Annotated in this window: 49 protein-coding genes (1 of these 49 only partly in view); 22 read left to right on the top strand and 27 right to left on the bottom strand. The window is 46.1% G+C overall.

Annotated elements, in window-relative coordinates:
• The coding region (locus WCK19_RS04985) for a peptide ABC transporter substrate-binding protein (RefSeq protein WP_342396263.1) at positions 1 to 1,581 on the top strand (1,581 nt) is incomplete at its 5' end.
• Positions 1,582 to 1,736: 155 nt separating this feature from the next.
• Here WCK19_RS04985 and WCK19_RS04980 read toward each other — a convergent pair.
• The 9 genes from WCK19_RS04980 to WCK19_RS04940 form a co-directional block, all read right to left on the bottom strand.
• Positions 1,737 to 2,342 carry a DapH/DapD/GlmU-related protein gene (locus WCK19_RS04980; RefSeq protein WP_342396262.1) on the bottom strand — a complete coding sequence of 202 codons (606 nt, stop codon included), beginning with the start codon at positions 2,340 to 2,342 and terminating at the stop codon, positions 1,737 to 1,739.
• Positions 2,317 to 3,594 (bottom strand): glycosyltransferase family 2 protein, encoded by a 1,278-nt coding sequence (locus WCK19_RS04975; RefSeq protein ID WP_342396261.1) that lies wholly within the window; start codon positions 3,592 to 3,594, stop codon positions 2,317 to 2,319. Before WCK19_RS04975 ends, WCK19_RS04980 begins: the two co-directional genes overlap by 26 nt.
• A 109-nt stretch (positions 3,595 to 3,703) precedes the next feature.
• Positions 3,704 to 4,504 (bottom strand): WecB/TagA/CpsF family glycosyltransferase, encoded by an 801-nt coding sequence (locus WCK19_RS04970; protein ID WP_342396260.1) that lies wholly within the window; start codon positions 4,502 to 4,504, stop codon positions 3,704 to 3,706.
• Positions 4,505 to 4,750: 246 nt separating this feature from the next.
• Positions 4,751 to 6,214, bottom strand: a complete 1,464-nt coding sequence (locus WCK19_RS04965; protein WP_342396259.1) for a flippase — start codon at positions 6,212 to 6,214, stop codon at positions 4,751 to 4,753.
• The gene (locus WCK19_RS04960; protein WP_342396258.1) at positions 6,204 to 7,643 is read right to left on the bottom strand and encodes an O-antigen ligase family protein; all 1,440 of its coding nucleotides are present in this window, start codon (positions 7,641 to 7,643) and stop codon (positions 6,204 to 6,206) included. Before WCK19_RS04960 ends, WCK19_RS04965 begins: the two co-directional genes overlap by 11 nt.
• Before the next feature lies 1 nt (position 7,644).
• Positions 7,645 to 7,788 (bottom strand): hypothetical protein, encoded by a 144-nt coding sequence (locus tag WCK19_RS04955; protein ID WP_342396257.1) that lies wholly within the window; start codon positions 7,786 to 7,788, stop codon positions 7,645 to 7,647.
• Positions 7,789 to 7,862: 74 nt separating this feature from the next.
• On the bottom strand, positions 7,863 to 8,681 hold the full coding sequence (locus WCK19_RS04950) for a CpsD/CapB family tyrosine-protein kinase (protein ID WP_342396256.1): 819 nt from the start codon (positions 8,679 to 8,681) through the stop codon (positions 7,863 to 7,865).
• The gene (locus WCK19_RS04945) at positions 8,681 to 9,781 is read right to left on the bottom strand and encodes a hypothetical protein (RefSeq protein ID WP_342396255.1); all 1,101 of its coding nucleotides are present in this window, start codon (positions 9,779 to 9,781) and stop codon (positions 8,681 to 8,683) included. Before WCK19_RS04945 ends, WCK19_RS04950 begins: the two co-directional genes overlap by 1 nt.
• Positions 9,782 to 10,348: 567 nt before the next feature.
• The gene (locus tag WCK19_RS04940) at positions 10,349 to 11,074 is read right to left on the bottom strand and encodes a hypothetical protein (protein WP_342396254.1); all 726 of its coding nucleotides are present in this window, start codon (positions 11,072 to 11,074) and stop codon (positions 10,349 to 10,351) included.
• A gap of 408 nt (positions 11,075 to 11,482) precedes the next feature.
• Here WCK19_RS04940 and WCK19_RS04935 point away from each other — a divergent pair, with 408 nt between their 5' ends.
• The 5 genes from WCK19_RS04935 (at position 11,483) to WCK19_RS04915 (ending at position 17,851) form a co-directional block, all read left to right on the top strand.
• Positions 11,483 to 12,130: a hypothetical protein gene (locus WCK19_RS04935; RefSeq protein WP_342396253.1), complete on the top strand. Its 648-nt coding sequence runs from the start codon at positions 11,483 to 11,485 to the stop codon at positions 12,128 to 12,130.
• A gap of 284 nt (positions 12,131 to 12,414) precedes the next feature.
• Positions 12,415 to 13,008, top strand: coding sequence for an acyltransferase (locus WCK19_RS04930; protein ID WP_342396252.1), 594 nt, complete (start codon positions 12,415 to 12,417; stop codon positions 13,006 to 13,008).
• 29 nt (positions 13,009 to 13,037) lie between these two features.
• Positions 13,038 to 14,087, top strand: coding sequence for a glycosyltransferase (locus WCK19_RS04925; protein WP_342396251.1), 1,050 nt, complete (start codon positions 13,038 to 13,040; stop codon positions 14,085 to 14,087).
• A complete protein-coding gene (locus WCK19_RS04920; protein ID WP_342396250.1) occupies positions 14,084 to 15,880 on the top strand; it encodes a glycoside hydrolase family 44 protein in 1,797 nt (598 codons plus the stop codon). Before WCK19_RS04925 ends, WCK19_RS04920 begins: the two co-directional genes overlap by 4 nt.
• 207 nt (positions 15,881 to 16,087) lie before the next feature.
• Positions 16,088 to 17,851, top strand: a complete 1,764-nt coding sequence (locus WCK19_RS04915) for a tetratricopeptide repeat protein (RefSeq protein ID WP_342396249.1) — start codon at positions 16,088 to 16,090, stop codon at positions 17,849 to 17,851.
• A gap of 65 nt (positions 17,852 to 17,916) precedes the next feature.
• On the opposite strand, the gene WCK19_RS04910 is transcribed toward WCK19_RS04915, so the two are convergent.
• On the bottom strand, positions 17,917 to 18,471 hold the full coding sequence (locus WCK19_RS04910) for an NADPH-dependent FMN reductase (protein WP_342396248.1): 555 nt from the start codon (positions 18,469 to 18,471) through the stop codon (positions 17,917 to 17,919).
• Between the two features lie 291 nt (positions 18,472 to 18,762).
• Between WCK19_RS04910 and WCK19_RS04905 the strand changes: the two genes are divergently transcribed.
• Genes WCK19_RS04905 through WCK19_RS04890 form a run of 4 tightly spaced genes read left to right on the top strand, consistent with a single transcriptional unit; the run spans position 18,763 to position 21,929 of the window.
• The gene (locus tag WCK19_RS04905) at positions 18,763 to 19,263 is read left to right on the top strand and encodes an NUDIX domain-containing protein (protein WP_342396247.1); all 501 of its coding nucleotides are present in this window, start codon (positions 18,763 to 18,765) and stop codon (positions 19,261 to 19,263) included.
• Entirely contained in the window at positions 19,260 to 20,150 is an 891-nt protein-coding gene (locus tag WCK19_RS04900; RefSeq protein ID WP_342396246.1) for a CoA-transferase, read from the top strand. The genes WCK19_RS04905 and WCK19_RS04900 overlap by 4 nt, the downstream gene beginning before the upstream one ends.
• Positions 20,151 to 20,165: 15 nt before the next feature.
• Positions 20,166 to 20,972, top strand: coding sequence for a CoA-transferase (locus WCK19_RS04895; protein WP_342396245.1), 807 nt, complete (start codon positions 20,166 to 20,168; stop codon positions 20,970 to 20,972).
• 9 nt (positions 20,973 to 20,981) lie between these two features.
• Entirely contained in the window at positions 20,982 to 21,929 is a 948-nt protein-coding gene (locus WCK19_RS04890; protein WP_342396244.1) for a DNA methyltransferase, read from the top strand.
• 72 nt (positions 21,930 to 22,001) lie between these two features.
• Here the strand turns inward: WCK19_RS04890 and WCK19_RS04885 are convergent, their stop codons facing one another.
• From WCK19_RS04885 to WCK19_RS04865, 5 genes are all read right to left on the bottom strand, one after another.
• A complete protein-coding gene (locus tag WCK19_RS04885) occupies positions 22,002 to 22,442 on the bottom strand; it encodes an Hsp20/alpha crystallin family protein (protein WP_342396243.1) in 441 nt (146 codons plus the stop codon).
• A gap of 275 nt (positions 22,443 to 22,717) precedes the next feature.
• Positions 22,718 to 23,095 carry a DUF309 domain-containing protein gene (locus WCK19_RS04880; RefSeq protein WP_342396242.1) on the bottom strand — a complete coding sequence of 126 codons (378 nt, stop codon included), beginning with the start codon at positions 23,093 to 23,095 and terminating at the stop codon, positions 22,718 to 22,720.
• Positions 23,096 to 23,115: 20 nt separating this feature from the next.
• On the bottom strand, positions 23,116 to 24,246 hold the full coding sequence (locus WCK19_RS04875; protein ID WP_342396241.1) for a hypothetical protein: 1,131 nt from the start codon (positions 24,244 to 24,246) through the stop codon (positions 23,116 to 23,118).
• Positions 24,247 to 24,303: 57 nt separating this feature from the next.
• Entirely contained in the window at positions 24,304 to 27,195 is a 2,892-nt protein-coding gene (gene uvrA, locus WCK19_RS04870; protein ID WP_342396240.1) for an excinuclease ABC subunit UvrA, read from the bottom strand.
• 89 nt (positions 27,196 to 27,284) lie between these two features.
• A complete protein-coding gene (locus tag WCK19_RS04865; protein WP_342396239.1) occupies positions 27,285 to 27,941 on the bottom strand; it encodes an HAD-IB family phosphatase in 657 nt (218 codons plus the stop codon).
• 122 nt (positions 27,942 to 28,063) lie between these two features.
• On the opposite strand from WCK19_RS04865, the gene WCK19_RS04860 reads away from it, so the two are divergent.
• Both WCK19_RS04860 and WCK19_RS04855 read left to right on the top strand, forming a co-directional pair.
• Positions 28,064 to 28,930 carry an MOSC N-terminal beta barrel domain-containing protein gene (locus WCK19_RS04860; protein WP_342396238.1) on the top strand — a complete coding sequence of 289 codons (867 nt, stop codon included), beginning with the start codon at positions 28,064 to 28,066 and terminating at the stop codon, positions 28,928 to 28,930.
• A 100-nt stretch (positions 28,931 to 29,030) separates the two neighbouring features.
• A complete protein-coding gene (locus WCK19_RS04855; RefSeq protein ID WP_342396237.1) occupies positions 29,031 to 30,338 on the top strand; it encodes an MFS transporter in 1,308 nt (435 codons plus the stop codon).
• A gap of 69 nt (positions 30,339 to 30,407) precedes the next feature.
• Here the strand turns inward: WCK19_RS04855 and WCK19_RS04850 are convergent, their stop codons facing one another.
• The 10 genes from WCK19_RS04850 to WCK19_RS04805 form a co-directional block, all read right to left on the bottom strand.
• A complete protein-coding gene (locus WCK19_RS04850) occupies positions 30,408 to 30,647 on the bottom strand; it encodes a hypothetical protein (RefSeq protein WP_342396236.1) in 240 nt (79 codons plus the stop codon).
• Positions 30,648 to 30,968: 321 nt separating this feature from the next.
• On the bottom strand, positions 30,969 to 31,430 hold the full coding sequence (locus tag WCK19_RS04845; protein WP_342396235.1) for a hypothetical protein: 462 nt from the start codon (positions 31,428 to 31,430) through the stop codon (positions 30,969 to 30,971).
• Positions 31,431 to 31,432: 2 nt separating this feature from the next.
• On the bottom strand, positions 31,433 to 31,681 hold the full coding sequence (locus WCK19_RS04840; RefSeq protein WP_341471261.1) for a hypothetical protein: 249 nt from the start codon (positions 31,679 to 31,681) through the stop codon (positions 31,433 to 31,435).
• A gap of 180 nt (positions 31,682 to 31,861) precedes the next feature.
• Positions 31,862 to 32,689 carry a hypothetical protein gene (locus WCK19_RS04835; RefSeq protein ID WP_342396234.1) on the bottom strand — a complete coding sequence of 276 codons (828 nt, stop codon included), beginning with the start codon at positions 32,687 to 32,689 and terminating at the stop codon, positions 31,862 to 31,864.
• Entirely contained in the window at positions 32,686 to 32,934 is a 249-nt protein-coding gene (locus tag WCK19_RS04830) for a hypothetical protein (protein WP_342396233.1), read from the bottom strand. The genes WCK19_RS04835 and WCK19_RS04830 overlap by 4 nt, the downstream gene beginning before the upstream one ends.
• A gap of 137 nt (positions 32,935 to 33,071) precedes the next feature.
• On the bottom strand, positions 33,072 to 33,545 hold the full coding sequence (locus WCK19_RS04825; protein WP_342396232.1) for a 2TM domain-containing protein: 474 nt from the start codon (positions 33,543 to 33,545) through the stop codon (positions 33,072 to 33,074).
• Between the two features lie 69 nt (positions 33,546 to 33,614).
• The gene (folP, locus tag WCK19_RS04820; RefSeq protein WP_342396231.1) at positions 33,615 to 34,484 is read right to left on the bottom strand and encodes a dihydropteroate synthase; all 870 of its coding nucleotides are present in this window, start codon (positions 34,482 to 34,484) and stop codon (positions 33,615 to 33,617) included.
• Between the two features lie 345 nt (positions 34,485 to 34,829).
• Positions 34,830 to 35,033, bottom strand: a complete 204-nt coding sequence (locus tag WCK19_RS04815) for a hypothetical protein (RefSeq protein ID WP_342396230.1) — start codon at positions 35,031 to 35,033, stop codon at positions 34,830 to 34,832.
• A 34-nt stretch (positions 35,034 to 35,067) separates the two neighbouring features.
• Complete coding sequence (gene rsfS, locus WCK19_RS04810) at positions 35,068 to 35,451, bottom strand: ribosome silencing factor (protein WP_342396229.1); 384 nt, start codon at positions 35,449 to 35,451, stop codon at positions 35,068 to 35,070.
• Positions 35,452 to 35,534: 83 nt separating this feature from the next.
• Positions 35,535 to 36,134: a ferritin-like domain-containing protein gene (locus tag WCK19_RS04805; RefSeq protein ID WP_342396228.1), complete on the bottom strand. Its 600-nt coding sequence runs from the start codon at positions 36,132 to 36,134 to the stop codon at positions 35,535 to 35,537.
• A 262-nt stretch (positions 36,135 to 36,396) separates the two neighbouring features.
• Here WCK19_RS04805 and galK point away from each other — a divergent pair, with 262 nt between their 5' ends.
• From galK to WCK19_RS04785, 4 genes are all read left to right on the top strand, one after another.
• A complete protein-coding gene (gene galK / locus WCK19_RS04800) occupies positions 36,397 to 37,611 on the top strand; it encodes a galactokinase (RefSeq protein ID WP_342396227.1) in 1,215 nt (404 codons plus the stop codon).
• Positions 37,604 to 38,215: a guanylate kinase gene (locus tag WCK19_RS04795; RefSeq protein ID WP_342396226.1), complete on the top strand. Its 612-nt coding sequence runs from the start codon at positions 37,604 to 37,606 to the stop codon at positions 38,213 to 38,215. The genes galK and WCK19_RS04795 overlap by 8 nt, the downstream gene beginning before the upstream one ends.
• Positions 38,216 to 38,296: 81 nt before the next feature.
• The gene (locus WCK19_RS04790; protein ID WP_342396225.1) at positions 38,297 to 38,986 is read left to right on the top strand and encodes a hypothetical protein; all 690 of its coding nucleotides are present in this window, start codon (positions 38,297 to 38,299) and stop codon (positions 38,984 to 38,986) included.
• A gap of 19 nt (positions 38,987 to 39,005) precedes the next feature.
• Positions 39,006 to 39,584, top strand: coding sequence for a Uma2 family endonuclease (locus WCK19_RS04785; RefSeq protein WP_342396224.1), 579 nt, complete (start codon positions 39,006 to 39,008; stop codon positions 39,582 to 39,584).
• A 3-nt stretch (positions 39,585 to 39,587) separates the two neighbouring features.
• On the opposite strand, the gene uvrB is transcribed toward WCK19_RS04785, so the two are convergent.
• Positions 39,588 to 41,627 (bottom strand): excinuclease ABC subunit UvrB, encoded by a 2,040-nt coding sequence (uvrB, locus tag WCK19_RS04780; RefSeq protein WP_342396223.1) that lies wholly within the window; start codon positions 41,625 to 41,627, stop codon positions 39,588 to 39,590.
• Between the two features lie 296 nt (positions 41,628 to 41,923).
• Here uvrB and tssD point away from each other — a divergent pair, with 296 nt between their 5' ends.
• The 5 genes from tssD to WCK19_RS04755 all read left to right on the top strand — a co-directional run bounded on the left by tssD (position 41,924) and on the right by WCK19_RS04755 (position 45,301).
• Positions 41,924 to 42,610 (top strand): type VI secretion system tube protein TssD, encoded by a 687-nt coding sequence (gene tssD, locus WCK19_RS04775; protein ID WP_342396222.1) that lies wholly within the window; start codon positions 41,924 to 41,926, stop codon positions 42,608 to 42,610.
• A 286-nt stretch (positions 42,611 to 42,896) separates the two neighbouring features.
• Positions 42,897 to 43,646, top strand: a complete 750-nt coding sequence (locus WCK19_RS04770; RefSeq protein WP_342396221.1) for a metallophosphoesterase family protein — start codon at positions 42,897 to 42,899, stop codon at positions 43,644 to 43,646.
• A 93-nt stretch (positions 43,647 to 43,739) separates the two neighbouring features.
• Positions 43,740 to 44,192 (top strand): universal stress protein, encoded by a 453-nt coding sequence (locus WCK19_RS04765; protein WP_342396220.1) that lies wholly within the window; start codon positions 43,740 to 43,742, stop codon positions 44,190 to 44,192.
• A 15-nt stretch (positions 44,193 to 44,207) separates the two neighbouring features.
• Positions 44,208 to 44,618, top strand: a complete 411-nt coding sequence (locus WCK19_RS04760) for a TrkA family potassium uptake protein (protein ID WP_342396219.1) — start codon at positions 44,208 to 44,210, stop codon at positions 44,616 to 44,618.
• A 14-nt stretch (positions 44,619 to 44,632) separates the two neighbouring features.
• Positions 44,633 to 45,301, top strand: a complete 669-nt coding sequence (locus WCK19_RS04755; protein WP_342396218.1) for a TrkA family potassium uptake protein — start codon at positions 44,633 to 44,635, stop codon at positions 45,299 to 45,301.
• Between the two features lie 72 nt (positions 45,302 to 45,373).
• Here the strand turns inward: WCK19_RS04755 and WCK19_RS04750 are convergent, their stop codons facing one another.
• Positions 45,374 to 46,330, bottom strand: a complete 957-nt coding sequence (locus WCK19_RS04750) for a hypothetical protein (RefSeq protein ID WP_342396217.1) — start codon at positions 46,328 to 46,330, stop codon at positions 45,374 to 45,376.
• 257 nt (positions 46,331 to 46,587) lie between these two features.
• Between WCK19_RS04750 and carB the strand changes: the two genes are divergently transcribed.
• On the top strand, positions 46,588 to 49,421 hold the 5' portion of the coding sequence (carB, locus tag WCK19_RS04745) for a carbamoyl-phosphate synthase large subunit (protein WP_342396216.1). 427 nt of this gene lie beyond the right edge of the window; 2,834 of the gene's 3,261 nt are visible here — the first part of the coding sequence; the start codon lies at positions 46,588 to 46,590; the stop codon falls past the right edge of the window.

The following is a 49,421-nucleotide window of genomic DNA, read 5'->3' as shown; positions in this document are numbered from 1 at the left end:
ACCACCACCGCCGCTGCCACTACTGCCGCTGCCACTACTGCTGCCGTTGCAAGCAGTGGGCATCCCGGCATTTATCGCGAAGTTTGGTTTGGTCCCGACCCGGCAACCCTTGACCCGCAAGCCAGCCAACCTCAGGGCAACACCACCAAATACTTGTACAGTAACTTGTACATTGGCTTGACCGATTATGACGAAAAAGGCTCCGTCATACCCGGTATCGCCAAAGAATGGAAAGCCAGCGCGGATAGCAAAGTTTGGACATTCACCCTGAATCCTGCTGCTAAATTTTCCAGCGGGAAGCAAGTAACTGCCGCAGATGTAGCTTATACCTACGAACGCGCCGTTGACCCCAAAATCAAGAACCCGATTGCTATCGGAATTGTAGGCGATATTGTAGGCGCAACCGACAAGTTTGCAGGGAAAGCCGACAAAATCAGCGGCATCAAAGTAGTTGATGATGCTACCATCGAACTCACTTTGGCAAACCCTACCCCCTTCTTGACCAGCAAACTGGCATTTACCAATGCCTACATTCTGGACAAAACTATTGTTGACAGTGGTGACAAATGGTGGGAAACCAAGAGCGCTGGCGCTGGTCCCTTCCAACTGGCAGAATGGCAGCACGGGCAGCAAATCGCCCTGACTCCCAACCCGAACTGGTTTGGTAGCAAGGTTAAGCTAACCCGTATCGAATACCCGATGGTTGGCGCTGATAATACCAACCGCCTGAGTGTGTTCGAGAGCGGCAAAACTGATGGTCATTGGTCACTTCTTACCGATGAAGCTAATCGGCTGAAAAAAGACACCGGCGAAATGGGCAAAATGTTCAAGCAGTGGGATATCGGCATGGGCTACACCATGTACTTTGGCATGAGCGCCAACGCCTATGAACCCTTCAAAGATGCCAAAGTTCGCCAAGCCGTCACTATGGCGCTGGATTCCCAAGCCATCAACGATACTCCTTTGAACAGCGCGGGCTTCACCGCTACCGGCATTGTGCCTAGTGGTATTCCCGGTTATGTCCCCGGACAAATGAAACTCAAGTATGACCCAACCGCAGCCAAGAAGTTGTTGGCTGATGCCGGTTTTGCTGAGGGTAGCAAGATGCCTAAACTTGTAATTTCACAAGTCGGCTCCGGTCCTGACGTTGCTGGTACTACCCAGTTCATTCAATCAGCCCTGCAAACCAACTTGGGCATGACCGTCGAAATCTCCGTGACCGATCAGCAAAGCATGATTGCCCAGCAGATGCAAGGCAAGGTAGCTGCTTGGGTCTCCATGCTGATTACCGCTTACCCAGATCAGTATGCTGTGCTATCTCAGTTCTTCAGCAAAAACCCGCAGAATACCTTCGGCTACAATAACCCTGAATACGATGGAATGCTCATGGGTTCCTTAGCGATTCAGGATAACACCGCTCGTAACGCAGTTTACAATAAGCTTGAAGCTAAATTGCTTGACGAAGCAGTAGTTATGCCGCTAATGTGGGGCAAGTTCTACACTTTGCAACGCCCTTACGTTTCCGGTTTCCGCGTCAACGTATTAGGCATCATGCCTTACACCAACCTTGAAGTGAAGTAACTAACCGAACAGGGGCGCAGATATGTGCGTCCCTATTTAGAGTTTTGTTTCAGGCAAGGGGCTTATGTCCCTTGTTTTTATTTGCCACGTTTGGGGCTATAAAATAAAAAGAGGCGAGACTTGCGCCCCGCCCCGTAATTTCAATAATTGCGCTGCTATTTCACAGGTAGCTTGATTTGAGCCGGAACTCCCACGGCGATTGCGCCTGCCGGAACATCTTTAATTACTACCGCATTTGCGCCGATTTGAGCATTATCCCCAATTCGTATTCCACCAAGTATTCGTGCGCCCGCTCCGATAAAAACATTATCGCCGATTAGGGGAAATTCGGGGGTGTTGCGCATGCCAATGGTGATGCTGTTTGCCAGCGTTACATTTGCCCCTATCTGACGCGCCATTATTACAACCCCTACCGGATGTGGCACATATAGACCGGGTCCGATTTCCACAGAGGATGGCACATCGAAGCCATGCAAGGTTATGTTCATCATACTGATTATGCCCGGAATTATACGAACACGCCTTCTTTTAAGAGCATAGCCAACCCGGTGTAAAAGAGTGGCGCGTAAACCCGCATAGTTCCAAATCAATTTGGCTATATCAAGCCGGGTGATTCGGTCTTCAGCAAATTTCCGGCGCAGCCAGATTTTCTCCCACGCCCGGATGTCGCCCCTTGCAAAGTCGCGGAAGGATAATCGGCTATAATCTTTGGACTTTTGCCCCATTTTTAGCATATCAACTTCGGGTAACGTGATTGACATCCTGAACCTCTATTTTGGCTCGCTCGGTTCTTACCCATTCACTAGGCAAACGGCGAGTAACCAGTATAACATATACCCATAATTTCCAAGCAATATAGAAAGGAGCGCGAGCCAACGCAAGGTAGGCGCGAGCGGGTACTTTGGCGACCATTAGACCACCCAGCACGAATATTATTATACCAAACAAGCTCAAGTCAAATAATACAAGCGTCCAACCGAGCCATGCGCCTCCTACAATCAGCCATGCCAGCATGTTCAATACGCTACTTAAAACTAGCAGGGCTACCAGTAATCCCAAGGGGGGGATTATCAAATCCATTGCTCGGTCAAAAGCGGCAACATTGCGTTTTAACAGGGCGGTTTTTAGCAATCCGGGAATATCTTTGCGAGCTTGCGCCCCACGCCCACCTTCCCACCGCAAACGTTGGCTTAATGCTTGTTTGCTGCTGGAGGCAGCTTGACCGTACAATTTTGCTTCCGGCACATATTCAACTTTCATGCCTGCTTGAACCAACCGGCTGGTATATTCTATATCTTCAACCAGTGAGTAGGCATTCCACGGCAACCTTTCCAACGTTTCGCGGGCTATGAGCATGCCATTTCCTTTTAGCCCATCGCTTAATTTCAGAACGGCGCGTCCGAGCGGGCGCACATGGTTGAACAGGGCGAAAGCTACATAGGTCAGGCTGGTGCGCCATGTTTCATGAGGGTCAAGCACATCATAGCGTCCCTGCATCACAGACACACCTCTGTTATAAGCAGCGGCGGCTTCAATCATAAACTCGGCATGCGGCACAGTATCTGCATCAAATATTACCGCTGCTTCATAATCGGGGAAATCTTGCGGCAATTTCTCAAAAGCCCAACGCAATGCATGCCCCTTGCCGCGATTCTCGGTGTCAAACCGCTCATACACCTCGACTCCGGCTTCACTGGCTAAATCGGCGGTATTATCGGTACAATTATCGGCAATAACCACAACACGCGGTTTTACTTTACCGGCGCGGTCAAGGCTAAGCAAATTAAAATGCTGTAAGGTAGCCGGAAGGGTTAATGCTTCATCGTGAGCAGGAATCAGGATAACGAGATTGGGATACTTACCGGAACGCTCCAGTTCAAGAAGGCTGCGCTTCTGGACGTTGGGCTTGCGGTAAAATGCGCCTGCTATTACCAGCATTATCAGATATACCACCATAGGAAGCAACAACCCTAATAGAACGGTCATTATCAACCCAAACACGATTTCGAGCATTCACGGCTCCTTTATACAGGGAATTTATTAGTTCACAAGTGCTGTATTTTTAACAAAATATGAGGCAAACTCGGCTACCCTAACCGAGCTTGCCTCCCGCTAACAAAACCTAATTTGCCAGCCAAGTTAAGGGGGTTTTTAATGCCACCGCTCCGATAAATTTCGGAACAAATATGGCACGTTTCCAGCGGTTTTTCTGGGTGAAAATTCGGTAAGCCCATTCCATACCCAAGCGCTTGATTGCTTCCGGGGGAGTAGCTACGATACCTGCAATGTAATCAAAGGTGCCGCCTATGCCAATACCAACGGCAGCACCGGTTGCGTTCAGGTTACGTTCAATCCAGTAATCCTGCTTGAGCATGCCATAGGCTACTAATACTACATCCGCGCCACTCTGTCGGATTTTTTCAACGCTTTCAGCGTCTCCTTCAGGACCGGAAAACCCGCTAAAAGTACCGACTATTTCTACGCCCGGATACGTTTTTTGCATTTTGCTAGAAGCTTCTTCGGCAATGCCGGGGGCAGCACCCAGCAAAAACAGGCGCATATGACCTTTTCCGCTATTGTGTAATTCCGCGGAATGTTGCGCCAATGCATGAGTCAAGGCTACTCCGGTAACGCGACCCCGCAAAGGGCGGCGCATAATCTTACCGGCGTAAATCAAGCCAACGCCATCCGGTGTGATAAGCCCAGCTTTATTTATCAGATTTAGGAATTGCGCGTTACGTCGCGCCAATGTAACGTATTCAGGATTTAAGGTTACGACTTGCTGTGCTACAAAATTAGAATTTATTTGTTTGTTGCGAACCCATTCTGCAATAATGCTAACAGCTTCGCCCATTACTATATCATCAACACTTGCGCCCAGAATTTCGACTCGCCGAGGTTTATTAATTGTTTCTACAGTCATTGCTAACTGCTCCTATCGAAAGTTAAGTACGCTCATCGCACTAAGGTCTTTTAGATGCTCCACATACTTATATTCTAGGATTATGGTCTGACAAGAGGTTTACTATACGCGGTAAGTTGATTAGAGTTTGTTCATATTAGCTTTAACTGGAGGATTGGTCAATAGCTATTCGAATTGATTTGTGCCAAAAATAAAAATCTCTCTCTTAACCAAAACAGGACAAGAGAGAGTAACAAGTTCGCAAACCTAGCCTTGAGCGTGCAACTTGCGTTTGAATATTTGGCGGGGCATAGACAGAGCCATACGTATATAGGAAAGCGGTATCAAACCTATAATTATCCCTACCAACCCATATACTACAATGCCTACCCCAATCGGTATCAGGAAAAACAGTTCGCGTACAGGCCAAAGTACCAACGCCATTACCCCGGTAGTGATTATAGTTCTGAGCAATACCATCAAGGACGAACGATTCAACGTGCCTTTAGAGAGCAGCGTTAAACCAATAGAGGTAGTTACCATTTCGCTGATGAGCAAGGTAATCCCTGCGCCTATTGCACCATTGTTCCAGATATTCTGGGTAAGGGTAATCAAAACAAGGTTTATAACAAAATTGACACATGCTGCCACAATATTAATCTTAGCCCAAAGTCCCTGTCGATCCTGTGCAATCAGAGATTGTGCTATTCCAATTAACAGATAAGTAGGGATGATACACCAAGCCAGCGTAATTAACACCAGCACAGAAGGTTCAAAGGCTTTGCCGTAAAGCAAGCTGATAATTGGCGCTGCCAGCACAGTAGTACCTGTTGCTATGGGGAAACTTATCGCAATAAATAAATTCAGGGTGTTGCGAGTCATTTGTACCTGATTAGAGGGATCCTCCTTTGCCATACGGCAGAGCGCCGGAAGAATAGCGTTACCAATAATCATCGGTACAAACATGAGGGTGCCGAACAAGCGAGTAGGCACATTGTAGTAACCAAGCACTGTCTCGTTAGTCATTACTGACAGCATTAGAGCATCGAGATACAGATAAATTTGCAAGGTTAGATCCATTACAAAGAACGCCATACCCCCTTTTACAACCTCTTTGATGGTTTCCCGCCTCGGCTTTAAATTTAAGTTGCTAACTTGTGAGAACCACCAATAGTTTAACAGGGCTGACGGAATTGTAATTATCAGAGCTGCCGATGCTACTGCTACTGCTCCAAAACCCATCACCACAAAGAAAATGCACAAACTGGTGTAAACCCCTTTAGAAAATAGCGAGTCGTAAAGGCTGTATTGCATTTTCTCAAAGCCCTGCATCGCAGTTTGCAACGGTCCAATTGAGAGATTAATGACATTGGCAATAGCAATAATCAATAAAATTGTTTTAAGGTCACTATTGGTTACAAATAAATTAACAGCCAGTAATACGCCAGACCAAATGAGTACACCTAGTAACACATTTATAAGAACAGCCGCCCCAACCAATTTATGCGCTTTTTCAGGATTGCGGGCTATTTCCTTTAACAGAAACTTGCCGTTACCAAGCGATGCTACTACCGTAACTAGCGATGAAATAGACCACCCAACCGCAAGCAGACCCAAACCCTCCGGACCCAAAAAGCGTGGCACAAAGATAGTGTAGGCGATGGTCATTGACCAAGTTATACCTTGACTGGAGCCGAGTAGAAGTATATTTTTGAAAATTTTATTTTTCATTTAGTAGCACACCCTTTTTTTGTTTGGTGCGGTTAAATAGGAATAACTTACGCCCACCAAACTTATGCACCTCCGGCAAAACTTTCTGATAATGTAGGTTAATAACTGCTAAAAAGATGCCCATCAGAGAAGTCAGCCGATAGCCGCTCAGCGCAATATCCACATAGGCATATACTAAAATCACCACAAGGCTGAGACCTGCAAAAAGGGTAAATCCTAATTCTGGACCGGCACGGGAATATTTAATAACCTGTGCCAATTGAAAGAAACCGATACATTGTAGTAACCAGAATAGCGCAAAACCTACAATACCTACTTTTAACCAAATCCATAGAATATTTATATGTGGGGTATATAGCTGGAATACAAAGCCGTCAAGGCTTATAAGCTCTACAGGCGTATAGAACTGTTGCCCGAAGCCAACCCCGAATATACGGTTTTGCATAATGGTGTAATGCACATCATATTTTTCGACCAAGCGATATAGGTCGGAACTGGCATCGCGAGCGGAAGCTTGCCCGGAAAGTTGCGAGCGAATTGCGCGTGCTGGCATACCTAAAGGACTACTCTGGTTGCTCCAGAAAATCGCCATGTAGGGTGCGCCAATGAGAACTGTAATTACTAACGTTATCCAAAAAGCTTTGCGCTTGCGGATAAACAGAATAACCAAATAAACTCCGTAAGCCACTACCAGACTGACAAAAGCAGCACGCCTTCCTGAAATCATCATGCTAAAGATGGAGGGAAATAGCAAAAGATAGTTGAAGAATTTATGCCATTTCCACGTGCCAAAACTTATCTGACTGAGCAAATACATTGTAAGCATTGCGAAGAAAAGCGCGGTGTCATGGTTAGAACCATTAAGCGAATCCACGCCAGTAGTATCAAACCTTATAATCGAGTAACGTACAATTGAGATTATGATTAAGCCTAGTACACCAAGCATAAAGACCCAGCTTACATGCTTCAAGCGTTTGAAATCTTGCAGAAAAAAAGTCCCCATAAAGTACATCAAAATGGCATAGACTAAGCCCCGCACTTCAATGACAGCGGTGTTGAAATCCCCGCCGCGCCGCCAGCCCCAGAAAAAACCAAAAGCAATAGTTAAGGCGAAACCTATCCAGAGCTTGTTGGAAGCAGTTTTAATCCAGAATCTATCCCCATTAGCCCGCGCCTTACTCCAACCTGAGATAATTGTGGCTAACATCAGGATTTCGAGGGGCGTAAATTTTAAGGGGAAGCCTCGAATTTTAATCATCATCTGGAATGTAATCATGGAAATCGGGTCGCCGGTAGTGAACATCTCGCAGAAAGTTACGACAAATATAATCAGGCAGAAACCGACAAAAGGTCTGGCTAATACTATGCCGATCACCACAATACAGGCAATCAAGGTTATGGGGAGTAGTAGCAAAGAATCAGTTGACATTTTAAAGCGCCCTGCGCAAAAACATATAAGCGAGTATTCCGAGTATTACCATAACAGTCAAAATGATGAGTACACGCCTGTCTAACCGCTCGTAGAAATAGCCGACTACCAGCGAACCAAAAATAAGAAATAATACTACTTGCAAAATAACACCCCCTTGGAAAATTTAGAGTTGAGAGCTACGAGCTAAATGTAGTTAACTTGTAGCGCAACATCCGGCTAAACACCTAGGAGATTTTTAAGCAAACGTGGCATATTCTGTGTGGTTTTGTTAAGAATTACGCCCGCCTGCTTTTCGATTGGGATAGTTGCTAACGAACTTTGAATCAAGCCTTTCGGAGTGCTTCCGGCTAACGCGACCAGCAATATCCGGTCAATGAAACCGGAAAGGCGTGCTGCCTGTGCAGTTTGCTCGATTGGTGGCATATCCACGATAATGGCGGCATATTCCTGACGTAAATAGCTGAACAATTTAGCCAAACGTTCACTACGTAAGGTTTTTAAATCTTGCCCCAAACAATCTCCAGCAGGTATAATCCACAGGTCTGCCAGCGCGGTTAAGCGTGCCACCGATTCGAGCGGTATCTCACCTCTCAGATATTCGCTCAACCCGACATTTTCAATACCCAATTCCTCTGCCAAGTTAGGTCGTGAAAGGTCACCCTCTAACAGCACTATCGGTTGCGGAATGCTTTGCGCTATAGCAGAAGCTAACCCTACAGAGGTTGTAGTGCGCCCTTCGCCGCGTACAGAACTGGTGATTCCGACTACCAGCGGGTCTCCGACCTCAGGAGTAGCCCTGAATTCCTGCTGGATGCGATGGTAAAATTCTTCATTTAGCTGTGTCTCGCGTTTACCATTACCGAAAAGGGCAAACTTATTAGCATCCGTTGTTTTTTTCGGTTTTAGAGAGCCGGTTTTTACAACCAAATTGCTTTTAGTAGTTCCATTTTGTACAGGCTCAATAGAGAGTTGAACCCCTGTTTTGGAAGCTTCGCCTACTTGGGTTGGCTGATTGTCGTTAACTTTGCCCAGCATTAGTTTGCCCCTCCCTTGTTATCAAGGTTCCTATCGTCCTGCGCCCATTTCAAATGGGACAACATCCGTTGCTTAACATCAGGAGATTGAATTATCTGTCCGCCTCGTAGCTTGCGTGGCTTGGTAGTTTTAAGGCTAGGTAGTTCAAAGGTTTTTACGTTTTCAAACAACGCCGCCGCATGCGACCTCATCCGAACAGTATTGTCAGTCCAAGTCAAGGCTACAATCGCCAGTACAGAGAGGACTGCGCCAACTAGGAAACCACCCATACCAAAAATCAAAAAGGTTAACTTGTTATTGGTATTAGCTTCATAGGTTTCAGGCTGATCAACCACCCGTAAGGTAATATCTTTGCCATCAAGGGCTGCATTGTACATATCTTCGGTAGAAGACAACCGATTAACCAAGCTATTATAATTGCTATTAGCGGTGTCACGCTTCTGAAGTAGCACTTGGCATTGCAAATCTTCTTCTGACAGCACACGATCTTGGGAAAGTGCGGATGTAGTGCAAGGATAACGAGAAAGCATATCCTTCAAGTTGCTTTCCGAGCTATCTTTGGTACGTTGAGCGGCATCAATTTGGCTTTTCAGGAGAGAAATGGTACTCTGACCAGTACGCTTGATTTCTTCACGTTGCTCATACAAGAAACGCTCCACTATCGAACGAGTAATATCATAGCTGCGATCCGGTGCATTGTAGTTGTATTGAATAGAGAACGAATTATAACCGTTAATCTTAATGTTATAATTGTCCATAATATCTTTTATCAGGTCGCCTTCCTTGACGGTATCTCCCAGATAAACTTGATAGGGTGTACCTTTGATTACATCCCTAACGAATGTACGCAACTTCATATATTCAGAAAGCACGTTAGCCTTCCGGTTAGCTGGTGAGTCATAGTTACTACCATCACTGGATGAACGCTGTAACTGAGAGTCCAAAAATGAAGATTGTTCTACCCAGATTGTAGAGCTAGTAGTGTATTTAGGCTTTATTGTGAAACTGAAACCTACCAATAATCCAGCCATTAACAGAGAAATGTACAAATAAATAGGCCAGTGCCTGAAAAATGTGTTGATGTATCGCGGTAGAGACATCCTTTTTCTTTCCTTCTTGTTACGCTATGAGGATAGTCTTTATGTGCCGATATTTTGCACATCACACTGTGGCTAATCACCTTCTTAGGATATGCCACTTAGTATCCTCTAATATTTATAGCCGCTCAAATTACTATTAACTCATTTTCTAGCACAGACCGCGCCGTCTGCACTTTTCGCAATAATTGCCACATTGCACACAATTGATGATACAAGCAAGCCTTAAATATGATGTGACATTAACCAAATCCCTACATTACAGCTTTATAATTGAGGGTTTATTGCTTTTACCGGTTTATAAGGTTTTTAGCTCTATGAAAGATTTCAGACAACCGGAAGTCCTGATTATGCTATTAAACCAGTATAGGATTTTCGCTTCAGACAATGGACTTGAGCAAATTATTGCTATCTCTAGGTTCATTTTTACTGCGCGAAGCAAAAGACCTACCAATATTTATTACAGATATTGTAATTTTAACAGCTTTAGCAATAGGCTCTAGCTAGTAAAAAGTACCACTTAGCCGAATTTAATTCTTTTGTGCCTGTTAACTGTAATTTTGTGGTCAATTACAGAATGGGCAGGTTATTTAGAGTAAAGTTGCATAATTCGCAAAGCCAAGTTGCTTTGTCTTGATAATGTGCGCTAATCCGCATAGGCTTTCCGCAATGACATGCAAAACCAGTTAAACGAGCCGGATTGCCTAATACCAGCCCGTATGCCGGGACATCTTCACTAACTACTGCGCCCGCACCTACCATCGCAAAGATTCCGATACGCACTCCCGGTAAAATAACCGCGCCCGCGCTAATGGTTGAGCCATAGCGTACTAGGATACAATCTATCTCATTTAGTTCATCCGGCTTGGGAGCGCCATTAAAATAGATAGCGCGGGGATAGCGGTAGTTAGTAAAGGTAACATTTGAGCCTATGAAAACTCCTGACTCAATCATTACACCCTGACAGATACTTACCCCATTTTGGACATGTACATTCGCGCCAACGATTACATCGTGGTCTATATAGCATTGCATGTCAACAATGCTATTTTCACCGATTGTAGTTCGTTCGCCGATTTGTGTACCGGCGTGAATCTGAACACTACTACCGATATAGGCAAGCGGCGATATATGGGCGCTAGGATGAATAAGACGCTCATCCTGCACCAAGGTATCTAAATTGCTAATTAGTTTTAGGTCTTCTCCCATAGCGTTCACTAATGCTGTACTTATTGTTTTTGTTATTGACTCATCCTCAACTTTGAGGGGGTGAAATGTATTCTCTGCCGCTCCCATTAAATCACCATCTGTTTCAGTGTAATTTGTAAATTGTTGGTGATAACCCTAAAATGTCACTAACTTGTTGAGCAAGACTTTCGCCACTCTTATTTATTCGTAGTTTAGAGTTAATAATTTACATTTAGATTACTCCGAAGTTACCTATCATTACATTTTCCTTAATTACCGAGCAACCACTTGTATGAGCTTATTACTAAATTGTAACCTCGCCAAAACTATCGGTTACTCACCTTTCATTGACTTTTGGGGCAGGGGTTTATAAGCTATAGGGGTGAACTATCACATTCAAATGTTTTTATCCTAAAAGTGCTTCTGAAGCGAAAATCCTAAAATTATAGAAGTCTTGTGCAGTTTGCTTGTTGAAATTTCAACCCGCCTTGTGCGGTAAATTCCGGGGAATGCTGAATGGCAACACATTTTGGAAATACAAAAGGTATCAAACATGATAAAGAGGCTCGCATTTTCTGGAAAGAGTTTGCGCTCTTTCTCTGGAATAATGCGCTGCTTATCGGTGTATCAGCTTTCTTTTTTTACCGCACCTTTTTTGAAGGAAGGCTGAACCGGGCATTGCTACTGTTTTTGGTAGCCTTGCTTGGGTTTTTAATCTGTCGCCTTCTGACTTTTGGGCGCAGCAAGATTAATCAACTAGCTTACCGTATAGTAATGTTAACCAGCCTCAGCTTATTTATGGTAGCGCTTTTTATTCAAACTATGCGATTTATTTTCGTTTTCAAGCCGGGTCTGACAGAACCTACCCTGTCAAAATTGTTGGTGCGGGTGGGTATTTCCAGCTTAGTGTTGTACATTTTTGGTCTGGTCATTGCCTCCGCCTATTATTTGCACGCGCATGACATGTTCAAACGCATCTGGAACCCGTGGCTACCTAACTTGCTAGAGGCAGTATTTCCGCAAAGAAACTGGAAACAGGTGCGGCGCAGTACCCTAATCCTTACCCGCTTGCTGGTATGGGGTGGAATTGTAACAATAATACTACTGGGGGTTGGTTTTGCCGCTTGGCTACTGCGTGATTTCATTTATCTGGAAATCGGCTAATTTCTTTTAGCGAATTAGCGAAAAATTAAAAGTATTCACAAAGAGAGTGACCGCATGGGTTGCTCTTTTTTGATTAATAGGTTAACGTTTCTGTAATTTGGCTGAATTTTGATTTAACCCATTTTTTAGCGCATTAATTAAGAATAATGATATTGATAGAAATTAATATAATTGATCGGGCATAAACGGTACTATTGGCACATTCAATTATACTATAAGCAAAGCGTTGCATTGGATGCTATTACTTATGCCGCCGGGCAACCATTAAAAGGAGTTCTTACTAAATGCCGATAGTCGAAAAAACCCTTGAGGGAATAAAACAAGTGAAATGGCAAGCGCATCTTGCAAAATTGAGGCGTTACTTTAATATCGGCTCTAATGTAATCAGAGCAAGAATATATCTCAGGAAAGCTAGTTTTCTTGGCAAATATGTACAGGTGCTAGGTAATCCCAGAATCGGAGCGTGGGGCGGCGAAATGATAATCCACAATAAAGTGGTTATCGACTCAATTGTTGCGCGGGTAGAAATAGTGTCGAACAAGGGTGGCAGGCTTGAAATCGGAGAAAGCACTTATATCAATTATGGTACTTCGATTGCTTGCAGCAAATCAATTAAAATCGGGAAAAAGTGCTTGATTGGCACATACTGTAATATCATTGATAATGATTATCATGGTATTTTGGATCGAGATAAGCCAACCCCATCACAATCAGTAGTGCTTGAAGATAACGTATGGATTGGCGGTAAGGTTATTATATTAAAGGGAGTAACTATCGGGAAAGATTCAGTGGTTGCCGCGGGTAGTGTTGTAACCCGCAGCATCCCACCTCGATGCGTTGCGGCAGGTGTTCCGGCTAAAATCATTAAAACATTCTAGTTAAATTATTCTTTGAAAGTATAATAATTATGGATAAATTTGAAAACGGAAACGAGCGCAACGACGATAAATTTTCACTACCTACCGTAACTTTTATAATGCCTAGCCACAATCGTAAAAATCAACTGGAACGCGCTCTTAAGGCATTAGCAGTTCAGAAATACCCTACAGAACTGCTGGATATGGTGTTGGTGCTGGATGGCTGTTCCGATGGTTCGGCGCAAATGGTAGAAGCATTAAAACCCACGCTACCCTATCCTATAACCCTGATAGAACGGGCGCAGGGGGGTCCCGCAGCGGCTCGCAATACGGCGGTACGTGCTGCTACCGGCGAAATTATTCTCTTTATAGATGATGATATTGTAGCGACACCTCAACTGGTAACTGAGCATATACGTTTGCATCTCGAAGATAACCAAGCAGTGGTACTTGCACCAATGGCAACCCCACATGACCATGTTCGCCCTATCTGGGTGCAATGGGAAGAATACGCGCTGGAACTTAAGTATCGAGACATGGAAAACGGGCGTTACAAGCCTACTGCACGCCAGTTCTTTACTGGCAATTGTTCGCTCAGGCGACGTTGGTTTCTCGCCACCGGAGAGTTCGATGAAGAACTAAAACGGGCAGAAGATATTGAATTTGCTTTCCGCCTTGAGCAAAAGTGCCAAGTGCATTTTTATTTTAATCCGAGCGCAAAAGGCTATCATTATGCTTACCGCACCTTTGAATCTTGGAAACGCGCCCAATATTTATACGGACGTTATGATGTAATTATGGATAGGGAGAAGGGGCATACTTGGATAAGTAAGGCGATTTTGGATGAATTTTTGCAAAGAGATATAATTGTCCGCATGCTTGTGCCGCTATTTATTAATTATAATTGGGTTAAGGGAATTGCGGGATATGTGTTCTTGCTAGGGACATATACTCTCAAATTTTTGAGCTTTAAGCTGTTAGCCTTTAAAAGCCTGAGTTGTCTTGCCAATATTCTATACTGGCAGGGATTAAACGAAGAAATGAGAAAGAGTAGAAAGACTAAACCTGTTAAATCCGCTCTAAGGGAGGTTAAATCATGAAGCGAAAGACGCTTCGCAAAAGTATTGTTGGTCCTAAATACTCGTTGCCTCTGGCGCTATGCTCAATTATTTTAAGTTCAATGCTCTTGGGCGCTTGCGCTGATAATAGCGTACCTAATTTACCACCGGGAACGCGAGGACCTATCGTTTTTGAATTTACGCCTACTGTTACAACTAGCGCTACAACGGCGGCTACTACAGCCAATCGCGGAATCACTATTGATATTGACCAGACCAAAGTTCTACACCAAATTAGCCCGTACATCTATGGTCTAGCCAGTGCAGACGAAAGCGCCGAGTATATCCAGCAATTACGCCCTACCTTTTTTCGTTGGGGCGGCAACCATTCCACAAGGTATAACTGGGTGATAGGCAATGCTTGGAATACCGGGCGCGATGGTGGCTTTCACAATACCAATTACAACATCTCAGCCGACCCCGATACAATTCGCAACGTGCTGGAAGAAACAGCACAAAGCGCGAAAGACCAGAACACCCCAATGCTTGTCACCATTCCTACAATAGGATGGGTTGCCAAAAACAGCGAGCCTCAGTCTTTTTCTTGGCAAGTACCTGACCTTGGCGCAGCCCCTGATAAACCCGGCTCCCAATCAATCATAGGTTACGACCCAACAGCCAATCGCCAACGCACTAGTGTAGTTTCTAAAGCTACCAAAGGCGCACCCTTTGTGTATCAGCCCAATACAGATAGCCCTGTTATCTATCAAGACGAACTAATTGCAAGATTGGTGAAAAAATTCGGGCGTGCCGATCAGGGCGGCGTAAAGTTTTACGCGATGGATAATGAGCCGGACTTGTGGAGTACAACCCATACCGATGTACATCCCGCCCGGATGGGTTATGATGATATTCTGAACCAATTCCTAGAATATTCTAGCGCAGTGAAAGCGGTTGACCCAACCGCCCAGATAACCGGTCCCACCACTAGCGGATGGTCATACTACTTTAATTCGGAGCTTGACCGGGGTACTGACAATTTCCGTACCGCTGCCGACCGCAAGGCGCATAATGATATGGCTTTCTTGCCTTGGTTTCTTTCCAAAGTGCGTGAGCATGATGAGCAAGTCGGTTACCGTACCCTCGATATACTTGACATTCATTATTATCCACAAGCTAACGGGGTTTTTGTAGGCGACACAGGCGTAAACGCAAATGACCTGCGCTTGAATGCAGTGCGTTCACTCTATGACCCCAATTACATAGATGAATCGTGGATTTCGCAAAGAATCCGTTTGATACCCATGATGTACGAGTGGATAAACCAGTATTATCCGGGTACTAAACTGGCAATTAACGAGTGGAATTTTGGAGCAGACCACACGCTGAACGGGGGGCTGGCTATAGCTAACGCGCTTGGAATCTTCGGACGTTACAATCTGTATATGGCGGCTTATTGGCAATATCCTGACGTTAACGGGGCAGGTTTCCAAGCATTCAAGATGTACACCAATTTTGACGGTAATGGTACTCGCTTCGGCGACCAAGCGCTGGATGCCAAAAGCAGTAGCCCTTTGTTTGTCTCCAGCTATGCGGCGATAAATAGCGCAACCGGGAATATGCAGATTATGTTGGTAAACAACAAGCTCGGACGTAACGTTACGGTAAATGTGCAACTTGCCAAAGCCGTAGCAGAGCAAAATGCTGATGTTTACGAGTTAAGCGCCAATACCAACAATCGTCTCGTTAAACAAACCCCACTTAAAATTAGCGGGGACACCTTCCCGGTAACACTTCCCGGTTATTCCGCCGTCCTAATTGACCTGAAACCTTAAAATTAACAGTTCTTTCATCCTCTTGCTGTATATTGGCAAGAGGATTTTTATTGTTGCCCGCTTTGCTACAATCAAGTCAACATAACTATTGATTTTACGCTAATATGTCGTTATAATACGCTGGAGTAAACATAACTCTATATCCAAATATCTATTAATGTGGGGAATAATAGGCAGATTAAGCGGGAGTAAAGGGGCGCAACAGCTATGAACCATAGTGATTTGTTGCAAGAAGGAATAAGCGCGGTACGTAGCGGCAACAAAAAGCAAGGCGCAGAAAAGTTAATGGAGTTGGTCAAGCAGGACTCACGCAATTCGGAAGCGTGGTTTTGGCTTGCCGCCGCCACTGATAATCAGGAAGAAGCTGCTCAGTGTTTAAGACGGTCGTTGCGGATAGACCCCGGTCACACTCGCGCCAAACAAGCGTTAGAGTCTATCGAACAAGGAATAAGTTCACCTGCGAGCGCGTCTTCTTCGATGCCTCCTCTGAACTTTGATGCAACCGATTCCTCAACCCAAAGTATGCGCCCGCTCAATACTGGCGAATTGCTCAGTGGCTCAATGGGTTTCGATTCTCCGTACACATCTTTTTCGCCTACTCCTGCGCCACGCCAAGAACAGCCCACCAGCAGCATGCCTGCCGTCTCTAATGCTCCTTTATCACCCATCGGTAATGTAAATACGCCGCCACCGCTTACCGGTAATGAACCGACCCCGCCGCCGCCCTTTGGAATGCCGGCGTGGGCTAATCAGGCTCCTAGTTTACCCGCGAATCAGCTGGGCAGCGTGCCTGAGCGTCCCGACCCTTATTCGATGAATACAGCCATGCAAAGCGCACCCGGTTTGCCGCCGCCATTCCAGATGCAATCAGGTGGCACAGGGCTTTCTTTTGCCCAACTTGATCCTGCCGCCGCGCAAGCTCAATTGGAAGCTGCTGCCAAACCGCCACAGGTGCTAGACCCTAACGCGGATTTACGCGCTCGGCTACTTGGAAATATGCCCGGAGGTACCCCTGCGCCACCTCCGCCGTTTCAACAAATCGGGCAGGGACGTAATACCTTTACCCCAGACCCAAATTTGAAGCAGGCAAACGTGCAAACAAAAAAGAAAAAAGGCGGCATTAAGCCTATTTACCTGTTGATTGCATTTTTGGTGATTTTTGCCACAGTGGCGGCAGCCGCTTTACTTTTACGCAAAGGCGACACCCCTCCTATAGAAATTAGTGTCGATAACCAAACAGCTACTGCGGTAGCGGACATTACCCAATCTCCGGTTGTAACTACTACTATAGCTACTACAGCAACCATCACTCCGCGAGTTACAGTAACTACTACTGGCGCTGCGTTGACCACTGCCGCCGCCACTACGCCAGCCGCTTCAACAAAGGCTGCCACGACTGCGACAGGGGCTAACACTACCGCAACTTCACGGGTCATTACTACGGTTGCGGCACAAACTACTACTACTACCAAAGCGGTAACTACCACTCCTGCGCCTGTTACCACTACGGTTGCGGTGCCGACTCTTTCCGCCGTAATTACCTTTGGAGCGGAAGTTCCCGAATCCGTACAAATCTTTGTACGCGATACCAATAGCGTGGTTTCGGGGCTTGGCTTCGTGGATACCAATATTGAACGGCTGATGTTCAATCCTTTCAAATCTGGTAAGTTGAATACGACCAGTGCTTCAAACAATGAAGAGTTGAACTATTATCTTTTAATTGCCGGGCAACTCTCCCGCAAGCTCAAGGACTCTAACCCACCGGATGGAGCAATTGATTTGGGTAATATCGCTGGCGACTATGCCAACCATATTACAGACATGCTGAATATGATTGACCGATATAAGGTTACAGGGCAGGATTATTATATGCAGCAAGCCTCAGCATTACTGGATAAATCGCGCTCTGACCGCTCTCAATGGGCTAAGGTTCTAGCAGGAGGTTATCCGTACAAATCCTCACTTTCCTAGAATTCTGAAAACTTGGCGGGGGCGAGTAAATATCGCCCCTTTTTATTTTGCTTTTCTAAGCGAGGTTATTTAAAACGGAGAGACCAGCGGGAAAACTCGACCAAAAAGGCGCGGAACTGATCGGCAATGCTCTCGTCCAGCAATTTGCCGGTAGCATCAAATTTTTCCCACGGGCGCTCTATCATAATTTCAGGCTTGCCCATCGGATGCAGCCCTAATTCAAGACAGATATAGCGCAAATGCGCTTGAGCGCGTACCGTGCCTTTCATCCCTCCGGCACCAATGATGCCCACAGGCTTATCGCTCAACGTCGTATCGTTGTATGGGCGGGATGCCCAATCCAACGCATTTTTTAATACGCCAGAAACCGAGTAGTTATATTCTGGGGTAGCTATCAACAGGGCATCGGCGATGCGGATACGTTCCTTAAACTCAGTAACAGGCTGTGGTACACCTTCAGCCTCAAGGTCGCCGTTATAAAGCGGGATAGAAGCAAGGTCAAAAATCTCAATCTCTAAATCATCCGGCTTTAATTCGCGGGCGAGATGCAGTAACGCCGTGTTGTACGAATTTTTGCGAAGGCTGCCAGAAAACGCCAGCACATGAATAGGGGCAGACATTAATAGGGGAATCCTTTCTTAAAAGGTTCTTAATTAGAGTGAATTTTAATGGTACTTACAAAAAGTAAGTGGTTATGCAATTTATAATAAGCGCACAAATCTGTCAAGTCAATCAAGAGCGTATCATATGATTCGCCGCTACCCAAACAAGACGCGCCCGCGTTGGAGTAGCTCTTTGCAAATGCCCTGCGTAAGTTACCGGATTGCTTGCCATAATATTTTATGGGGATTACAATTTGCAGTATATAATAAGCCTGACTGAAATTATTTTTAGATTGAAGCTGAAATCAAATGGCGAAAGTAGATGAAGAACGAATCCTGAATCAATGGGATGGTCCGGGAGAAGCGGAAGATATATCGGCTGGCGGCGTGGTATTCCGGCAATTGGAGCGGGATGGCATTTCGCGCTGGCAAATCGCCATGATGCGCCGTACCGATAATGGCGGGTGGGATTTACCCAAGGGACATCTGGAAAAGGGTGAAAGCCACGAACAGGCGGCGCTCCGTGAAGTAAATGAAGAGGTTGGGCTGGAGGCGGAAATAGTGCTACTACTGGGCGAGAGCCGCTATATTGCCGATACACGGCGAGGTCCAAAGCGTAAACTGGTAGTATGGTACTTGATGTGCGCTACACCTTACGACCAGAACCCGCGCCCACAACCGGGAGAAACAGTGGATACCAATTGGATTGATATTGAAGGCGCAATCCCGCTGGCGGTGTATCCTACTGCCAGAATAATATTGTTACGCGCCCGGCGTTATCTTGAATCCCTAAAAGAGAAAGCCTTATGACAGAGAACACCCCTAAAGCTGCCCGCGCTTCCAAAAAGCTGGAACTGGCAGAAGCCGTCAGTCGCTACCTACCGGACGAGGTGGAGAGCCTTGCGATAGGCGGCATGCATATGCACAACAACCCGATGGCGTTGATACGTGAGGCGGTTCGCCAGAAAAAGCGAATTAAACGACTCATTACCAGTCCCGCCGCTTGCATCAACGCCGATTTGCTGATAGGCGCAGGTCTGGTGGAAGAAATTGTTACCTCCTATGTGGGTTTTGAGCATCTTGGGTTAGCACCCGCTTTCCGGCGTTTTGCTCAGGAGGGCAAGCTCAAGGTTTACGAAATTGACGAACTTACGCTGATTCTGGGACTTAAAGCCGCTTCAAACGGGCAACCCTTTGCCGCGCTGAGTCCTGTGCTTGCCTTCAGCGATGTTTCCAAATTCTCACCTGAATTTTACAGACCCATTACCAACCCCTTTAATGGGCAACCCGCTTTTGCCTGTCCGCCCATCAAGCCACAAATAGCTTTTATTGCGGTGCAGCAGGGGGATGAGTTCGGAAACGGGATTCTCAAGGGGGCGCCTTTTATAGATCGCGAAATGCTGTTTGCTGCCGAAACGGTACTTTTACAAGTGGAGCAACTCGCCCCCTCCGAGCAAATCACCCGCAACCCACTTCAAGTTACAGTTCCGGGTATGAAAGTTTCAGCGGTGGTGGAGGCGCGTTTTGGTTGTCATCCCACCAGTTGCCACCGGGTCTATCACTACGATGAAGAACATCTGAAGCTCTATTTGCAGATGGCGGCTACTAACGAAGGCTTTGAAGAATATCTCCAGAAATATATTATCGGGTATAGCGAAGAGGAATATCTCAAGCGTACCCAATCACGCACCCTTTAGGAAGTAGGTAGTTTGATGCAAATCAGGCTGGAAACGATAGGCAGACCACGCAAGGGCTATTCAATACTCGAATTGATGGCATGTGTGCTGTCCCGCACTTTGAAAGATGGCACAACGGTGGGGACAGGCGCGGGTAGCGCGGTTGCGAGGGCAGCTTGCCGCTTGGCGCAATTAACCCACGCCCCGAATCTAAATTATCTGGCTGGCGGTAGCGGCGCGGTAAACCCTTTGCTCGACCCGTTGGTGGATTCCTCTTGCGATTATACCAACTACATTTGCGAGTCGGTGGTGACAATGAGCGATGTAATCGGCTCGATACCAAGCGGCACAACCGACCTGTTTTTTTGCGGTGGCTTGCAAATTGACCGCTACGGGAATGTAAACCTGAGCGTAATCGGCGATTATAATAAGCCACGCCTGCGAGGACCCGGTTCGGCTGCTTTGCCTTTAATGGCGGGGGCGCGTCACTTTATCATATTCATGACCGACCATTCGCCCCGCTCTTTCGTGGAAAAGGTGGATTTTCGCACCGCGCCCGGTTTTCTGGAAGGCGGCGAGTCGTGGCGATTGGCTAAAGCGCAAGGTTTGATAGGCGGAGAGGGTCCGTTACTGGTAATTTCACCGCTGGCAGTATTGGATTTTGAGGAGGAGAGCAAAACGATGCGCCTATTATCGGTGCATCCCGGCAAAACAGTGGAGGAAGTGGTGGCAGCTACGGGCTTCAGCCTGATGGTGCCGGAACATGTGCCGGAGACAATCCCGCCCTCGCCGGAAGAACTACAGTTTTTGCGCTCTTTTGATACTGACGGTATTTTGAGCTAATAGGAGCTTATGACGGAAAAAACGCGCGGGGAACGCAACCGGACTCTCACTCTCGATCCGAAAGAACTGGAGCTTTTCGCCTCGCGGTTGCTCAAGCCCTCTGCGCCTCTTTCGGTTTCAGAAATCGAGAACCGCACGCTTTGGGGGGATTTACCCAAAATTTTGCCCTACCTGCCTTCGTCTTTTGTTGACCTGCTTTTTCTCGACCCCCCCTATAATCTGACCAAGAACTTTAACGGGCGAGTGTTCCGGGCGCGGGATGAGGAAGAATACGAACTGTGGCTGGCTAACTTGCTGGAAAAACTGGCGCGTTTGCTGAAACCCACCGCTTCGATTTACATCTGCGGAGATTGGCGTTCCACATCGGCAATTTTCAATGCGGCTTCGCGCTATTTTCAGGTGCAGAACCGTATCACATGGGAGCGGGAAAAGGGGCGAGGCGCGTTGAAAAACTGGAAGAATTGCGCCGAAGATGTTTGGTTTTGTACCGTTTCCGGTGAGTTTGTATTTAACTCGGAGGCAGTAAAGCTGAAACGCAAGGTACTTGCGCCCTATCGTAACCATGAGGGTAAGCCAAAGGATTGGCAGGAAACCAGCGAGGGCGATTTCCGCCTGACCTATCCCTCGAATCTCTGGACTGATATGACCGTACCGTTCTGGTCTATGGCTGAAAATACCGAGCATCCCACCCAAAAGCCTGAAAAATTGCTGGCAAAACTTATATTGGCAAGCAGTTTGCCCGGTCAGGTGATATTCGACCCTTTTTTGGGTTCTGGCACAACCTCGGTAGTGGCGAAAAAACTTGGGCGCAAATTCGCGGGAGTCGAAATAGACGAACTATACTGCTGCCTTACCGAAAAACGCTTGCTACTAGCGGAAACTGATAAATCTATTCAGGGTTATTCCGATGGGGTGTTTTGGGAACGTAACTCAGGCGCAAAACGTCAGGGCGAGTAAATTAAAAAGCCCTTCCCGCATAAGAGGGAAAGGGCAATTTATCAGAACAGATGAATCGGCTTACACCTACCGCTATTTGGTTTTGACCTCGATTTTGTGAACTTCTTTCTGAGCAAGGCGCGGTAAGCTCAGCGTCAATACACCGCTCTCCATTTTAGCTTCCGTCTTCTCAGGGTCAATCGGCTCTGGCAAGCGCATGCTGCGGTAGAAAGAGCCACTACGTCGCTCATGGTAAACGTAATTCTTTTCTTTCTTTTCTTCGCTTTGCTCACATTTGGCTCGCAACGTTAGCATGTCTCCCTCAATATTGATTTCGATTTCTTCCGGTTTGTAACCCGGCATATTGGCATGCAACTCATAGCCGTCCTCAGTCTGAACTAGGTCAACCGCAGGGCTGAATACAGACGGAGAGTGTTCAAAGCCTTCATCAAACCAGCGATCAAACATTTTGTACATATTATTGCGCACAGTTTCCAATTCCTGGAATGGACTCCAGCGTTCAATCGCGTTCATAAAACTCAACCTCCTTTATGATACATTACCGAACAACTCTGGAATTATCTTCCAATAATTATTGTAGCTAACTTATGTTAGAACAAAGTTAGCCAAATGTTAGAGCTACGCTAGAGTAAAAGCTCTGTACGTTATTCCATCTTATTCCATCTTTGCCTCTTGCGAATAGCTTTTAAGTGTGAAAACTTAAACAGGAGCTATCGCTTGAACCATTTTAGAAACGATTGGAGAAAATACCCTAACCCGGTTTGTAAACGATATACTGTGTATTATTTTTACCCAACTTCAGGGATTTCCTTTAGAGTCGGTATCATAGCCGGGTCAAAGTTAGCAATATGCTCCGTACCCAGTTCTTTAATCTTGGTCAGAGCAAGTTCCGTTTCTTTTATTATCGCATCCAAATTTAGCCCGAATTGTTGGGGCGCAAAAGGACGACATTTGTCAATCCCATTTTGCAAAAGCGTAACCGCGCCCCAATAATTCTGGCGAATGCAACAGTGATAAAAGCCCACCCCAATTTGCAATATACCCTGATATAGCCGACGGATTTCGCCGGGTTCTTCCAGCCAAATTTTCTCTAGGGTTTCGTGACACTCAAAAAACTGACGAGCATTAAACTCAGCGATGCCCTTAAAAAAGTCTGGAGGAGGCAACCCGCACTCCATAACTCAGCTTATACCTTTCTGAGATGCCGGGGAGGTTCGTTGCCCTCACTTTTAGAGTCGCGATTCGATTGAAAACGTGCGCGAAAATTCGCGAAAGCAACGCTTAAAAGCAAGGATAACTGAGCAGGGGCAGTGCGCCCACCCGCATAGTAATAACGCGCCGCCTGACCCACCGCATATGTAGCAGTATAGGCAATACCGGCTTTGGGGAAAATATGTAGGAAGCGTGGTAATTTGCGGGACAACGCTTGTGAGATACCGCGCCATACCAAGGCGCTACCTACAATAGGCGCAAGTTCAAGCCAGATTTCAAAGCGACTTGAGCGAGTTTGTCCGTAAAGAGCGGCAAGACGGTTACTCAATTCAAACTGGTTTTTACTTAACAGCACAAAATCTGCGCCGCCTCCAAAAATCTCGGAAAGAATTGGTATAAATGAAGTAGCATTCGAAAGTAATACCAGTTCTGCATTTTCACGAGCTGCGCGAGAAATAAAGTAATCTGCAACAGAATTACGGAATAGAGGCGCACGCTTTGCCAACGCCAGCAGACGGTCGGGAAGGCGTTGCACAATAGCGGGCAATAGTTGTTTTTGCAAATCCTCAAATTCCAGCGAAACAAGTTTGACCATACCCAACCGGTCATTGTTTTGTGTAAAGCGTTCCAATTCGCTTTCCCAGTTTTCGGGTTCACTTTCAGGGGCTTTTTCGGCGCTGTTCTCACCGTTATTGCCGATTAGGCGCAAAAGATTAAAGCGGCTTTTTCTGTTACGGTCAAACGACTCATCTCTCACAGGTGGGATTACTACAACCAATCCTGACACGGAGGTATTAGCCACCACGCCTTCGAGCCACAACTTCTTGGCTTCCGGGATACGGTCACCGGCATACAGTACATACAGTACCAGCCCGCCCTCGCTGTTTTCCTTATCCAGTCCGGGGTTCTCGTTGGTTTCAACCACGCGGAAAGGGCTAGTTGTCCAGAGGCTTTCAAGGCGCGAACTTAACGCTCGCTGTAGCCTGTCGCGTACCTCACCGCTATTACCTGCCAGAGCAATTATTACATCGCGTCCGGCTTCTTCTTCTACTTGTAAACTGCTATTATCCCGCAATAGCTCAAATAAATCTTGGAATATACCCATTGTACTCACCTCGTCTGGAGATAATTTAGACAGAGTTACTATAACAGGCTGGTAAAGCTAGGGCAAGTTTGGAGTTAAATTCTTCTCGAGAATCTGTCTCAGGGATTTGCCGGTATAACTACGCTCAACCAACGTCACCTGCTCTGGTGTACCTTCCGCGAGAATTTCACCGCCACCCTCGCCTCCTTCCGGACCTAAATCAATTAGCCAATCGGCGGTCTTTATTACATCAAGGTTATGTTCTATCACGATGACTGTATTTCCCGCATCTACCAAACGATGTAGTACATCCAGCAAACGCTGAATGTCGGCAAAGTGCAACCCGGTAGTAGGCTCATCCAGAATATATACAGTGCGCCCGGTAGAAACCCGGCAAAGTTCCGAAGCCAGTTTTACACGCTGCGCCTCGCCTCCGCTAAGAGTAGTTGCGCTCTGCCCCAATTTAACGTAATCCAGCCCAACATCATGTAGCGTTTGCAAGACTCGCGCAATGGAGGGAATATTGGCGAAAAATTCGAGGGCTTCCTGTACATCCATATCCAAAACCTGTGCAATATTCTTGCCCTTGAAGCGCACCGAGAGAGTTTCGCGGTTATAACGCATCCCTTTGCATTCCCGACAAGTCACCCAAACATCTGCTAGAAAGTGCATCTCAATTCGTTTTAGCCCATGCCCTTTGCAAGCCTCACAACGCCCACCCTTTACATTAAAACTGAAACGGTCTGCGCCATAGCCATGTGTACGCGCTTCCGGTGAAGCAGCAAAAGTCTTCCTTATATCATCGAACAAACCCACATAGGTGGCAGGATTCGAGCGTGGAGTTCGCCCTATCGGTTCTTGCGTGATGTTAATTACCTTGTCGAGATATTCCAGACCCTCAAGACGGTCATGTAGCCCGATGCGTTGCTCGGCGCGGTGTAGGGTATGCGCCAGAGCGGGATAGAGCGTTTGCGAAATCAGGCTGCTTTTGCCGCTACCGCTCACGCCCGTAACACAGGTAAACAATCCGAGTGGAAAACGGGCGGTCACATTTTTAAGGTTGTGGAGACGCGCATTCACCAGCGAAAGATATTTGCCGTTGGGAGTTCGCCGCGACTCGTTCGAGGCTTTCACTTCCAAATCGCCGCGCAAGTATCGCCCGGTTAGAGAGTGCGGGTCATCTGCCACTTGTCGCGGCAAACCCGCCGACACCACCTCTCCGCCCAACACCCCGGCGCGTGGACCCATATCAATTAACCAATCCGCGCTCATCATCGTATCTTCATCATGCTCAACCACCAGCACCGTATTTCCCATATCGCGCAATTGTAGCAAGGTATCCAGCAGGGCGCGGTTATCGCGAGGGTGCAAACCAATACTCGGTTCATCCAGAATGTACAACACCCCTACCAAGCCACAACCAAGTTGGCTGGCAAGGCGAATACGCTGCCCTTCACCACCCGACAGGGAAGGCGCGGGACGATCCAGCGTTAGGTAATACAACCCTACGTTAAGCATAAATTGGAGACGTTCCCGAATCTCTTTCAGAACTTCGCCCGCTATCTGAAATTGTTCTGAGTCGAGTTGCCGATACAGCCCTTTAACCCATTCAAGCGCGTCCGCGATAGTCATTGAACCGATTTCAGTCAAGGAAATCCCGCCAACTTTTACCCCACGGGCTTCTGCCCGCAAACGCGCCCCACCACAACCATCACAAGGCTGTTCGCTCATAAAGCTGGCGTAGAAACGCTGGGTATATTCGGAGGAAGTCTGGCGGAAAAGCCGCTCGGCGTGATACACAATGCCTTTAGTAACACGCAGACTCTCGCCAGTCCAAGTGCTATCGGCGGTGCGATTCTCGTAGCTGAATTTAATCTTGTCATCGCCCGAACCATACAAAACTATATTGCGGAACTTTTCGGGCAAATCTTTCCAAGGTGTCTCTAAATCAACCTCATAATATTCTGCCAGAGTCTTGAGTTGCTTGAAAGTCCAACCTTCTTTTTTCTTCCGCAACTCACCGTACCAACGCGATGCGCCCTCCATCAAGGAAAGGTCTGGACGCGAAACAATCAGATTGGGGTCAACCGACATCTTTGTGCCAAGCCCGTGACAATCGGGACACATCCCAAGCGGCGAGTTAAAGCTGAAAAGCTGCGGTGATAGTTCTGGGAAACTTGTAGCGCAATTCGGGCAGGCGTTTTGCTCGCTTAGAAGTAAATCCTTATCCTCGCCCAAATCAGCTACCAGCAAACCGTCTCCGGCTTGCAGCGTGGTAGCTACCGAATCCGCCAGACGCTTTTCAAAATCCTGACGCGCTTCTCCTTCTTCGTCCGGCACTTTGAGGCGATCAATCACCAGTTCGATATTATGCTTTTTAGTCTTTGCCAGCTTGATTTCGCCGCTCAAATCCAAAATTTTGCCATCAATACGGGCGCGTACAAAACCATCCTTACGAGCCTGTTCGAGCAGTTCGGCATGCGTCCCTTTGCGTTCACGCGCGATTGGAGCAAGAAGTTGCAGGCGTGTGCCGGGCGGAAGGTTTGCCAATTGCTCGGCAATTTGCTGTACCGTTTGTGCATGCACCACCCGACCACATTCCGGGCAATGCGCCGTACCAACTCGCGCATACAGCACGCGCAGGTAATCCAGCACTTCGGTAACAGTGCCAACCGTTGAGCGGGGGTTTTTGCTGGCAGTTTTTTGCTCTATCGCAATTGCAGGGCTAAGCCCACCAATGAAATCAACTTTGGGCTTTTCCATCTGCCCCAGAAATTGCCGAGCATAGGAGGAAAGACTTTCTACATATCGGCGTTGCCCCTCCGCATAGATAGTATCAAACGCCAGCGAAGACTTGCCGCTACCGCTCACTCCGGTCAGCACTACCAATTTGTTACGGGGTATATTTACATCTATTTTCTTCAGGTTATGCTGCTCTGCGCCCTTAATTACAATATTTTCTGGTTCCATAACGCTCCTGAGTAACCGCTTGAATGCCTCTTAAATTACCGTCACAATCAGATTATAGACTAAATGTTCGGTTTTTGCATGCGGCAAGGCTAACGATTGGTGTGGATAATTTCCCACCCTCTGCTTATGGCTTCCGCCGCAAGTTTCGCGTCAGGGTCAACCGCGCAAGGATGTCCGAATAAGGCGAGGAAAGGAATATCACTTCCGGTATCGCCGAAAGCATAACATAAAGCCGGGTCAAGCCCCATTTCATTTATGATTTCGCGGGCGCGGGCTGCTTTACCTTCCCCCTGACATACGCCACCTTCAACTTTAGCAATATAGCGACCTCCGTTTATACGGATGTGTGTTCCCTCGCCTCTCCCGTCCATCTCTTTTCCCAAATGCACCACCGCTTGCTGCATCGCCCCGCTCACCAAAATTAGCGGCAAACCCTCTTTTCGATGCGTCTCAATTCGCTCGACTACCTCCATTTTCAACCGCTTTATCAATTCCGGCGTTACTTGCTCTATCAATTCTTGCACCTGTCCGGGGGTTTCGCCCCTGATGGAAATTAACAGGCTGATTAATTGAGAATACCGTTGGAATTTGCTCGGCAACAAGCGCGAGAATAAACCGATTGCGTCAATCTGAAAACGCTTGAGTTTTGAAAAATGGTTCAGGCTTTTGCCCATCTCAAGAAAGGTAGCGGGCAGGCTACCTGATACCAGCGTACCTTCTACGTCACTAAATATTGCGGCTTTCATTAATTTGTAGCCTCTTTCTGTTTAATATCGTAATTTTCAGATAGATTTTAACAGATTGTAATGGTATTATTTGCAAAAGCCAAAAATAAAGCTCAAATTCAATATATAGAAAGCTAAAAATAATGAGCAACGCTACAAAAAAAGAGGATAAAAAGGCGCAACTGGAAAAAGCCACCGTTGCAGCATTATACTATTACCCTATAAAATCATGCGCCGGAATCAAGGTGGATGAGGCAATCATAGGCACGAAAGGCTTTGAACACGACCGTGAATTAATGGTGGTAGCGTCAAACGATATGAGCTTTCTTACACAACGCGAATTACCGCGTATGGCTTTCATAAAGCCCGAAATCCGCAATGAAACCTTGTTTCTCGATGCGCCCGGTATGCCATCTCTGGAAGTAAAGTTAGTGGACGAAGGGGAAAAGGTAAAAGCTACGGTCTGGAAAAGCCGCTGTGATTGCATAAATCAAGGCGAAATAGTCGCGCAATGGCTTGGCGAATTTTTACGAGTCGATTGTCGTCTTGTCAGAATGGCGCCCGGCTTTGTGCGGGGCGTTAATTCTTTGTATGCCGTGAGCGATAGCGATGAAGTGGGTTTTGCCGATGGATTCCCTTTTTTGTTGCTCTCGGAAGAGTCGCTTGAAGATTTGAACGGGCGGCTGGAAACTCCTTTGCCCATGAATCGCTTCCGTCCCAATATTGTGCTAAAAGGCAGCGATATTCCCTATATGGAAGACCAAATAAAACAATTTCAGCTTGGAGAAATTACCTTTAGTGCGGTCAAACCCTGCGCCCGCTGCCCGATAACCTGTACCGACCAAGATAATGCCTCCGTCAGTAAAGAACCGCTCCGAACCCTCGCCACCTTCCGCCACGCTCAAAACGGTGGGGTACTTTTCGGGCAGAATCTCATACATGAGAATCGGGGAACTATACGCACAGGGGATAAACTAACCGTTATCCAAACCAAAAACCCGCGAGTGTAAGGCAATCAGAATCCCGACCAGAAGCGCGGTGTTTATTTTCCGGTGACACTCATTGCACGCAGATGTATAATTGATCTACAGGAGGAGAATCAATTACCGAATGTCAGATCAACCAAACACGGACTTTGAATCCGAGAGGGAAACTTTAACTACTTCATCTACATACCCAAACCCAACTATCCCGACAACAAAAAAGCGCAAACCCAGCAAGATGTTTGTGGCAATGCAAAATCGTAATTTCCGGTTGTTCTGGAATGGCGCATTTGTCAGCAACATCGGCAACTGGATGCAAACCATTGCCCAAAATTGGCTGGTGTTATCGCTTTCGCAATCCCCTTTCATTCTCGGTCTGGTCAACTTTATCGGTAATTTGCCTATGCTATTGTTCGGACTTTACGGGGGAGTAGTCGCGGATCGAAAATCACGGCGAAACGTTTTGTTGGTAACCCAGAGTCTTATGCTTATTTCTATACTGGTAATGGCAATTTTGACTTTTACCAACCTGATTAATATCTGGTTGATAGTAATAATTGTCAGCTTTGTGGGAATGGTGTCTGCCTTCAATGCGCCAGCATACCAGACTATAATGCTCGATTTGGTCGGTAAAGAAAACCTGATGAATGCAATCGCCATGAACTCAATCCAATTTAACCTGAGCAGGGTTATCGGACCTGCAATTGCAGGAGTGATAGTAGTAATCTTTGGGGTAGCAACCTGTTTCTTCTTAAACGCGCTGAGTTTTGGAGCGGTATTAATCGCCTTGTTTATGGTGCAAATCCCCGCAATTACCGTCACCACTCAGAAACATACCTTCACTTCTGAAATTCGAGAGACTTTTTCTTTCTTATGGAATGACCGTCCCATGCTAGGCTTAATAGCATCTTCCGCCGCATTCTCAATTTTTGTCTTCCCCTATTTAAGCCTACTTTCGGTCTTTGCCAAAGACGTGTACAAATCAGGGGCAGATTCCTATGGTCTCTTGATGGGTGCGGTAGGAGTCGGGGCAGTAATCGGTGGCTTGATAATCGCCCGTCTGAGCGACCTTGAAAAGCGGGCGCGTTTTGTTCAGATTGGGTCGCTTATAATGGTAGTTTCGCTGGTAATTTTTTCATTTATGCCGATTCTACTAACCTCACTTCCTTTTCTGGCAATAGCAGGGGGCGCAATGGTAACTGTACAATCTTCAGTTAACACCATCGTTCAAACCAACGTTCCCGACAACATGCGGGGCAGGATAATTAGCGTTTGGCAACTTGCCTCAATGGGACTGCTACCGATCGGAAGTTTGCTCGGTGGTACGGCTGCCGAATTCATAGGAGCGCCACTTACCATCGCCATAGGAGTGCTGGTGTTTGGAGCAATTACGCTATCAGTATTCATATTTATACCTAGAACCCGATATTTATAAAAAAGTAAAACCCCCGCGCCATGGCTAAACAGGGGTCAAACATTATATAATAACAGTCCCTAAATGTCCCTAATTTTTAACGCCAACTATCTTACCTGAATTCTGAGATTGAGAAAATGCGGTTTCAGCATTATTATCTCTGCCACCCATAATTACTTTCAAAGTTTCAAAGTCATCCGGGAAATACATCTCAGCCCATAAAGGACCCATTTCAGCATAGTCCCGTGAAGCGGCTTCATAGTCATCAATGTAATCATTAATGTTATTGGTACGTCCACGTGCCATAACTGCCCACCTTTCATCAATCATAATTTGGTTATTTTGGCGAATAGCGCTATCCGAAAATGTGACAATAATATTGTCACGAAGTGTATTGATTATACGTAATAAATAACGTACATGCAATAGAACGGTTGCATGATTAATAAGATTTGATTTTTATACCCTAATAATTGGTTTTGTAATTAAGATAAGGGCAATTCGAGGTCATGTATTTGTGAACATTTATACTAATCAAGTTCTATAATTAATATCTCAAATACTCTATTAAATAGTAGTTTCTGAAATTAATATTTTGTAAAAAAAAAAGCCCCCGGAAAATATTCCGAGAGCTAACAAGCAAAATTTCTTTTACCAGAATGGGTCAGTCTGGCGGTCAAAATAATTAGCGCGGCGTAGATATTCGCGCTCGTTCCCTTCAATCATTAGCTTGTGCATCACCACCACATCAGCATCGGGTATCACTTCAGTGGGTTGCACGCAAAGGCTCATTACCAAGCGACCCATTTCATATACTTCCACACTCCCGCGATGACGAGGAATACGATAAGTACGATAGGGATACATCCCGCTCTGAACTTCCAGATAACCTTTGCGAACAAGGTGATTATATTGCTCGGAAGGGAGTAAGGTCTTCAAGAGTTGCTCTGCGCGTTGTTCCGCTTCCTGTTTGTTGACGTAATAGCGAGCAAAAGCCGAATGGCGATTTCCAAGCGGGTATCGAAGACCAAGCCGCCCATAAAAGACCATATATATTGAGATAGCGAGTAGCGCAAATACTCCAAACGCAATAAAGCTACTCAATAAATCCATTATTAGCCCCCGGCGACTCGCGGTACTACGATAATTTGCTCGGCAGTCTTATCGAATTTATCAATTCTTTCGGCAGCCTTATCAGGAGCATCAACTCGGAAGGCAGTCGCGCCACGAGCGCGGGCTTCCTTAAAAATTCTTTCAGCTTCTTTAACAGCCTTTATCGAATCAGGATCCCCCTCAGTGGCTTTCTCGACATCATAAACAACGACGGTATCGCCGAGGTGCGAAAGAATCCGCATTTTTGCCATGTGTTTCCTCCATTTACTACATCCGAACATGTGTGGGTGGTATGCCAGAATCGCCTCGTAGGGGAGTATCGTAGGAAGTGAGGCATGCTGGTTAATTCACATTATAGTATATATATATTTGCTTTTGCAAGACTTAAACCGCAATAATTCTTCTTAACAAGTAGTAATCAAGAATTATAATTAGCGTTTAAAGTAGCCCGGAATAAATTGATTAGAGTAAGATGGGCGATCGTAGAAGTGTTGTTCAGTTTGATATGGGTCATAGTTACGCCCGAAGCTAAGCATATTATATGTGTACAGGGCATCATTAATATTGGGTTTTCGGTTACGTCCTTTGCTGTCAAGCAAGTCAGGCAGCGCAACCCACAAACACCCTGTTTTATACATCCGATAAAGTTGTTCTTTAAGCCAGTTTTCTATATCACTTGGTATCAGCCGTTCAAAATCTGGCAGGCTATCTAGGGCATGCAGGTTCCAAAGATTGTAATCGTTAGAGAAATCTGGTTTCAAGGCGCAATCAAAAGTAATCTGCCAGAAGTTAAAAAGGGTGTAGTTATGGGGAACAGGGTTCTCAGGCAAAATTGCCTCTCCAGAAGAGTGTACCCGATAAATAACCCAACCCCAACCGTTTATAGACTCGCCTTTCTTCTGAATAAGGCGAGGCTTGGAAATAAGCCGATTCCACCGCGCCGCCGCGGTCATATCCAGCAAAAGCTTTCCAACCAGCGAATCATAACGCTGGAGAATAATATCGTAGTGACTAAGTGCTTGCTCTAAGGGAGCAACTAACGCTTTGACATCTTTAGATTGTTTCTCTTCCAACCAAGATTGAGGAGCTTTATTCTCGTTTAAACCCTTAACGAGCGGGTTTGAAGTAGGCAATAGTGGGTTCTCTAGGAGAGTGTCTTGTACCTGAAAATTATGAGTATAGAGATAATTAAGGGCGTTTTTTTGTTTGCCAAACTTGAACCCAACTCCTAACTTCTTAAGGTTCAAAGTGAACTTCAATTGCTTACTCTCCTCAAATGATAAACCGGATACTCACGCTCTATGTAACCATCCACTTGGAACACAATCCAACCGTCATCGCCAAGCGCTTTTATTACCTGTAAAACAGCGACTCGAATACCTTCGGCACTAGAAGTAGCTTTTCGTTCGATATTTTGCGCCGGGTCGGTAGCAGTGAAATTGATTATCCAAGCTTGTGGGGTAGGGTAATAATTTAATACCCCATATTCATATTTTGCAGCCATCCAATTATGACAAACCCTTAGACTAGAATTATTGAGCAGTTTGATAGTCTTGAAGTTATACTACTCATTTTATAAATAAAAGCATAGCATAATTTTTCAAGGTTGGCAAAGATTTGTCATTTAGCTTTTTACTAGCATTAACGCCTCAAACGGCGTATCTCCTCATCAATCATACGCTGTCGGGTAGATTCGCCCAAACCGAATATTTTTATGTAGTCTGAGACCAATCCGATTCCCCAAAAAACAGTGACCCAAATGGGCCAAATCAGAGTCCAGAGGTTGTGCGAACCACCGCTTATCCAACCAATAAATGCAATCGCCCACAATAAAGCGTTTACCGACAAGTAACTAGTCAAATGTTTGTAAAACCGCAGCTTATCCTTGACTCTTCTCTCAGCAAGTTGGTATAGGTCATCTGGAGCTTTCTGGTAAACTGGTAGTGGATTGGAATTATAATTATAGCCATCAGCCTGATAAAAAGAAGGGTTTTTCCATTCAGGGGCGGGGTTAGCCGAAACATAACCGCCGGGTGGTGTATAACGTGGGTTAGGTTGCGGTTCGGGCCAAGTTTGATTTCCTTCGGAAGCCTCAGTTTTAGTATCTTCGCTCATGATTTTCCCCCTCAATATATCTAAATTTATATCACTAAAAATTGAGACACAAGCTTTTGGGGTTTTGTTTCACTGCATGTAACTGCGAGTTATAGTATTTGCGAGACGAACCACACCCATTATTTCCGGTATATCGTGAACCCTGACAATATCCGCGCCTTTTGCAATCGCAATTGCCACCGCTGCTGCCGTTCCTAAAACCCGCTCGTGGGGCGGCGGCGGTTCCTGTCCCGTCTCTACCATGCCACGTCCTATAAATCCTTTACGCGAAATCCCTACCAGCAACGGCAAATCCAGAGTCTTGAAAGTACGCAAGTTATTCAGCAGTTCATAATTTTGCTCTATGGTTTTGGCAAAACCGAAACCGGGATCAATTATTAATTTATCGCGAGCTATGCCAGCAACTTCAAGTTCTGTAACCCTTAGTTTAAAATATTCAAGCAATGCGCCCACAACATCACCGTTGTAATCAGTCATTTGCTGCATTGTAGTAGGCGTACCGCGCATATGCATTGCAATCACTGGAGCACCTGTTATAGCTGCTAATTCTTGCATTTGCGGGTCTTCCAAGCCATGTATATCATTAATTATATTTGCGCCGGCTTCAAACGCAGCGCGAGCGACTTCTGGTTTATAAGTATCAATTGAAATAGGCAAATCGGTTACAGCCACAATAGCGCGAATAGCCGGGATAACTCTTCTCAATTCTTCTTCTGCCGTAACCGGGTTAGAATGGTATGGATTGGTGCTTTCACCCCCAATATCGAGTATATCCGCGCCATGTTCCGCAAAAGTTCTTGCCTGCTTGATAATTTTTTCAAGGTCAACTCCCAACCCATCGCCGGAAAAAGAATCGGAAGTGAGATTGAGAATACCCATAACATAGGCGCGTTCGCCCCAGACAAAAGTCTTGCCTTTTACAGTTAACTTGCGTTTCATTTATCGAATTACCGCCCGCCTTTTACCTGATACTCTTGCAGTAGTATAGCTTTATACTTATCAAAGTCTGTATAATCATCATGTAATCGGTTCTAAATAAGGATAAAAAAAACTCTACGCTGAGCCAGCACATAGCCAGCAACTAAACGCAGAGTACCTCATCTAGCTAGAAAAAGAGCGCATCCGTTTCCAAAGACTAGCTCACAAAACCGAGATTATTGCTACAAAGATACAGGAAAAGCTAAGCATGTTTGTAACAATTCTTACGGAAGGGAACAACGAACAAGTTACAACTCACCCCAAACGGCTTTGCAAGCGCATATACAGCAAGTTAAACCTTCTGAGTTATTGCAATAACCAGCGAGGGTCAAACTTCTGATCATTACGGTGCAAAACTTTACGGATTAGACTAATAAACAAACGCGCCAACACAGCAGCAAGCGCACCAACTGCTACCCCTAATGCGCCACCTATTAAAACCCCCGTGAGAAGTTCCTTACCGTTTTCGGGATGACTGCTTATTTTTGTGGTATTAGTTTCTTTACTCATATTGCTCCCTAAATCGTTATTCCCCATTCCCCGCTTATTGTACCACAAGCACAGTTTGCGCACCCGACCAGAGTTTATCCAATCGGTAGTAATCTCGCTCGGTTGGAGTGAATACGTGAACTATTACATCGCTATAATCCAGCAAAACCCACCGACCTTGATCCATGCCTTCCCGGTGTGACACCATAACTTCTTGTTCTTTCAAACGTTCTTCAATATCACGTGCGATTGCCTTAACTTGTCTTTCGCTATTACCGCTGCAAATTACAAAGTAATCAGCAAGTATTGAAACATCCCGTATGTCCAGCAAAATGATATTGCTGGCTTTTTTGTCCTCAGCTAATTCAACAATTAACCGAGCCAATTCATTCGATTCGATAGTATCTACTCCTTGGTAACGAAAAGGACGAACGCACAATGAGTCGCTCGCCCTATATAAAACTATTCCGGCACCTCATTTACGCCAAAACAGGTGTAAAGCAGCATGCCTTTAAACTCCACTTATGATTTATTGCTATCGCCGGCGGGCGTACCGGACGAATTAGTGGAAGCACTGGAATTTTCAGGGTCAGCGGAGCGACGCCGAATTACGAAAACTGCTGCACCTGCCCCAAGGGCTGCCAGCCACACCAAACGCGGCAAACCTAAAAACTTACCGCCTTTTTTCTTCTTCTGTAATTCGGTAACTTTTTGATCCAATTTGGTCACATTATCCACGGTATCGGCGAGATGGCGAGCCAGCATGTTCACCAATCCCTCATCTTTAGTATTTTTAAGGATTCCCTTATAATCACCAAGGGCTTCGCGCTCTTTTTTCTGGAGCAATTTAATTGCATCTAGGGCTGTCCGAGATGTAGCTACAGATTCCCATCCTTTTTTAAGAGTATCACGCAAACCGGGAGTGGGATATTTTCCGCCCAACTCTTTTAACTTTGTTCCGGCGCTGACTGCATTCGTTTCATGTTTAGAACTGAGTTCGGTAAAGAGTTGCTGTAAATCCAGTTCTTTTGCTTTGCTGGCAGCTACTGCCAGAGCGTTAGCTGCTAAATGCTCGCCCTCTACCACTTTACGCAAGGTTTTCTTAAGATTTCCGTTAGCCATTTTTCTATTTCTCCCTTCGACTGTATGCCACATAAAACCGCACAGCCAAGTATTTATAGCTTCCCGGCGTTACCATCATATAGTTTCAAGGTCAACAGCAAATCCAACTCTTAACCTTATACATAATAAGTTTACCCTATAGACTCCTAAATTGCAAACATAATGAGCTTGCGCCAATAATAATTTTTCGGTTCAGACCGTAGTGAAAGTCAAATAATAGGTATAAATGCAGAGTGTATTCAAACTCGCTATAATAAAGGCTATGCAAGAATCAATTAGAATAGAACAAATAAGAATTGAATTCAAGAAAGCGTTTGGGATAGCCCCATCCTTTATAGCACGCGCACCGGGTCGCGTCAATTTGATAGGTGAACACACCGACTATAACGGCGGGTTTGTCCTACCCGTAGCAATTGACCGCAGTATTTTGATAGCAGTTGCGCCCGTTATAGGTGTCCGTCGCTTTGAATTGGTATCGCTCGAATACAATGATAGCGTAACATTTGAGCCTGCAAATCTGGAACCCGTTGTCGGTAAAGTGCCGCTATGGGCTAACTATGTGCAAGGAGTGATGTGGGCGTTGGCGCAAAAAGGGTTACTGGATTTAAACGAGCCACCGGGAGCGCGATTGTTGATTCAGGGCGATGTGCCACGTGGAGCCGGTTTGAGCAGTTCGGCGGCTCTTGAAGTTGCCTCCGCATTAGCTTTCTTACATTTGGCTGGCAGCAGTTTCGAGCAGGTGCAAATGGCGAGGGCTTGCCAAAAAGCCGAAAACGAATACATCGGAGTTAAAAGCGGCATAATGGATCAGTTCATTTCTGCAATGGGCGAACCTGACTCGGCTTTGCTAATAGATACTCGTTCGCTCGACTACCGCACTATCCCGCTAGGACTGGAAGAACTCGGTTACAAAATCGTGGCGGTAGATAGCGCAGTACCTCGCACCCTCGCCGGAAGCGCGTACAACAAACGGCGCGAAGAATGCGAAGAAGCTGCCAAAATCCTTTCAAAGCAACTAGGCTTGCCTAACCGTTCTCAATTGCGTGACATCAGTCTTTCCGACTTCAACGAACAAGCCGAAACATTACCGGAAACTTTGAGAATGCGCGTCCGCCATGTAATCACCGAAGACGCACGAACGCTTGAAGCAATTGAACGCATGCAAGCCGGTTTCACAAATCCTGCCAACCTCCGGCGTTTTGGCGAGTTGTTAAACGCCTCCCACACCAGCCTGAGCGATGATTACGAGGTTAGTTGTGCGGAGCTTGATTTGTTAGTTGATTTAGCGCATGCTGTACCAGGCGTAATCGGCGCACGTATGACTGGAGCCGGCTTTGGCGGTTGCACCGTTAATATCGTAGCAGCTAATAGCTTGCCAGATTTCGAGGAAAAGGTAGTACAGGAATACCGACAACGCACAGGTTTAAATGCACAGAGCCATATTTGCAAGGCAGTCAGGGGAGGTGAAATTGTCTGATTACATAGGGCAGGAAAACCCGCTTCTCATAATTATCAGTGGACCCAGCGGAGTAGGCAAAGATGCAGTAATTGATGAATTAAAGCAACGGAAAATTCCCTTCCATTTCGTGGTTACTGCTACCACTCGCCCTAAGCGACCGGAAGAAGTTCATAGCAAGGATTACTGGTTTTATACCCCTGAAGAATTTTATCAATTGCTAAAATCGGGAGAACTGCTTGAAAATGCAGTAGTCTATAACAATAGCTACGGTGTACCTAAACACGATGTGCGCGATTCGCTAAACCGTGGGGAGGATACTATTCTACGTATTGATGTACAAGGGGCAGCGCACATCAAGCGGGTAGTACCAAATGCCCTTTTTATTTTCATCGCGCCTCCCAATTTTGAAGCCTTGATAAATCGTCTGGGTAACCGTAATACCGAAACGCCCGAAAGCCTCAACCGCCGCTTAAGTACTTACCATACCGAAATGAAAGCCATACCAACATTCGATTACGTAGTGATAAATCACGAAAGCCTCCTGTCCGAAACCGCTGATAAAATTATAGCGATTATCACTGCCGAGAAGCTAAGAACCAACCCACGCCGTGTAACGCTCTAGCGAAGGTGACACTAGCGGGTTGCCGCGTTTACCAATAAATATTTATAGCTGGCTTTTATAGGCTAGAAAGTTTTTTCCTCAATGGAGCCAAAAGGCAAAATTATCGTTCTGGAAGGGTTAGACGGTAGCGGTAAATCGGTGCAGCATAAGCTGTTGCTGGAGAAATTAACGTTACTTGGCAAAAAAGTCGCCAGCGCGGATTTCCCCGATTACGATTCCTTTTACGGTAAATTGGTAGCACGCTATCTCAATGGCGAATTTGGCGATGTAATGGAAGTAAGCCCCTATATCTCCTCGTTACTATATGCAGAAGACCGCAAAGATTCGGCAACAAAGCTATGGAATTGGCTAAACAATGGCTATATAATACTAGTTAATCGTTACGCCAGCGCCAACATGGCTTATCACAGCGTGAAATTACCGCCAGATAAGCGTGCAGAATTTGTGGAATGGGTCAAGCAACTCGAATATGAAACCCATAGCGCCATACCTCGCGAGGATTTGGTAATCTTTTTCAACTCGGACGTGGCTGTAGCGCAAAGTATGGTTGACCGCAAGGAAGCGCGTAGCTATACCACACACCAACGCGATATTCACGAGCGCAATAGCGGTTATCTATCCGAAGTAGCGCAAATGTACTTACAATTATGTGAGAGTGAACCGCATTGGGTGCGCCTTCATGTAATTGACCAAGCCAATGGAAATATGTATCCGCCTGAACAAATACACGAGCGCGTTATCGCCGTATTGCAAAAACGCCACTTGCTATAAATAATCAGGAGTAGTTTTAATGGCTTTACTTTCAAGATTTAAGGAACTTAATCGTACTTATACCTACGCCGAATTTGAACAATTACCCGAATTTGATGAACCTGTCGAACTAATCGAGGGGAAATTGGTTGAAAAACTGACCGATGATAAGCATTTGCTGATTGTTAGCAACCTCTCTTTTTACATCTCATCGTTTGATCAGCAACGTCGCCTAGGACGTGCATGGGTAGATTCTGCCTTCAAATTAAGTGCATACAACGTGGCATTGCCAGAATTGGCATATATTACCACCGAACGCTTGCCTAAAGGGGTGAGCAAAAGCGCGTTGACTGTGATTCCTGATCTCGTGCTTGAAATATTAGCGCCTGTCGAAACTTCTACCAGAGAAGGCACTATTGTCGCTTGCGCCCGAATAAGACGCTATCAGGTGGCAGGGGTACGCCTGATATGGCTGGTTGACCCTGTTAGCAAAGCAATCGAGGTTTTTCAGCCAAACAGCCTTGAACCAATCGCTTCTCTCACCGAAAAAGACATGCTCGAAGGTCACGAGGTCATACCCGGTTTTACTCTCAAAGTTAAAAAGCTTTTTGAAGAATAAACCCTACAATATGTTCTTTCTGGGCTGGATAACCGGGTCCTCATCAATAATCAGGCGGCGCAATTCCACAATCTGATCGCGAAGCAACGCCGCTTTCTCAAATTCAAGTTGCTTAGCAGCCGTTCTCATCTGGCTTTCAAGGTCTTTTACCAGCCGCATAATTTCGTCTTTTGGTAGCGCACCGGGCAAAGCATCTCCGGCTTCTGTGCCAGTCCCATATTCGGCGCGGTTCTCAGCCACCGCCCGTACCCGATCGGTAATATCTTTAATCTCTTTAATAATAGTAGCAGGTTGGATGTTGTGTTTTTCGTTATACTCCATCTGAAGCGCACGGCGGCGATAAGTCTCATTGATAGCGCGTCTCATAGAATTGGTAACAGTATCGCCGTACATTATCACCAGACCCTCACTATGGCGAGCAGCGCGTCCTACAGTCTGGATTAAAGAGCTTTCAGAACGTAGGAAACCCTCTTTATCCGCATCCAGAATCGCTACCAACGATACTTCGGGTAAATCCAAACCTTCGCGTAATAGATTGATGCCCACCACAACATCATAAATGCCAAGCCGTAAATCCCGTAGAATCTCTACACGCTCCAGCGTTACAATATCGCTGTGCAGATATTGGGTTTTGATTCCGGCTTCAATTAAGTAATCCGCTAATTCTTCCGCCATACGTTTGGTGAGAGTTGTTACCAGCACACGTTGGCGTTTCCGTACCCGCGCCTGAATCTCGCCTAATAAATCATCAATTTGGTTGCGAGTGGGGCGCACGCTAATTTCAGGGTCGAGCAGCCCGGTAGGGCGAATTATTTGTTGCACCACATTTTCTTCGGCGGTATTTTCCGTTTCGTAAGGTCCGGGCGTAGCGGAAACGAAAATCACCTGATTAGTATGCTTTTCAAACTCTTGGAAAGTGAGCGGACGATTATCGGCAGCGCTTGGCAAACGAAAACCGTAATCAATCAAGGTCAATTTGCGCGAGCGGTCACCTCCGTACATACCCCGCACCTGTGGCAGCGAAATATGCGACTCATCAACAAACAAAAGGTAATCATCCGGGAAGTAATCAAGCAACGTCCAAGGCTGGTCTCCCGGAGCGCGGCGTGCCAGATGGCGCGAGTAATTTTCCACCCCGCTGCAATAGCCCGCCTCTTCCAACATTTCCAAATCATAAAGAGTACGTTGCTTCAGACGGGCTGCTTCCAGCAACTTGTCATCTTCTTCCAATTCTTTAACACGGGCTTCAAGTTCATCCCGAATATCCTGAAGAGCCAGCTTTACTTTCTCGGCAGAAGTTACAAAGTGTTTGGCAGGGTAAATATCCACCGAATCCAATTCACGGAGGATTTCACCTGTAAGAGGGTCCACCTCCGTGATTCGCTCTACTTCATCCCCGAAAAGCTCGACTCTGATAGCCAATTCTTCGTAGGAAGGGTAAATTTCTAGCGTATCGCCCCGCACTCGAAAAGCGCCGCGAGTAAGGGACATATCGTTGCGGTTGTACTGCACATCCACTAAGTGGCGCAAAACGCGGTCTCGTCGGATAGTCTCGCCCTTACGTAATTGCACCACCACTTTGCCATACTCATCAGGCGAACCCAAGCCGTAAATACATGAAACGGATGCCACAATAATCACATCGCGCCGATCCATCAAAGCGCGGGTAGCAGCATGGCGTAATTTATCAATCTCTTCGTTAATATCCGCGCTTTTTTCAATATAAGTATCGTTGCGGGGAATATAAGCTTCAGGTTGGTAGTAATCGTAATAGCTGACAAAATACTCGACTGCGTTATTAGGAAAGAACTCTTTAAATTCCTGATACAACTGGGCAGCCAGCGTTTTATTATGCGCCAAAATCAAAGCGGGACGTTGTACTGCCTCTATTACATTTGCCATAGTAAAAGTTTTGCCGCTACCTGTAACACCAAGCAAGGTTTGGGCTTTCACCCCTTTTTTCAGGTGATTCACCAACTTTTCAATTGCCTGCGGCTGATCTCCGGTTGGCTTAAAATCGGATACTATCTTAAAATCGGGCATAACTGCTCCCCTCTCTCGCGTTCTATCAATATCAGCGCAAAAAACCTTTAAACAATATTATCTACGAGAAATCATAATAACGCCAATTGTGCGAGCTAAAGATGTGAGTTAGACCATAGAAAATTTGGGTTTCATACCCTATACTTAAACAATACCTTGATGGAAACCAAAAGAACCTTGTAGAGGTTTTTGTTATTCAAGAAATAATCGGAAACCCGCGGCGCTCCGTTGGTTTGAAAACCGTTGGGAATAGCTGATTTCAAACAAGAGACAACACCACTAAGGAGGTAACAGAAATGGGACTCATTTTTTCTGGCAACAAATTCAAGTTGAGATTTTGGGGCATTTTGCCCGCAACGGTTCTAACTCTTTCCTTATTGCTGGCGGCATGCAGCGACAACTCCTCGACTAGCAGCCCCACAACCACTACCAGCGCTACCACAAGCCAAGATAACGGCGATAGTCTCAACCCACTGGTCAGTAAGCTCGCAACCAACAGCATTGCTCGCTTCTACGTTACAGTGGAAGGCACGAAGCAAGGTAAGTTCAAGGGCGAATCATTGCAAAGTAAAAATGCCAACAAAATAGAGGGGATTCGCTTTAGCTATGGAGTCACTTCTCCTCGTGATATTGCAACTGGTCAGGCTTCAGGAAAGCGACAACACAAGCCAGTTACTTTCACCAAAGAATGGGGCGCTGCTACCCCACAATTTTTCCAAGCTGCCACTACAAACGAAGTGTTGAAATCAGTCCTGTTTGAGTTCACTAAATCCAACGCGAATGGCGAGGAATATGTGTACTATACGATTAAATTAACCAATGCGACTGTATCTAATATCAATTACGCTGAAGATAGCTTAGCTAAAAGCGGAGATCCAAGCAATGGACTGGCATTGGAAGAAATCTCGTTTACTTTCCAGAAGATAGAAATAGAGAACAAAGATGGTAAAACAATGGCTACGGATGATTGGACATCCCAATAATCCAAGCACCAGCGCTTACACGGAAGCCTCGCCCCCGATGTGCAGGGCGGGGTTTCTTTTTTTGCTTTCGCTTGAAACAGTAATTAAATGTCACAAACCGCATCGACAGCAACAGACCTAGTAACAACTATACTATTTTTAATCTGCATGTAATTGAGCATGGTGTAAAAGTATGTTATATTCATTTGCAAATGATAGCAGCGCTCTGGTAATAGCGTTATCTGCATCGAACACAAAATCAGTAACAGTCCCACTGTAACTGTTTATCTAGGAAGTTTGCGATATTATGCGCTTCGGGCTTATCTCGGACATACATAGCAATTTAGCTGCTCTTGAGGCTGTATTAAAAGACCTTGGTAAGGTAGATGGCTTGCTTTGTGTAGGCGATATTGTCGGATACGGACCTCAACCTAACGAAGTAATCGAGCGAATACGCGAATACGAGTTATTTACTATACTCGGCAACCACGATATGGCAGTGCTGGGATTGCTCGAATTGCAAGAATTTAATCACGATGCGATTGAAGCAAACCTCTGGACCCGTGAGAAACTTACCAAAGAAAATTGGGAGTGGTTAGAGTCACTAAAAACCAAAGCGAAATTTGACGAAAACGTTACGTTAGCGCACGGTAGCCCACTTGAACCTGTGTGGGAATACCTCACCACGCCCCATGCTGCTTCAAGAAATTTTCCTGAATTTGATACTCCGCTTTGTTTCGTAGGACATACTCATTTGCCGCGCCTGTTTCGCATGCTCGATGGTAAGCGACCCGGTACTAATCTGCCCAAAGTAGAAATGCATATACCCGACCCGGGTCAAACCATTATCATCGGTTTCGGACGGTTAATTCTCAATCCCGGCAGTGTGGGACAACCCCGTGATGGAGATTCTAGAGCTTCCTATGCCATCTACGATGATGTAGAAGAAACTATAGTTTTCAAACGGGTGGCTTACGACATCAAACGAACCCAACAATTGATGCAAGACCAAGGTTTACCTCAACGCCTGCTTATGAGATTAGATTATGGCCTTTAACTCCACCTTCTCAAAAGTGCTATACTAGTTATAGGATAGGGTTTTTGATTCTATCAAATCTTTACGCTGACACTATCAAGGTATTCTAAGAAAATGGTCGAAACTAATCTAATTGATGGCACAATATTAGTGCCACTTTGTGGCAAATTTTCCGAAACAGAAGTATTGCGACAAGCAGCGTTAGCAGCAAAACGCAACAAAGCAAAGCTTTATGTCGTCCACGTTATTGTTGTGAAACAACAACTTCCACTCGAATCCGAAATGCCCGAACAAGTAAGACTTGGTGAAAAGGTACTAGCTGATGCCGAGCGTATCGCTCATGAACACGGGGTACGGATCGAAACTGGTATGCTGCAAGCCCGTTCTGCCGGAGTCGCAATCGTAGAAGAGGCTACTGACCGACAAGCGGACTTAATAATGATGGCGGTTAATTTTCGGACACGTCTGGGTGAGTTTAATATGGGTAAAACCGTGCCTTATGTTTTGAAAAATGCCCAATGCCCTGTCTGGATCTATCGGGATTCACTTAATAGAATTCAACAATAACGGAGTATTCCAAATATGAACTTCGTAATACTGGGTTGCGGGCGTGTTGGCGCACGAATGGCAGCAACTCTGGACAATATGGGACATCACGTAGCAGTAGTTGATAAAAACGCCGATTCTTTTAAACGTCTTCCTTCCGATTTCAAGGGTAAAGAGGTTGTCGGTACTGGAATTGACGAGGATGTGCTGCGCCGCGCCGGTATCGAAGAAGCCGATGTTTTTGCTGCTGTCACCAATGGCGACAATACCAATATTATGGCTTCGCAAGTCGCCAAAGAAATTTTCAATGTGCCAAGGGTCATTGCCCGCATCTATGACCCGGTGCGTGAGACAACCTATCATATGCTTGGGTTGGAGACGATTTGCCCTACCACCCTTATAACAGCGCAGATGATTAAAGACGTTTTACCCGATGAGTCAGAGTAAGTGAGGAAACTCTAATGTATATAATAATCGCCGGGGGCGGTAAGGTTGGGCGATACCTGACCGAAGCGCTGGTTAACGATGGATACGAAGTGCTACTCATCGAAAAGATTAAAGCCAAAGTTGATATGTACACCGAACAACTTGGTGGAGTAGTGGTACAGGGCGATGCTTGCGAAGCGCAGGTGTTGATGGATGCAGGTTCTGCCAGAGCAGATGTAATTATTGCCGTTACCGGGGATGATGAAGATAATCTGGTCATTTGCCAAATGGCTAAACGCAAGTTCGGGGTAAAACGTGCTATTGCGCGGGTTAACAATCCTAAGAACGAAAAAATCTTCCACAGGTTGGGTATTGATGCAACGGTCAGCCATACCGATGCTATCCTGAATTTAATAGAACGACAAATTCCACTCCATTCGATTTGCTCTATGATGAATCTGCACGACTCGAATTTGGAACTGGTGGATGTGGTTATAGAAGATGACTCGCCAGCGATTAATCGAGCAATCAGTACGCTTAGTATGCCTGCCGAAACTTCTATCCTGATTATTGTGCGAAACGGTAAAGTTATTGTGCCACGCGGTGACTTGGTTTTGAACCGACACGATGAGGTTCTGGTAATAGGTCCAAAACAAACGGAGAAACTGGTGCGGCAACGATTACTTGGTAATGAACAGTATTAGCAATTACAGTTCGTAAGGGGACGCTTTAGATTGCGCCCCCTTTTTATTTGCGACAGCGCCCGGATTAATAACTCATTTTGTAATTCCATTCCATCCGGTTAGTCGTGCAGTTAGCCACCACCACGCCTGAGCTACTCTCTGTGAACCTTGCTCGTTCAGATGCCCACCATCAGAAGAATAATCGTTAAACAATGCCAGATAATTATTATCGCTAACAGCCTTGCCTGACGGTTCATGACTCTCAATATCGGCAATATCAAACAGGATTTTGTTATTAGCTTTAACGTAATCCCTCACCAATTTATTGTACTGGTCTCGAATCTGATTGCCATCGGTCATAAGCGGCATTGTCCACCACACGAATTTAACTTTAGGATATTTCGTTTCAAGGTAGTTCATGCCGTTTCGGTATGTTTCCCATATTTTTGAGGCAGAAGCGGTATTGTCCACGAAACAAAACTTCATCATGGCTACCTGTACCCGGTCAGCGTAGCCTTCATTATCAAATAACTCTTTGAAGCCTGCAACTTTTGAGGCAGGGTCTTCATTTTCGCCTCTGGTAAACCCACCCACCCCATTATTTTCAAGATACCAGTTCGGTTCTTCCACATCGGCAGTGGTAAGGCTGTAACGGTCAGGATTACTCTGCGCGAGTGCGTCCAAGCCCTCCAGCACGTTATAACCCACCGACTGATGGTTAAACAGGATTTTCAGATTTCTAGCGCGGTCAAGATATTGCTGTGGTATAAGCGAATTAGAAGCATCAATAGCGCTGGAATTGATTGCAAAACCACCCGACCCAATCACCGTTACTTTTGGAAGGGGGTTAGGCGTAACTGTTTCATCGGGAACAGTTTCGGCAGCGGTAGTTTTAACCGAAACGATAGTTTCCTTCGTAACATTGTTTTTGGGTGTAGTAGTTTCGGGAACGCTAGTTGGGGCGGCAGTATCGCCGCAAGCGGAGAGAGTAATACTTAACAATACCAGAAGTACACAAGCAACGGAAAGATAATAGCGATATAATTTCATGTGAATATCCTCCTGAATAATATTGATATAAAGTAAGTTTTTCAGGTTTATCACATTAATTATAAGCAATTCAGGAATACTCTCATATGATTCAGCACACTACAGCCCTTTAAATGAGGTATTTCGACCAGAACATCTTATTTTTAATCAGGTTCTGGAATTTGTGAATAAATTGCCGATTCTTGTTATAATAGGCTGATTTTAGGGCAGAGCCGCCCCGCATATAATACTTTAGGTCTTAAGGCGAACGGGAGAAAATGAGCGTTAAAAAAGTGCTGGTAATTGGCAGTGGACCCATCGTAATCGGGCAAGCTGCTGAGTTCGATTACGCGGGTACCCAAGCCTGCCGCTCTCTGCGAGAAGAAGGCATTGAAACGGTGCTGGTTAATAGCAATCCGGCTACCATTATGACCGACGAGGGCATTGCAGATGTAGTTTATATCGAACCGTTGACAGTCGAATCCCTCACCCGAATCATCGAGCAGGAACGACCTGACGGAATACTACCTACGTTGGGTGGGCAAACCGGGTTGAATATGGGCGTGGCATTGTATGAAGCGGGAGTATTGGACAAATATCAGGTGCGCTTGCTCGGCACCAGCGTGGATACAATCAAAAAAGCCGAAGACCGCGAGCTTTTCAAACAGGTATTGCTGGACATCAACGAACCCGTAATCGAAAGCGACATCGCCAGCGATTATGATTTCGCTATGGAAGTCGGCAAGAGCATAGGCTTACCCATCATCATTCGCCCCGCCTATACGCTAGGCGGAACAGGCGGAGGCATTGCCCGCACATGGGAAGAATTAGACCACTTTATCAAAAGCGGCTTGAGCGCCAGCCCGATTCATCAAATTCTGGTTGAAAAATATCTAGGTGGCTGGAAAGAAATAGAATATGAGGTGATGCGCGACTCGAATGATACCTGCATCACCATCTGCAATATGGAAAACATCGACCCGCTAGGCGTACATACCGGCGATAGTATTGTGGTTGCCCCTTCCCAGACTCTTTCCGACAAAGAATATCAGATGCTCCGTTCCGCCAGCATCAAAATCATTCGCAAACTGGGGATAGAGGGCGGTTGTAACGTCCAGTATGCACTCGACCCCATCTCCTTCCAGTATTACGTAATCGAAGTAAATCCGCGCGTCAGCCGCAGTAGCGCACTTGCCTCCAAAGCTACGGGTTATCCGATTGCACAGGTAGCCGCTAAAATCGCCATTGGCAAACGTCTCGATGAAATCCAGAACGCCGTGACCCGCAAAACGCAAGCAGCCTTTGAGCCTGCTCTTGATTATTGTGTGGTCAAAATCCCGCGCTGGCCCTTCGACAAATTCCCCACCGGAGACCGCAGCATCGGTACACAGATGAAAGCCACCGGCGAGGTAATGGCAATTGACCGTAGCTTTGAAGCCGCTTTCCAGAAAGCAGTGCGTAGCCTCGAACTCGGCGGCAAATCCCTTATGTGGGAAGAAGCCGAATGGAGCAAAAAAGTTGAGGGCGAAGAAGCGTCCTACTGGAAATATATTGATAAAGCGAATGACCGCCGTATGTGGGCAGTTTTCGCCGCCTTGCGCCGCGATGAGACCATCGAAGAGCTATATGCCCGCAGTAAAATTGACTACTGGTTCCTACGCAAATTCCAGTTGCTAGTTGAGATGGAACGGCGCATGCTCAAAGAACCGATGACCTCCAACCTGTTGCGCCAAGCGAAACGTTTGGGCTTCAGCGATGACCAGATTGCCGCGCTTACCGATGACTTGCCGGAAAGAGTGCGTGAAATGCGTCATCGTCAAGGCATTGTACCTGTCTATAAAACGGTAGATACCTGCGCCGCCGAATTTGAAGCGGTAACGCCTTATTTCTACAGCGCGTATGAGGAAGAAAACGAAGCCCCGGCTATCACCGGACCCAAAGCGGTGGTTATCGGTAGTGGACCTATCCGCATCGGACAAGGAATTGAGTTTGATTATAGCAGCGTACACGCCGCATGGGCTTTGCAGGAAGCGGGTATCCAAAGCATCATGGTTAACAGCAATCCCGAAACAGTCTCAACCGATTTCGACACCAGCAACCGCCTTTATTTTGAAGCACTGGATGTGGAAAGTGTGATGGATATTCTCGAAAACGAAGGGCAGGATTTATCCGAAGCGCCCGGTAACACTATGAATATTCCTCCCTTGATTCTCCAATTCGGCGGACAAACTGCCATAAACCTAGCTGAACCGTTATCGCTGGCGGGTGCGCCGATTCTCGGTAGCAGTTTTGACAGCATTGATATTGCGGAAGACCGCAAGCGTTTTGAAAATTTCGTGGCAGGGCTAGGCATCAGCCAACCCCCCGGCGCAACCGTAAATTATTACATGGATGCCTTCAAGGTGGCGGAAACTGTCGGTTATCCGGTGCTAGTACGTCCTAGCTATGTACTAGGCGGACGGGCTATGGAAATCTGCCATAACATAGAAGACCTCCAACGCTATACTAGTACAGTGGTTAATATCAGCGAGAAACACCCGGTGCTGATTGATAAATACCTTGAAGGCAAAGAAGTCGAGGTTGACGCTATCTGCGATGGACAGGAAGTGCTTATTCCCGGCGTAATGGAACACATCGAGCGAGCAGGTGTACACAGTGGCGATAGCTTTGCAGTTTATCCGGGCGTAAACCTTTATCGCCATGAGGTTGATACCATTGTGGATTACACCACCCGTATTGCGGTAGGCTTGCAAGCAAAAGGGCTGATTAACATCCAGTATGTAATTTGGCAGGGACAAGTCTATATTCTTGAAGTGAACCCTCGCGCCAGTCGCACCGTACCGTTCCTGAGCAAAGTTACGGGCGTACCAATGGTTAAAATCGCCACCAACATAATGCTTGGGAAAAGTCTGCAAGAGCAAGGCTACGCCCCCGGTTTGTGGCCCAAACAGCCCCTAGTAGCAGTAAAAGCCCCTGTCTTTAGTATGGCGAAACTCTCAGGAGTAGATACCGCACTTGGACCCGAAATGAAATCCACCGGAGAAGTGATGGGCGTGGATTTAACCTATGCGGCAGCAATGCACAAAGCTCTCATTGCCGCCAACATGAGTTT

The sequence above is a fragment of the Candidatus Chlorohelix sp. genome, assembly GCF_037138995.1.
Classification (GTDB): domain Bacteria; phylum Chloroflexota; class Chloroflexia; order Chloroheliales; family Chloroheliaceae; genus Chlorohelix.
Note: the sequence above shows the minus strand (reverse complement) of the source record. Positions and strands in the feature narration are given on the sequence as shown.

Coding starts and splice junctions, on each gene's coding strand:
- WCK19_RS04980 (WP_342396262.1), bottom strand. CDS start 2,342: ATGTCAATCACGTTACCCGAAGTTGATATGCTAAAAATGGGGCAAAAG.
- WCK19_RS04975 (WP_342396261.1), bottom strand. CDS start 3,594: ATGCTCGAAATCGTGTTTGGGTTGATAATGACCGTTCTATTAGGGTTG.
- WCK19_RS04970 (WP_342396260.1), bottom strand. CDS start 4,504: ATGACTGTAGAAACAATTAATAAACCTCGGCGAGTCGAAATTCTGGGC.
- WCK19_RS04965 (WP_342396259.1), bottom strand. CDS start 6,214: ATGAAAAATAAAATTTTCAAAAATATACTTCTACTCGGCTCCAGTCAA.
- WCK19_RS04960 (WP_342396258.1), bottom strand. CDS start 7,643: ATGTCAACTGATTCTTTGCTACTACTCCCCATAACCTTGATTGCCTGT.
- WCK19_RS04950 (WP_342396256.1), bottom strand. CDS start 8,681: ATGCTGGGCAAAGTTAACGACAATCAGCCAACCCAAGTAGGCGAAGCT.
- WCK19_RS04945 (WP_342396255.1), bottom strand. CDS start 9,781: ATGTCTCTACCGCGATACATCAACACATTTTTCAGGCACTGGCCTATT.
- WCK19_RS04940 (WP_342396254.1), bottom strand. CDS start 11,074: ATGGGAGCGGCAGAGAATACATTTCACCCCCTCAAAGTTGAGGATGAG.
- WCK19_RS04935 (WP_342396253.1), top strand. CDS start 11,483: ATGGCAACACATTTTGGAAATACAAAAGGTATCAAACATGATAAAGAG.
- WCK19_RS04930 (WP_342396252.1), top strand. CDS start 12,415: ATGCCGATAGTCGAAAAAACCCTTGAGGGAATAAAACAAGTGAAATGG.
- WCK19_RS04925 (WP_342396251.1), top strand. CDS start 13,038: ATGGATAAATTTGAAAACGGAAACGAGCGCAACGACGATAAATTTTCA.
- WCK19_RS04920 (WP_342396250.1), top strand. CDS start 14,084: ATGAAGCGAAAGACGCTTCGCAAAAGTATTGTTGGTCCTAAATACTCG.
- WCK19_RS04915 (WP_342396249.1), top strand. CDS start 16,088: ATGAACCATAGTGATTTGTTGCAAGAAGGAATAAGCGCGGTACGTAGC.
- WCK19_RS04910 (WP_342396248.1), bottom strand. CDS start 18,471: ATGTCTGCCCCTATTCATGTGCTGGCGTTTTCTGGCAGCCTTCGCAAA.
- WCK19_RS04905 (WP_342396247.1), top strand. CDS start 18,763: ATGGCGAAAGTAGATGAAGAACGAATCCTGAATCAATGGGATGGTCCG.
- WCK19_RS04900 (WP_342396246.1), top strand. CDS start 19,260: ATGACAGAGAACACCCCTAAAGCTGCCCGCGCTTCCAAAAAGCTGGAA.
- WCK19_RS04895 (WP_342396245.1), top strand. CDS start 20,166: ATGCAAATCAGGCTGGAAACGATAGGCAGACCACGCAAGGGCTATTCA.
- WCK19_RS04890 (WP_342396244.1), top strand. CDS start 20,982: ATGACGGAAAAAACGCGCGGGGAACGCAACCGGACTCTCACTCTCGAT.
- WCK19_RS04885 (WP_342396243.1), bottom strand. CDS start 22,442: ATGAACGCGATTGAACGCTGGAGTCCATTCCAGGAATTGGAAACTGTG.
- WCK19_RS04875 (WP_342396241.1), bottom strand. CDS start 24,246: ATGGGTATATTCCAAGATTTATTTGAGCTATTGCGGGATAATAGCAGT.
- uvrA (WP_342396240.1), bottom strand. CDS start 27,195: ATGGAACCAGAAAATATTGTAATTAAGGGCGCAGAGCAGCATAACCTG.
- WCK19_RS04865 (WP_342396239.1), bottom strand. CDS start 27,941: ATGAAAGCCGCAATATTTAGTGACGTAGAAGGTACGCTGGTATCAGGT.
- WCK19_RS04860 (WP_342396238.1), top strand. CDS start 28,064: ATGAGCAACGCTACAAAAAAAGAGGATAAAAAGGCGCAACTGGAAAAA.
- WCK19_RS04855 (WP_342396237.1), top strand. CDS start 29,031: ATGTCAGATCAACCAAACACGGACTTTGAATCCGAGAGGGAAACTTTA.
- WCK19_RS04850 (WP_342396236.1), bottom strand. CDS start 30,647: ATGATTGATGAAAGGTGGGCAGTTATGGCACGTGGACGTACCAATAAC.
- WCK19_RS04845 (WP_342396235.1), bottom strand. CDS start 31,430: ATGGATTTATTGAGTAGCTTTATTGCGTTTGGAGTATTTGCGCTACTC.
- WCK19_RS04840 (WP_341471261.1), bottom strand. CDS start 31,681: ATGGCAAAAATGCGGATTCTTTCGCACCTCGGCGATACCGTCGTTGTT.
- WCK19_RS04830 (WP_342396233.1), bottom strand. CDS start 32,934: ATGGCTGCAAAATATGAATATGGGGTATTAAATTATTACCCTACCCCA.
- WCK19_RS04825 (WP_342396232.1), bottom strand. CDS start 33,545: ATGAGCGAAGATACTAAAACTGAGGCTTCCGAAGGAAATCAAACTTGG.
- folP (WP_342396231.1), bottom strand. CDS start 34,484: ATGAAACGCAAGTTAACTGTAAAAGGCAAGACTTTTGTCTGGGGCGAA.
- WCK19_RS04815 (WP_342396230.1), bottom strand. CDS start 35,033: ATGAGTAAAGAAACTAATACCACAAAAATAAGCAGTCATCCCGAAAAC.
- WCK19_RS04805 (WP_342396228.1), bottom strand. CDS start 36,134: ATGGCTAACGGAAATCTTAAGAAAACCTTGCGTAAAGTGGTAGAGGGC.
- galK (WP_342396227.1), top strand. CDS start 36,397: ATGCAAGAATCAATTAGAATAGAACAAATAAGAATTGAATTCAAGAAA.
- WCK19_RS04790 (WP_342396225.1), top strand. CDS start 38,297: ATGGAGCCAAAAGGCAAAATTATCGTTCTGGAAGGGTTAGACGGTAGC.
- WCK19_RS04785 (WP_342396224.1), top strand. CDS start 39,006: ATGGCTTTACTTTCAAGATTTAAGGAACTTAATCGTACTTATACCTAC.
- uvrB (WP_342396223.1), bottom strand. CDS start 41,627: ATGCCCGATTTTAAGATAGTATCCGATTTTAAGCCAACCGGAGATCAG.
- tssD (WP_342396222.1), top strand. CDS start 41,924: ATGGGACTCATTTTTTCTGGCAACAAATTCAAGTTGAGATTTTGGGGC.
- WCK19_RS04770 (WP_342396221.1), top strand. CDS start 42,897: ATGCGCTTCGGGCTTATCTCGGACATACATAGCAATTTAGCTGCTCTT.
- WCK19_RS04765 (WP_342396220.1), top strand. CDS start 43,740: ATGGTCGAAACTAATCTAATTGATGGCACAATATTAGTGCCACTTTGT.
- WCK19_RS04760 (WP_342396219.1), top strand. CDS start 44,208: ATGAACTTCGTAATACTGGGTTGCGGGCGTGTTGGCGCACGAATGGCA.
- WCK19_RS04755 (WP_342396218.1), top strand. CDS start 44,633: ATGTATATAATAATCGCCGGGGGCGGTAAGGTTGGGCGATACCTGACC.
- WCK19_RS04750 (WP_342396217.1), bottom strand. CDS start 46,330: ATGAAATTATATCGCTATTATCTTTCCGTTGCTTGTGTACTTCTGGTA.